Annotated in this window: 53 protein-coding genes and 2 riboswitches (1 of these 55 running past the window's edge); of the genes, 36 read left to right on the top strand and 17 right to left on the bottom strand. The window is 70.7% G+C overall.

All coding sequences use genetic code 11. From position 1 onward, the window contains the following. The 3 genes in view from Q1V88_RS17715 to nagA are tightly spaced (at most 13 nt apart) and all read left to right on the top strand, a layout consistent with a single transcriptional unit that may run on beyond the window. Nucleotides 1-812: the 3' portion of an ROK family protein gene (locus Q1V88_RS17715; RefSeq protein WP_300682857.1), read on the top strand. 166 nt of this gene lie to the left of the window's left edge; the window shows 812 of its 978 coding nt (coding positions 167-978); its start codon lies off the left edge, out of view; it ends in the stop codon at nt 810-812. 13 nt (nt 813-825) lie between these two features. After that, nucleotides 826-1533, top strand: a complete 708-nt coding sequence (locus Q1V88_RS17710; protein WP_300682855.1) for an N-acetylmannosamine-6-phosphate 2-epimerase — start codon at nt 826-828, stop codon at nt 1531-1533. Between the two features lie 4 nt (nt 1534-1537). Beyond that, entirely contained in the window at nt 1538-2689 is a 1152-nt protein-coding gene (gene nagA / locus Q1V88_RS17705; RefSeq protein ID WP_300682850.1) for an N-acetylglucosamine-6-phosphate deacetylase, read from the top strand. A 78-nt stretch (nt 2690-2767) separates the two neighbouring features. On the opposite strand, the gene Q1V88_RS17700 is transcribed toward nagA, so the two are convergent. Both Q1V88_RS17700 and Q1V88_RS17695 read right to left on the bottom strand, forming a co-directional pair. Further along, entirely contained in the window at nt 2768-3814 is a 1047-nt protein-coding gene (locus tag Q1V88_RS17700; protein WP_300682847.1) for a ribonucleotide-diphosphate reductase subunit beta, read from the bottom strand. Beyond that, nucleotides 3811-6198 carry a ribonucleoside-diphosphate reductase subunit alpha gene (locus Q1V88_RS17695; RefSeq protein WP_300682845.1) on the bottom strand — a complete coding sequence of 796 codons (2388 nt, stop codon included), beginning with the start codon at nt 6196-6198 and terminating at the stop codon, nt 3811-3813. The genes Q1V88_RS17700 and Q1V88_RS17695 overlap by 4 nt, the downstream gene beginning before the upstream one ends. 133 nt (nt 6199-6331) lie before the next feature. Continuing rightward, nucleotides 6332-6545, bottom strand: a riboswitch (cobalamin riboswitch). A gap of 229 nt (nt 6546-6774) precedes the next feature. Here Q1V88_RS17695 and Q1V88_RS17690 point away from each other — a divergent pair. From Q1V88_RS17690 to Q1V88_RS17670, 5 genes are read left to right on the top strand one after another with little or no spacing between them, the layout of a single operon-like run. Next, nucleotides 6775-7848: an iron ABC transporter permease gene (locus Q1V88_RS17690; RefSeq protein ID WP_300682842.1), complete on the top strand. Its 1074-nt coding sequence runs from the start codon at nt 6775-6777 to the stop codon at nt 7846-7848. 29 nt (nt 7849-7877) lie between these two features. Continuing rightward, on the top strand, nt 7878-8897 hold the full coding sequence (locus Q1V88_RS17685; protein ID WP_300682838.1) for an ABC transporter substrate-binding protein: 1020 nt from the start codon (nt 7878-7880) through the stop codon (nt 8895-8897). Beyond that, on the top strand, nt 8894-9679 hold the full coding sequence (locus Q1V88_RS17680; RefSeq protein WP_300682836.1) for an ABC transporter ATP-binding protein: 786 nt from the start codon (nt 8894-8896) through the stop codon (nt 9677-9679). The genes Q1V88_RS17685 and Q1V88_RS17680 overlap by 4 nt, the downstream gene beginning before the upstream one ends. Beyond that, nucleotides 9676-10368, top strand: coding sequence for a class I SAM-dependent methyltransferase (locus Q1V88_RS17675; protein WP_300682834.1), 693 nt, complete (start codon nt 9676-9678; stop codon nt 10366-10368). The genes Q1V88_RS17680 and Q1V88_RS17675 overlap by 4 nt, the downstream gene beginning before the upstream one ends. A 28-nt stretch (nt 10369-10396) precedes the next feature. After that, entirely contained in the window at nt 10397-11515 is a 1119-nt protein-coding gene (locus Q1V88_RS17670) for an ionic transporter y4hA (protein ID WP_300682832.1), read from the top strand. On the opposite strand, the gene Q1V88_RS17665 is transcribed toward Q1V88_RS17670, so the two are convergent. Beyond that, nucleotides 11512-12777 (bottom strand): HNH endonuclease signature motif containing protein, encoded by a 1266-nt coding sequence (locus Q1V88_RS17665; RefSeq protein WP_300682829.1) that lies wholly within the window; start codon nt 12775-12777, stop codon nt 11512-11514. The two genes, Q1V88_RS17670 and Q1V88_RS17665, sit on opposite strands and share 4 nt — an antisense overlap. Nucleotides 12778-13418: 641 nt before the next feature. Between Q1V88_RS17665 and Q1V88_RS17660 the strand changes: the two genes are divergently transcribed. The 3 genes from Q1V88_RS17660 (at nt 13419) to Q1V88_RS17650 (ending at nt 17100) form a co-directional block, all read left to right on the top strand. After that, the gene (locus tag Q1V88_RS17660) at nt 13419-14225 is read left to right on the top strand and encodes a DUF5677 domain-containing protein (protein ID WP_300682827.1); all 807 of its coding nucleotides are present in this window, start codon (nt 13419-13421) and stop codon (nt 14223-14225) included. Then, entirely contained in the window at nt 14225-15037 is an 813-nt protein-coding gene (locus Q1V88_RS17655) for a GIY-YIG nuclease family protein (protein WP_300682824.1), read from the top strand. The genes Q1V88_RS17660 and Q1V88_RS17655 overlap by 1 nt, the downstream gene beginning before the upstream one ends. A gap of 173 nt (nt 15038-15210) precedes the next feature. After that, nucleotides 15211-17100 carry an amino acid transporter gene (locus Q1V88_RS17650; protein WP_366914104.1) on the top strand — a complete coding sequence of 630 codons (1890 nt, stop codon included), beginning with the start codon at nt 15211-15213 and terminating at the stop codon, nt 17098-17100. Here Q1V88_RS17650 and Q1V88_RS17645 read toward each other — a convergent pair. Beyond that, complete coding sequence (locus Q1V88_RS17645) at nt 17093-17992, bottom strand: LysR family transcriptional regulator (protein ID WP_300683033.1); 900 nt, start codon at nt 17990-17992, stop codon at nt 17093-17095. The two genes, Q1V88_RS17650 and Q1V88_RS17645, sit on opposite strands and share 8 nt — an antisense overlap. A 152-nt stretch (nt 17993-18144) precedes the next feature. On the opposite strand from Q1V88_RS17645, the gene Q1V88_RS17640 reads away from it, so the two are divergent. The 5 genes from Q1V88_RS17640 (at nt 18145) to Q1V88_RS17620 (ending at nt 24207) form a co-directional block, all read left to right on the top strand. Then, nucleotides 18145-19398, top strand: a complete 1254-nt coding sequence (locus Q1V88_RS17640; protein WP_300682822.1) for a Glu/Leu/Phe/Val dehydrogenase — start codon at nt 18145-18147, stop codon at nt 19396-19398. Nucleotides 19399-19517: 119 nt separating this feature from the next. Beyond that, entirely contained in the window at nt 19518-20381 is an 864-nt protein-coding gene (locus Q1V88_RS17635; RefSeq protein ID WP_300682819.1) for a phosphatase PAP2 family protein, read from the top strand. 3 nt (nt 20382-20384) lie between these two features. Next, nucleotides 20385-21881, top strand: a complete 1497-nt coding sequence (locus Q1V88_RS17630; RefSeq protein WP_300682815.1) for an aldehyde dehydrogenase family protein — start codon at nt 20385-20387, stop codon at nt 21879-21881. Then, nucleotides 21878-23020: a CoA transferase gene (locus Q1V88_RS17625; protein ID WP_300682814.1), complete on the top strand. Its 1143-nt coding sequence runs from the start codon at nt 21878-21880 to the stop codon at nt 23018-23020. The genes Q1V88_RS17630 and Q1V88_RS17625 overlap by 4 nt, the downstream gene beginning before the upstream one ends. Then, nucleotides 23017-24207, top strand: a complete 1191-nt coding sequence (locus tag Q1V88_RS17620; RefSeq protein ID WP_300682812.1) for an acyl-CoA dehydrogenase family protein — start codon at nt 23017-23019, stop codon at nt 24205-24207. The genes Q1V88_RS17625 and Q1V88_RS17620 overlap by 4 nt, the downstream gene beginning before the upstream one ends. Here the strand turns inward: Q1V88_RS17620 and Q1V88_RS17615 are convergent. Genes Q1V88_RS17615 through Q1V88_RS17605 form a run of 3 tightly spaced genes read right to left on the bottom strand, consistent with a single transcriptional unit; the run spans nt 24182 to nt 26816 of the window. Further along, nucleotides 24182-25138, bottom strand: coding sequence for a 5'-3' exonuclease H3TH domain-containing protein (locus tag Q1V88_RS17615; protein ID WP_300682810.1), 957 nt, complete (start codon nt 25136-25138; stop codon nt 24182-24184). The genes Q1V88_RS17620 and Q1V88_RS17615 overlap by 26 nt on opposite strands. Before the next feature lie 54 nt (nt 25139-25192). Then, on the bottom strand, nt 25193-26443 hold the full coding sequence (locus Q1V88_RS17610; RefSeq protein ID WP_300682809.1) for a helix-turn-helix domain-containing protein: 1251 nt from the start codon (nt 26441-26443) through the stop codon (nt 25193-25195). Nucleotide 26444: 1 nt separating this feature from the next. After that, on the bottom strand, nt 26445-26816 hold the full coding sequence (locus tag Q1V88_RS17605) for a hypothetical protein (protein WP_300682806.1): 372 nt from the start codon (nt 26814-26816) through the stop codon (nt 26445-26447). A gap of 373 nt (nt 26817-27189) precedes the next feature. Between Q1V88_RS17605 and Q1V88_RS17600 the strand changes: the two genes are divergently transcribed. Together Q1V88_RS17600 and Q1V88_RS17595 are read left to right on the top strand one after the other, a co-directional pair. Next, nucleotides 27190-27471 carry a helix-turn-helix transcriptional regulator gene (locus tag Q1V88_RS17600; RefSeq protein ID WP_300682805.1) on the top strand — a complete coding sequence of 94 codons (282 nt, stop codon included), beginning with the start codon at nt 27190-27192 and terminating at the stop codon, nt 27469-27471. Further along, on the top strand, nt 27468-28631 hold the full coding sequence (locus tag Q1V88_RS17595) for a glycerate kinase (protein WP_300682803.1): 1164 nt from the start codon (nt 27468-27470) through the stop codon (nt 28629-28631). The genes Q1V88_RS17600 and Q1V88_RS17595 overlap by 4 nt, the downstream gene beginning before the upstream one ends. On the opposite strand, the gene Q1V88_RS17590 is transcribed toward Q1V88_RS17595, so the two are convergent. The 3 genes from Q1V88_RS17590 to Q1V88_RS17580 form a co-directional block, all read right to left on the bottom strand. Further along, complete coding sequence (locus Q1V88_RS17590) at nt 28601-28816, bottom strand: PLD nuclease N-terminal domain-containing protein (protein ID WP_300682802.1); 216 nt, start codon at nt 28814-28816, stop codon at nt 28601-28603. The two genes, Q1V88_RS17595 and Q1V88_RS17590, sit on opposite strands and share 31 nt — an antisense overlap. Nucleotides 28817-28851: 35 nt before the next feature. Beyond that, nucleotides 28852-30060, bottom strand: coding sequence for a hypothetical protein (locus tag Q1V88_RS17585; protein WP_300682800.1), 1209 nt, complete (start codon nt 30058-30060; stop codon nt 28852-28854). Between the two features lie 123 nt (nt 30061-30183). After that, nucleotides 30184-30480, bottom strand: coding sequence for a hypothetical protein (locus Q1V88_RS17580; protein WP_300682797.1), 297 nt, complete (start codon nt 30478-30480; stop codon nt 30184-30186). 133 nt (nt 30481-30613) lie between these two features. Between Q1V88_RS17580 and Q1V88_RS17575 the strand changes: the two genes are divergently transcribed. Further along, entirely contained in the window at nt 30614-32335 is a 1722-nt protein-coding gene (locus tag Q1V88_RS17575; protein WP_300682794.1) for a long-chain-fatty-acid--CoA ligase, read from the top strand. A gap of 64 nt (nt 32336-32399) precedes the next feature. Here Q1V88_RS17575 and Q1V88_RS17570 read toward each other — a convergent pair whose 3' ends face one another. From Q1V88_RS17570 to Q1V88_RS17555, 4 genes are all read right to left on the bottom strand, one after another. Next, entirely contained in the window at nt 32400-33014 is a 615-nt protein-coding gene (locus tag Q1V88_RS17570) for an MBL fold metallo-hydrolase (RefSeq protein ID WP_300682791.1), read from the bottom strand. Next, complete coding sequence (locus Q1V88_RS17565; RefSeq protein WP_300682789.1) at nt 33011-34111, bottom strand: S-(hydroxymethyl)mycothiol dehydrogenase; 1101 nt, start codon at nt 34109-34111, stop codon at nt 33011-33013. Before Q1V88_RS17565 ends, Q1V88_RS17570 begins: the two co-directional genes overlap by 4 nt. Before the next feature lie 76 nt (nt 34112-34187). After that, nucleotides 34188-34841 (bottom strand): HAD family acid phosphatase, encoded by a 654-nt coding sequence (locus tag Q1V88_RS17560; RefSeq protein WP_300682787.1) that lies wholly within the window; start codon nt 34839-34841, stop codon nt 34188-34190. A 51-nt stretch (nt 34842-34892) separates the two neighbouring features. After that, nucleotides 34893-35705 carry a hypothetical protein gene (locus Q1V88_RS17555; RefSeq protein ID WP_300682784.1) on the bottom strand — a complete coding sequence of 271 codons (813 nt, stop codon included), beginning with the start codon at nt 35703-35705 and terminating at the stop codon, nt 34893-34895. A 173-nt stretch (nt 35706-35878) separates the two neighbouring features. Between Q1V88_RS17555 and thiM the strand changes: the two genes are divergently transcribed. The 16 genes from thiM to gcvP all read left to right on the top strand — a co-directional run bounded on the left by thiM (nt 35879) and on the right by gcvP (nt 50397). Beyond that, nucleotides 35879-36652 carry a hydroxyethylthiazole kinase gene (gene thiM, locus Q1V88_RS17550; protein WP_300682782.1) on the top strand — a complete coding sequence of 258 codons (774 nt, stop codon included), beginning with the start codon at nt 35879-35881 and terminating at the stop codon, nt 36650-36652. Between the two features lie 5 nt (nt 36653-36657). Beyond that, a complete protein-coding gene (locus Q1V88_RS17545) occupies nt 36658-38028 on the top strand; it encodes an LLM class flavin-dependent oxidoreductase (RefSeq protein ID WP_300682779.1) in 1371 nt (456 codons plus the stop codon). Continuing rightward, entirely contained in the window at nt 38025-38888 is an 864-nt protein-coding gene (locus Q1V88_RS17540; protein ID WP_300682778.1) for a rhodanese-like domain-containing protein, read from the top strand. Before Q1V88_RS17545 ends, Q1V88_RS17540 begins: the two co-directional genes overlap by 4 nt. Nucleotides 38889-38922: 34 nt before the next feature. After that, nucleotides 38923-39570 carry a GntR family transcriptional regulator gene (locus Q1V88_RS17535; RefSeq protein ID WP_300682775.1) on the top strand — a complete coding sequence of 216 codons (648 nt, stop codon included), beginning with the start codon at nt 38923-38925 and terminating at the stop codon, nt 39568-39570. A gap of 43 nt (nt 39571-39613) precedes the next feature. Next, complete coding sequence (locus Q1V88_RS17530; protein WP_300682773.1) at nt 39614-40933, top strand: hemolysin family protein; 1320 nt, start codon at nt 39614-39616, stop codon at nt 40931-40933. After that, entirely contained in the window at nt 40930-41991 is a 1062-nt protein-coding gene (locus tag Q1V88_RS17525) for a hemolysin family protein (protein ID WP_300682772.1), read from the top strand. Before Q1V88_RS17530 ends, Q1V88_RS17525 begins: the two co-directional genes overlap by 4 nt. Nucleotides 41992-42050: 59 nt before the next feature. After that, nucleotides 42051-42443, top strand: a complete 393-nt coding sequence (locus Q1V88_RS17520) for a hypothetical protein (protein ID WP_300682770.1) — start codon at nt 42051-42053, stop codon at nt 42441-42443. After that, nucleotides 42440-43294 carry a DUF881 domain-containing protein gene (locus Q1V88_RS17515; protein ID WP_300682768.1) on the top strand — a complete coding sequence of 285 codons (855 nt, stop codon included), beginning with the start codon at nt 42440-42442 and terminating at the stop codon, nt 43292-43294. Before Q1V88_RS17520 ends, Q1V88_RS17515 begins: the two co-directional genes overlap by 4 nt. Continuing rightward, nucleotides 43291-43623: a small basic family protein gene (locus tag Q1V88_RS17510; RefSeq protein ID WP_300682766.1), complete on the top strand. Its 333-nt coding sequence runs from the start codon at nt 43291-43293 to the stop codon at nt 43621-43623. The genes Q1V88_RS17515 and Q1V88_RS17510 overlap by 4 nt, the downstream gene beginning before the upstream one ends. After that, nucleotides 43616-44308: a DUF881 domain-containing protein gene (locus tag Q1V88_RS17505; protein ID WP_300682763.1), complete on the top strand. Its 693-nt coding sequence runs from the start codon at nt 43616-43618 to the stop codon at nt 44306-44308. Before Q1V88_RS17510 ends, Q1V88_RS17505 begins: the two co-directional genes overlap by 8 nt. 9 nt (nt 44309-44317) lie before the next feature. Next, nucleotides 44318-44707, top strand: coding sequence for a glycine cleavage system protein GcvH (gene gcvH / locus Q1V88_RS17500; RefSeq protein ID WP_300682760.1), 390 nt, complete (start codon nt 44318-44320; stop codon nt 44705-44707). A 64-nt stretch (nt 44708-44771) separates the two neighbouring features. Beyond that, nucleotides 44772-45257, top strand: coding sequence for an FHA domain-containing protein (locus Q1V88_RS17495; RefSeq protein ID WP_300682758.1), 486 nt, complete (start codon nt 44772-44774; stop codon nt 45255-45257). Beyond that, complete coding sequence (locus Q1V88_RS17490) at nt 45257-45973, top strand: MerR family transcriptional regulator (protein ID WP_300682756.1); 717 nt, start codon at nt 45257-45259, stop codon at nt 45971-45973. Before Q1V88_RS17495 ends, Q1V88_RS17490 begins: the two co-directional genes overlap by 1 nt. Nucleotides 45974-45987: 14 nt before the next feature. After that, nucleotides 45988-46464 (top strand): bifunctional nuclease family protein, encoded by a 477-nt coding sequence (locus Q1V88_RS17485; RefSeq protein WP_300682754.1) that lies wholly within the window; start codon nt 45988-45990, stop codon nt 46462-46464. Nucleotides 46465-46650: 186 nt separating this feature from the next. Beyond that, nucleotides 46651-47250 carry a MerR family transcriptional regulator gene (locus Q1V88_RS17480; protein ID WP_300682752.1) on the top strand — a complete coding sequence of 200 codons (600 nt, stop codon included), beginning with the start codon at nt 46651-46653 and terminating at the stop codon, nt 47248-47250. Between the two features lie 103 nt (nt 47251-47353). Next, a riboswitch (glycine riboswitch) is annotated at nt 47354-47443 on the top strand. Nucleotides 47444-47577: 134 nt separating this feature from the next. Further along, nucleotides 47578-50397 carry an aminomethyl-transferring glycine dehydrogenase gene (gcvP, locus tag Q1V88_RS17475; RefSeq protein WP_366914107.1) on the top strand — a complete coding sequence of 940 codons (2820 nt, stop codon included), beginning with the start codon at nt 47578-47580 and terminating at the stop codon, nt 50395-50397. A 312-nt stretch (nt 50398-50709) separates the two neighbouring features. Here gcvP and rmuC read toward each other — a convergent pair whose 3' ends face one another. Both rmuC and pepN read right to left on the bottom strand, forming a co-directional pair. Then, complete coding sequence (gene rmuC / locus Q1V88_RS17470) at nt 50710-52362, bottom strand: DNA recombination protein RmuC (RefSeq protein ID WP_300682747.1); 1653 nt, start codon at nt 52360-52362, stop codon at nt 50710-50712. Between the two features lie 101 nt (nt 52363-52463). Further along, a complete protein-coding gene (pepN, locus tag Q1V88_RS17465; protein WP_300682744.1) occupies nt 52464-54926 on the bottom strand; it encodes an aminopeptidase N in 2463 nt (820 codons plus the stop codon). Nucleotides 54927-54967: 41 nt separating this feature from the next. Here pepN and Q1V88_RS17460 point away from each other — a divergent pair, with 41 nt between their 5' ends. Then, nucleotides 54968-55387, top strand: coding sequence for an OsmC family protein (locus tag Q1V88_RS17460; RefSeq protein ID WP_300682742.1), 420 nt, complete (start codon nt 54968-54970; stop codon nt 55385-55387). Here Q1V88_RS17460 and Q1V88_RS17455 read toward each other — a convergent pair. Continuing rightward, on the bottom strand, nt 55370-56053 hold the full coding sequence (locus tag Q1V88_RS17455; RefSeq protein WP_300682739.1) for a peptidylprolyl isomerase: 684 nt from the start codon (nt 56051-56053) through the stop codon (nt 55370-55372). The two genes, Q1V88_RS17460 and Q1V88_RS17455, sit on opposite strands and share 18 nt — an antisense overlap. Between the last annotated feature and the right edge of the window lie 184 nt (nt 56054-56237).

Here is a 56237-nt window from a genome sequence, read left to right as displayed (position 1 = left end):
CCACGGCCGCCCGGCTGGTCGAGGAGGCAGGCCGGAGCGCGGGCGTCGAGCTCGTCGCGATCGGTGTCGGTGCCGCCGGTGTGGTCGATCCCGCGACCGGGATCGTGCTCGGCGCCACCGACACCCTGACCGGCTGGGCCGGCACCGACATCCGGGCCGGCCTGACCGAGCTGCTCGGCCTGCCGGTCGCGGCCGTCAACGACGTCCACGCCCACGGGCTGGGCGAGGCAGCCTACGGCGGCGGTCGTGGCCACACCAGCGTGCTCACCGTCGCCGTCGGGACCGGCATCGGTGGCGCGCTGGTGGTCGACGGCCGACTGGTCGCCGGCCGCCACGCCGCCGCCGGGCACGTCGGTCACGTGCCGAGCGGATACGCCGCCGTGCTGCGCTGCAGCTGCGGTGCGGCGGGCCACCTGGAGGCGTTCGCCTCCGGCCCGTCCCTGACCCGGGAGTACGTCCGGCGCACCCGCACCGAGGTCGCCTCGCTGCACGAGGTGCGCGAGCGGGCCGGGCGGGGCGAGGTCGAGGCCCGGCAGCTGATCGCCGAGGGCGGTGCTGCCGTCGGTGAGGTGATCGCCGGCCTGATCAACGTGATCGACCCCGACGTCGTCGTGGTCGGTGGCGGCGTGGTCGGGCTGGGCGAGGAGTGGTGGACCGCCCTGTCGGGGGCTGTCGGTGTCGGCGTACTGCCGATGCTGGCGGGCACCCCGGTGGTGCGCTCGGGCTGCGGCGGTGACGGCGCGGTCCTGGGCGCGGCAGCGGTCGCCTGGCGACTGCTTGACGAATTGAACACTGGCGCAAGCCACGAGTGAGGAAGAAGTCCACGTGAGCGAGAAGCTCCCGATCGACAAGACGGCCCTGATCGAGCGACTGCGCGGCGCCCTGGTGGTCTCCGCGCAGGCGTACGGCGACGAGCCGATGAACGACGCGGCCACGATGACCAAGGTCGCCCAGGCCGTGGTGAGCGGGGGAGCGGTCGCCGTCCGCGCCCAGGGCCCCGACCATCTGCGTGCGATGCGCGCCGTGCTGGACGTGCCCCTGATCGGGCTGTGGAAGGACGGTCACGACGACGTCTTCATCACCCCGACCCTGGAGCACTGCCTGGAGGTCGCCGACACCGGCGCCGAGGTGGTCGCCCTGGACGGCACCAGCCGTCCGCGCCCCGACGGGCGCACCTTTGCCGAGACCGTCGCCGCCCTGCGTGCCCAGCGCGACGTGCTGGTGATGGCCGACGTGTCCACCGTCGAGGAGGGCGTCGCCGCTGCCGCGGCCGGTGCTGACTTCGTCGGCACCACGCTGTCGGGCTACACCGCCTACACGACCAAGACCGAGGGCCCCGACCTGGACCTGATCAGCGCGCTGGTCGCAGCGATCGACGTCCCGGTGGTGGCCGAGGGCCGGATCCACACCCCGGCCCAGGCGGCCGAGGCGATCCGGCGCGGCGCGCACTGCGTCGTGGTCGGCACCGCTATCACGCACCCGTCGTCGATCACGTCGTGGTTCGCCACCGCCGTGGCCGGCGCCCAGGAGTGAGGCGATGAGCGGCGAGGACCGTCCGCAGGCCCTGCGCGGCACCGTCGTCACGCCGTTCAGCGTGATCGACGACGCCGTCGTCGCGCTCAGCGCCGGTGGCATCGTCGAACTGGTCGCCGCCTCCACCTGGAGCGGCCCGACCCCGGAGCCGGTCGGCACGATCGCACCCGGCTTCATCGACATGCACTGCCACGGTGGCGGCGGACGCTCGGTGACCACCGGGGCGCCCGACGACATCGCCGCGGTCGCCGCCCACCACCGCTCGCGCGGCACCACCTCCCTGGTCGCGAGCATGGTCAGCGGCACGCAGGACGACCTGCTCGCCGGCCTGCGTGGTGTGGCCGAGGTGGCGGCGGTCGACGCCGGTGTGATCGGCACCCACCTGGAGGGCCCGTGGCTGGCCCACGGCCACTGCGGCGCGCACGACCCGGCGGTGCTCTCGCACCCCGACGTCGACGTCGCCCGCGAGTGGCTCCAGGCTGCTGCCGGCACCCTGCGGATGGTCACCATCGCCCCGGACCTGCCCGGCTTCGCCGCGGCCGCCCGGGTGCTCGCCGAGGCGGGTGTCCTGGTCGCCGCCGGTCACACCGATGCCGACACCGCGACGTTCGCGGCCGCGCTGGCCAGTGACGACGTCGCCACGGTGACCCACCTGTTCAACGGGATGGCACCGTTCCACCACCGCGACCCCGGTCCGGCCGGCGCCACGCTGCGGGCGCTGGCCGCCGGGCAGGTGCACGCCGAGTTGATCTCCGACGGCATCCACCTGGCCGACGAGACCGTCGCGCTGGCCTTCGGTGTCGCCCCGGACCGGATCGTGCTGATCAGCGACGCGATGAGTGCTGCCGGGATGCCCGACGGGCAGTACCGGCTCGGTGCCCTCGACGTCGAGGTCCGTGACGCCACCGCCTGGACCACGGGGCCGACCCCGGTCCTGGCCGGCAGCACCCTGCACGTCGGTGAGGCGGTGCGCCGGGCGATCACCGGTGCCGGTGTCGACCCGGCGATCGCGATCCGTGCTGCCACCACCACCCCGGCTGGCCTGCTCGGGATCACCGACCGCGGACGTGTCGCCGAGGGGTTGCGCGCCGACCTCGTCGTACTCGACGAGGACTGGGCGGTCTCGCGGGTGATGCACGGTGGTGCCTGGGTCTGAGGACCCCTCGAGATCAACCGCGGTGCGTGACGACGTTGTGGCCCTCACGCACCGCGGTTCTCTCGTGCCCTGACGGGCTCAGAAGTCCTCGTCGAAGCCGACCTCGCCGGTGACGCCGACCTGGTAGGCCGAGACCCGACGCTCGAAGAAGTTCGACAGCTCCTGGACGTCCTGGAGCTCCATGAACGCCAGCGGGTTGGCCGAGCCGTAGATCACGGGCAGGCCCAGACGCTCCATCCGGCGGTCGGCGACGTACTCCAGGTAGGAGCGCATGTCGGCGATCGAGAGCCCGGCCACGCCCTGGCCGAGCAGGTCCTCGGCGAACTGCGCCTCGCAGTCGACGCCCTCCATCAGCATCTCGCGGACCTGGGCACCCATCTCGTCGTCCCACAGGTCCGGCTCCTCGGCACGGGCGGTGTCGACCACGTCGAAGGCGAAGCCCATGTGCATGGACTCGTCCCGGAAGACCCAGTTCGTGCCCGAGGCCAGACCGTTGAGCAGGCCGCGCGAGCGCAGGAAGTAGACGTAGGCGAACGCTCCATAGAAGAACAGGCCCTCGATCACCGCGGCGAAGCAGATCAGGTTGAGCAGGAAGGCCTTGCGGTCCTCCTTCGAGTTCAGGGTCTTCAGGTCGCCCAGGGAGTCGATCCACTTGAAGCAGAAGTCGGCCTTGGCCTTGATGGAGGGGATGTTGTCCACGGCCGCGAAGGCCTCGAACCGCTCCTTCTCGTCGGGCACGTAGGTGTCGAGCAGGTTCAGGTAGAACTGCACGTGCACCGCCTCCTCGAAGAGCTGACGGCTCAGGTAGAGCCGCCCCTCGGGAGAGTTCACGTGCTGGTAGAGGTTGAGCACCAGGTTGTTGGCCACGATGGTGTCGCCGGTGGCGAAGAACGCGACCAGGCGCGAGACCAGGTGGCGCTCGGCCGGAGACATCCGAGCCAGGTCCTTGAGGTCGGTGTGCAGATCGACCTCCTCGACGGTCCAGGTGTTCTTGATCGCGTCCTTGAACCGCTCGAAGAAGTGCGGGTACCGCATCGGTCGCAGGGTCAGGTCCAGACCCGGGTCGAGCAGCAGCTGGTGGGTGGTCGCGGTCAGGGACAGGTCGGCGTCCATGTCGATGCTCACTGGCAGGCCTCGCAGCTCTCGGGGTTCTCGAGCGAGCAGGCGAGTGCCTCCTCGTCGGTGTAGGTGGTCGGTTCGGTGACGGCCGCGGGTGCGGCCTGGGTGAGGGTGACGGTGGTCTGGGCGATCCGGGTGGCCGGACGCGAGCGCAGGTAGTACGTCGTCTTGAGGCCGGACTGCCAGGCGTAGCGGTACATCGACGACAGCTTCCCGATCGTCGGGCCGGCCAGGAACAGGTTGAGGGACTGGCTCTGGTCGATGTACGGCGACCGGGCGGCCGCCATCTCGATCAGGGCCTTCTGGGGCAGCTCCCAGGCGGTCCGGTAGAGCACGCGCAGGTCGGCGGGGATCGCCTCGATGCCCTGGATGGAGCCCTCGGCGCGCTTGATCGCCTCGCGGATCTCCGGCGTCCACAGGTGGCGGGCCTTGAGCTCGCGGACCAGGGCGGTGTTGACCTGAAGGAACTCACCCGACAGCGTCTCGCGCTTGAACAGGTTCGACACCTGCGGCTCGATGCACTCGTAGCACCCCGCGATGGAGGCGATCGTGGCCGTGGGGGCGATCGCGATCATCAGGGAGTTGCGCAGTCCGTGGGCGGCGACCCGAGCACGCAGGGCGTCCCAGCGCTCGGTCTGCGTCGGCGTCACGCCCCACAGGTCGGGCTGGAGCTGCCCCGTGGCGGCGCGGGTCCGGTCGAACAGCGGGTGGGCGCCGTACTGCTCAGCCAGGGTGGCAGAGACCTCCAGGGCGGAGAGGTAGATCTCCTCCTGCACCCGGGTGGAGAGCTCCAGCGCCTCGGGGGAGTCGAACGGCAGGCCGAGGGCGAAGAGCGCGTCCTGGAGCCCCATCAGGCCCAGGCCGATCGGACGCCAGCGCGGGTTGGAGGCGGCGGCCTCGTCACTGGGGTAGAAGTTCACGTCGATCACGCGGTCCAGCAGCGGCACCGCGATCCGGACGGTGGTGCGCAGTCGCTCCCAGTCGATGCCGGTGGGGGTCAGGTGCTGGGCGAGGTTGATCGAGCCGAGGTTGCACACCGCGGTCTCCCCGTCGGAGGAGACCTCGATGATCTCGGTGCACAGGTTGGACAGGTGCACGGTGGGGTTGCCCGGGCCGACGGCGTCGTCACGGGTCTGGTTGCAGGTCCGGTTGGAGGCGTCCTTGAACGTCATCCAGCCGTTGCCGGTCTGGGCCAGGGTGCGCATCATCTTGGCGTACAGGTCGCGCGCCTTGAGCGTCCGTACGACGGCTCCCTCGGCCTCCAGCTGCCGGTAGCGCCGATCGAACGCGTCGCCCCACAAGTCGGGCAGCTCGGGGGCCACCGACGGGTCGATCAGGGACCACTCGGCGTCGGCCTCGACCCGGCGCATGAACTCGTCGGGGATCCAGTGCGCGAGGTTGAGGTTGTGCGTACGCCGGGCCTCCTCGCCGGTGTTGTCGCGCAGCTCCAGGAACTCCTCGACGTCGGGGTGCCACGGTTCCAGGTAGACGCACGCGGCGCCCTTGCGGCGCCCGCCCTGGTTGACCGCGGCCACCGAGGCGTCCAGGGTGCGCAGGAACGGCACGATGCCGTTGGACTGGCCGTTGGTGCCGCGGATCAGGGCACCGCGACCGCGGATCCGGGAGAACGCGATCCCGATGCCGCCGGCGAACTTCGACAGCTTGGCGACCTGGGAGTAGCGGCTGTAGATCGACTCCAGCTCGTCCTTGGGGGAGTCGACCAGGTAGCACGAGGACATCTGGGTGTGCCGGGTGCCGGAGTTGAACAGAGTCGGGCTCGACGGCAGGTAGGCCATCGAGGACATCAGGCGGTAGAACTCGATCGCTTCGGCCGGGCTCTGGGCCAGACCGCAGGCGACCCGGAGGAGGAAGTACTGCGGGGTCTCGACGACGTCACGGGTGATCGGGTGACGCAGCAGGTAGCGGTCGTAGACGGTGCGCAGGCCGAAGTACTCGAACCGGTGGTCGGCGGTCTCGTCGATGGCGAAGTCGAGCTTGCGGGCGTTGTCCTTGACGAACGCGGCGGTCTCGTCGCCGATGATCCCCTCGGCGTGGCCGAGCGCGATCGACTGGCTGAAGGAGGCCACGCCCTGGTTGCGGACCTCCTTGTCGATGTAGCCGGCCAGCAGCCGGGCGCCGAGCCGGGAGTACTCCGGCTCCTCGCCGATCAGCTCGGCGGCGGTCTGGATCGAGAGCCGGTCCAGCTCGGACGTGGTGGCGCCGTCGTACAGCCCACTGATCGTGCGAGTGGCGACCCGCATCGGGTCCACGGCAGGAAGGTCGGCACTGACCCGATCAACAGCCCGAACGATCTTCGTCACGTCGACAGCCTCGCTGTCGCCGTTGCGTTTGCGCACCATCATCGTGGTGCGGGCGGGTGCTTCAGTCACCGTCATTTCTCTCTCCTCGCGAGATCGACTTCCGTGGCCGGATTTCTCGGGGAGGGGTGACGGGGTGGGAGGGGACCGATGACGGCACCGACTCAGCCGTCGGCCGTCCCACGAGGCCTCAGACCATCGCATCCGACGGATGCGATGCGCTGGCAGGTCTTCGGACTCGTGAGCCTTCGGCCGAGGCCGGTTCCTACTGTTCGCCGCTTCCCAGAGCCGAGGCTCCAGTGCTGTTGACGAGGTTCGTTCTCACTTACCGCTGCGGGGCAGTCCCGGAATCTCACCGGGTTCCCTGTTGCCTCCACGCCCTCCGAGGAGAGCGGGGAACCAGCTGCGTGCGACACCATATCTCGTTCTTACGACGATGTAACTACCTAGATGTAGTGGTCGGTGTCGCATCGCCCCGATGTGGTGTCGAGGGGTCCGATGCGGTACGGCGACACCGGTCGGCAACGCGGAGGTGACGAGTGGCCGAACCCTCGGCGGCCGCCCTTCACCCCGCCCGCAACGCTCTGCTACTTTCTCGCTGTTGCAAATGGTTCGCAATAAAACAAGGGAGCGTGACCTGTGTCAGGCATGTCGACGACGGTCGCGGAGACCCTCGGACTGGCGGCGTCCCGGCGCCGCGCCGGAAGGTGGATCCTCGGGCTGAGCGTGGCCCTGGTAGCCACCGCGGTGGTCGCCGTCGGCAGCGGCGCCTACGCCGTGGCACCGGGCACCGTCGCCCGCGTGGTCGGCCACCACCTGCTCGGCTGGCCAGGGGAGAGCACCTGGTCGGGCCCCGTCGACGCGATCGTGTGGCAGGTCCGCCTGCCCCGGGTGGTGCTGGCCGTCGCCGTCGGCGCCGGCCTGGCGGTGTGTGGCCTCGCCCTCCAGGCGATGGTGCGCAACATGCTGGCCGATCCCTACCTGCTGGGCGTGAACTCGGGGGCCTCCAGCGGTGCCGCCGCGGCGATCCTCTTCGGTGTCGGCGTCGGCTTCACCGAGTACAGCCTCCAGGTCACCGCCTTTCTCGGGGCCCTGGCCGCCTCCGTCCTGGTCTTCGTGGTCGCCCGCAGCGGAGGGCGACTGACCTCGGTCCGCCTGATCCTCGCCGGGGTCGCGGTCGGCTACGCCCTCTATGCCCTGACCAGCTTCCTGATCTTCGCCTCCGGCTCGGCCGAGGGCGCGCGTTCGGTGATGTTCTGGCTGCTCGGCTCACTCGCTCTGGCGCAGTGGAACCCGCCGCTGGCGATCGTGTGTGTCGTCGTGCTCGGCGTCTGCGCCCTGCTCGCCCTGTGGGGCCGCCGCCTCGATGCCCTCGCCATCGGCGACGAGACCGCCCTCACCCTGGGCATCCGGCCCGATCGGTTCCGGCTCCAGGTGCTGGTCGCCGTCGCGCTCTGTGTCGGCGTGATCGTGGCCGCCAGCGGCAGCATCGGCTTCGTCGGTCTGGTCGTGCCCCATCTGGCCCGCCGCGTCGTCGGCGGCACCCACACCCGCGTCGTGATCGTCTCGGCCCTGATGGGCGCGATCCTCCTGGTCTGGGCCGACATCGTCGCCCGCACCCTGCTCGCCCCGCAGGAGATCCCGATCGGGATCATCACCGCCTTGGTCGGCGCGCCGTTCCTGCTGCTCCTGATCCGGCGTCTGCACGCCACCACCCTCTGATCCCGCCCCCGATCTCAAGGACTCCTGTGATGCCCCATCCCCGTCTCCTGCGCGCCACTGCCGCCCTGGCCGGCCTGCTCGGCGTGACCCTGCTCGCCACCGGCTGTGGCTCCGAGGCCGCCCGCTCGGGCGCCGCCACCTCCGGGTCGGACGGTGCCGGGTCGGCGTACCCGGTGAGCGTGCGCAACTGCGGTGCCACCGTCACCTTCGATGCCGAGCCTGAGCGGGTGGTGCTGCTGAAGAGCTCCGCGGTGCCGTACCTGCACGGACTCGGCGTGCTGGACCGGGTGACCGCCCGGGCCGGCTCCTACCCGCGCGACTACTACGACGCCGCGACCCAGAGCGAGCTGGACGCGATCCCGCTGCTGACCGACAAGCTCGACACCAGCGGACACCTCCAGATCTCCAAGGAGACGGTGCTCGGCCAGCGCCCTGACCTGGTGCTGGGGGAGGTGGACAACCTCTCCCGGTCCTCGCTGAGCGCGGTCGGTCTGCCACTGATCGAGGAGCCCGCGCTGTGCGCGTCGGGCGGCGGTACGCCGTCCTTCGCGAGCATCGAGGTGCAGTACCGGCTCTACGGCGCGGTCTTCGACGCCCAGGACCGCGCCGAGTCCGCGATCGCGGCGATGCGCACCCGCCTGGAGAAGGTCAAGGCCGCGGTCGGCACCGGCACGGGACGCACGGCGGCGGTGCTCTACCCGACCGTCGGCGGTGGCACGACGTACGCCTACGGCACCGCCAGCATGGCGGACCCGCAGCTGCGTGCTGCCGGGCTGGTCAACGTCTTCGGCGACGTGAAGGAGCGGGTCTTCGAGGTCACCGTCGAGGAGCTGCTCGGCCGCGACCCCGACGTCCTGATCCTGCTGCACAGCGACGGCGACGCCGCCGACGTGACGAAGGCGCTGACGTCGGTGCCCGGTGCGGCCAAGCTCACCGCGGTCCGCAACGGCGACGTGATGACCCAGCTGTTCAACTTCACCGAGCCGCCCACCCCGCTGGCAGTGGACGGGCTGCAGCGCATCGTCGAGCGGTTCGGCACCACCTCGTGATCGCCGCCGAGGGGCTGTCGTGGTCGTACGGCGCCTCCGCGCTCTTCGACCAGGTCGGCGTCCAGGCGCGTCACGGCCGGGTGCTCGGCCTGATCGGTCCCAACGGTGCCGGGAAGTCCACCCTGCTCCGGCTGCTCTACGGTGCCCTGACCTCACCGCACGGACGCGTCACGATCGACGACGTGGACCTGGCCCGGCTCGGGGCGCGCGAGACCGCTCGCCAGATCGCCGTCGTGGTCCAGGAGAGCGGCACCGACAGCTCGCTCAGCGTCGCCGAGATGGTGCTGATCGGCCGCAGCCCGCACCTGGGTGGCTGGGGCCGGGCCTCGGCCCACGACGAGCAGGCCGCAGCGACGGCGCTGGCCCAGGTCGGTGCCACCCACCTGGCGCGGCGACCGTTCGCGGCGCTCTCGGGTGGGGAGCGGCAGCGGGTGCTGATCGCCCGCGCCCTGGCCCAGGAGGCCACCCACCTGCTGCTGGACGAGCCCACCAACCACCTCGACATCCGCTTCCAACACGAGGTGCTCGGCGTGGTGGCGTCCCTGGCCCACGACCTGGGCCGCAGCGTCGTGGTGGTGCTGCACGACCTCAACCTGGCCGCCCGCTACTGCGACGACCTGGTGCTGCTGGGCCAGGGCGCGGTCGTGGCGGCCGGCCCGGCGTCGGAGGTCCTGACCCCGGAGCACCTCGAACCCGTCTACGGCATCGGTGTCGAGCGCGTCGAGGACGGCCCGAACCTCTTCCTGCACTTCCATCCCCACACCCTCGAGGAGCCCCGATGAGTGACCAGACCTTCCAGGAGACGATCAACGCCTACTGGACCGACCGCGCGCCGGCGTACGACGACTATCAGCAGCGCCCCGAGCGACGCCAGGCCGACGTGGAGGCCTGGCGCGAGATCTGGGCAGGGTGCCTGCCGCCGGCTCCGGCGCGGGTGCTCGACCTGGGCACCGGGAGCGGTCATGTGGCCTTCGTGGTGGCGGGGCTGGGGCACGAGGTGACCGGGATCGACCTCGCCGACGGGATGCTGGAGCGGGCCCGCGAGCATGCGGCAGCGCTGCCCGACGGTGCGCGCATGCCGACGTTCTGCGCGGGCGACGCCGTTGCCCCGCCGTTCGAGGCGGAGACGTTCGACGCGATCGTCGGACGCTACGTGGCGTGGACCCTGCGCGATCCCGACGCGGCGGTGCAGGCCTGGCTCCGGCTGCTGCGACCGGGCGGACTGGTCGCCCTGGTGGACAGCACCTGGTACCCGCACGGTGGCGTTGACCTCTATGACGAGCGACCCGAGGGGGCCCTCCGGCTGGCCGAGGCCACCTCCATCGAGGCCACCGCCGAGGTGCTGCGAGCCGGGGGCCTGCGCGAGGTCGCGGTGACGCCGTTGCCGACGATCGAAGCCCTCGACCGACGGTTCGGGGTCGCGCCCGGACACCAGGTGCGTCAGCAGTTCCTGATCACCGGTCGGCGCTGAGGTTCGCTCGGTCCACTAAAATGTCGATATGAGCGCATCGACCACAGGCCGATTGGGCTGGACCGTGATCACTCCACTCCTGGGCGCTGTCGTACTCGCCTTCGTGTGGGGTACTCACCCGGGTCCCGTGATGGCGGGGGTGATCGGGGTCGTCCTGGTTGCTGCGGTCCTGGCTGCCGTGCACCAAGCCGAGGTGGTCGCCCACCGGGTAGGGGAGCCGTTCGGATCCCTGCTGCTCGCCGTGGCCGTCACCATCATCGAGGTCGGCCTGATCCTGATGCTGATGTCCTCCGGGGGCAAGGACACCTCCGGCCTGGCGCGTGACACCGTCTTCGCTGCGGTGATGATCACGCTCAACGGCATCGTCGGGCTCTCGCTCGTCGTCGGGGCGGTGCGGCACCGGCTCGCCATCTTCAACGCCGAGGGGACCGGCTCGGCGCTGGCCACGGTGCTCGCGCTGGCCGGCCTGACCCTGGTGGTGCCGACCTTCACCATCAGCGAGCCCGGCCCGATCTTCACCGGCCACCAGCTCGCGTTCGCCGCTGTCGTCTCGCTCGCGCTCTACGGCTGCTTTGTCTTCACCCAGACCGTGCAGCACCGTGACTTCTTCCTGCCGGTGGCGCGCGGCGCCGCGGCCCAGGGCACCAACCCGGCGGACCTGGACGGCGACGACCACGCCGACCCGCCGACCGGGCGCGAGACGCTGGTCAGCCTCGCGATGCTGCTGGTCTCCCTGATCGCCGTCGTCGGCCTGGCCAAGGTCGAGTCGTACCCGATCGAGGACGCCGTCGACGCCCTCGGCATGCCGCACGCCGTCGTCGGTGTCGTGATCGCCCTGCTGGTGCTCGCCCCGGAGACGATCGCCGCTGTGCGGGCCGCCCTGCGTGACCGCGTCCAGATCAGCCTCAATCTGGCCTACGGTTCGGCGATGGCCTCCATCGGCCTCACCATCCCGGCCATTGCGATCGCCTCGATCTGGATCGACGGCGATCTTGCGTTGGGGCTGGGGTCGCTTCAGTTGGCCTTGCTGGTGCTGTCCGGGATCGTCAGCGTGTTGACGGTGGTGCCGGGGCGGGCCAAGCCGCTGAACGGTGCTGTGCACCTGGTGCTGCTGGCGGCCTTCCTGTTCCTCACCATCGCGCCTTAGGGCGGGTCCGCGACCACTGTCGTTCCGCTCGGGGTGCGGAGGTAGTGCCGCCCTGCCGGGGTGGTCCAGAGGAAGACCCCTGGTTCGAGGTGCTGGTATTGCCAGCCGCTGTGGGTCTTGAGGCGGTGGTGGTGGCGGCACAGTGGGGCGAGGTTGGTGCTGGTGGTCTGGCCGGGTGGGCCGTCTTTGGTGTACGGCCTGATGTGGTCCAAATCGCAGGCCCTCGCCGGGCGGTCGCACCAGGGGTGGACGCAGGTCCGGTTGATCAGGACTGCTTGTTCCCGCATGACCTCGGTGGGGACGTACCCGTCGCGGGTGTGCGGGGTGGCGAGGTCGAGGACGGGGCGGATGATGACCTTGGTCCCGGCGGTCCGGCACCACTCCGCCACGCGTTCGACCGGGGCGAGGGTGTTCCCCGACTCGACGTGGGCGATGGGTGAGTCGGGGGCGAGGTGGACGTAGGTGTGCACCACCCGCGTCACCGCACCGGGAGTCTCCTCGGCTGATCCAGCCAACTGGCGTCGTGCGATCACCCCGACTGCCTTGGCGCGGCGGACGTCGAGGGGTTCAGGCTCCTGGCCGGGTTCCGTGGGGTCGAGGGAGGCAAGCTCTGCCGCGACCTCTTGGATCACGGCCTCGAAGTCCGCTGCGTCGGCGGCGTCCAGACGGCCGAACACATCGGCGAGGCCGTCGGGCTGCCCGGTCCCGGACACGCTGATCGACCGACCCTCGGCTGCTGCCCTCGCGCGGGCCACCGCCGCGTCGGGGTCACTCAGGATCTCCGCGACGACCACCATCCGCCGTAGCCGGGCCATCCCGACCCGATCCGCGATCGGGGCGATCACCTCATCGACGTACCGCGCACCCTCCAGCGGCACACCGCGGAGTGTCGCGGCGACCTGCCGGGCTCGCCACACCTCGTCCCTGCCGTCACGCACGGCAGCGAGGGTCTCGGGGAACCGCCACGCCAGATCCCAGGCATCTGCGAGGTACGACAAGGCGGCACGCGGGCTCATCTGAGCGAACGCGGCAAACTCGGCCACCGCCACTTCGGACACCGGCGGGCAACCATCGCCGCCCACGGGCATCTCCAGGCCGTACCGCTTCTCAGCCGGGCCGGAATCTGCCACGAGTGTCAGCCAACTGATGGCCTTGTCCAGGGCCTTGACCTCCCGACGCCGAGCCTTGGCCTGGTCGACGCGCCAGCCCTCCAACAGTGCCTCAGCACTGCTGGTCACGGGGTCCGAGCCACTCGGCTTCATACCCACCACGCTATGAGAAGCCACCGACATTTCTGGTTCACCCGCCTGACCGGTGGGCCATCCTCACGATCTAGGTGAGTGAGTGGGCGCCTTCAGCGGCCGAGGTGAGCGCAGCGAGAACTGCCCGACGCTTCCCTCACGTCTACCTGGCCGCGCGCCTGCTTGGACGCGACCGGTTGGGCCTTGACGCCTCTTGGCCGGTTCGGCCTCCAGCCGAAGGAGCGAGTCAGCCCCGTCACAGACCTCGTCCACCAGATCGACGAGGTGCGCGTTGGCCCTGGGCTCGGTACATCGCCCAACGGTCCGCCGCAGCAATCTTGGAGACTGAGCGCGCAGGAGAAGGCTAGGGCCTGGGGTGGCGCGAAATGAACGCCCTACAAGAGCGGCGTACCGTCGAGGGCGGCATCGGCGCGGTTCGCGCCCGATCGGCGCGAGATCGCACGATCAAACCGGTGCGTCTGCTCGATGGAGAGGCCCCGACTGCGCTAGGCAATCGATGACCTGGTCATCGACGATCGCCACAGCGCCTCAGGCAGACCCGGATGGCGCGCGACCGTACGGGTCCGGGCATGAACAACCCCGAAGGTGGACCTCGCTGACGCAGTTGTCTCAGCCACCCGCCAGGACTCAGGATGCTGACCATGCCCACCGATGATGAGTGCCGTGCCGTCTTCGAGGAGATGCTCGCCCGGTTCCGTGACCTGCCAGCACCGGAGACAGGGCCGGTGGACCTCACGTCGTTCAGCGACGTGGCTGGCGTTGAGGCCCTCCTGGTCGCCTACGGCTGGACGGCCAGAGTCGTACGAACCGCGCACGCTGCGATCCGGCTCGACTCTGACGGGTTCGCGACCGAGGCCTCACCGATGGTCCGTTCAATGGCGGAGCACCTCATCGCGTTGCATTGGGTCACCGAACAGCGTGGCGACGCCTTTCAAGCGCTCCTACGGGCATGGCAGCACGAACTCAGTCGGTTCAAGGAAGCCGAGAGCGCCGGGTGGAAGCTTGACCCGGACATCATCAAGGCGGTCGACGAACTGCGGAGCCTCGAGACGGACAAAGCATCGCTCCCGGCCGACGCCCTGGCCAGGACCAGACACGCCGCTGAGCGGTACGGGCTCGGGGTCGTTTACCGTGCCTGGCTGGTCGAGTCATGGACGTCGCACGCCTCCTACATGTCGGCCAAGACGTACTACGACTACGACCCGACCGCGGCGCTTGAGTTCACCCTTCGAGGAGACGACCCCTCCAGGCCGAGCGACGTCACGTCGATCTGCACTGCCATGACGCATGCGGCCCTCGGCGTCTACAGCCGGATGCTCCCCGGCGGCATCCTGACCGACGACCTGAGCCGATGGTCAGCAGTACTGGGGCCGGGGAACGTCGCAGCGCTCATGCCGGAGCCGCCCAGCGGCGCCGCGGACCCGGCGTGCAGCGGGGGAGACGACTGATGACGCTCACGCTCGGCTCCGTCCTCGCGGCGGCCGCCATCAACCCGACGGAAATCCTCGTGATCCGGCACGCGCTCGATGCGGACCATGACGACGGCACCATCCCGATCACCGCCAACTCCACGGACGAGGAGATCCGGGAGTACACCAGCGTCCAGTCAGCGAGCACCCGGAAGTTCCCGTTGAACCCCGCCCGGACCTGGGTGATCTTCATCGCTGAGGGTGGCGACCGAGCGCGACTGTGGGGTGTCGTGGTCAACCACGGCGAGGTGCCGCACGACGTGTCGTTCCAGCGCCGCTTCAACCTGGAACGCACCGACGCCCTCGCCGACCTCACCGGTCGCCTCGTACTCGGCTGGCGCTCGCCCCGGACCTGGCGCCTGACCGGCCCGACCGCAGCGACCTACCCGGTCATGGAGATCGCCGACTCCCATCCCATCCGTTTTCCCGGCTTCGACCGCCTGGTGCTGGACCATCCGACGCTGCAAGCCGTGATGCGCGAGCATCGCTACGCCGCCTGGCGCACAGCCCTGTCAGCGGTCGTGGGGATCTACCTGATCACCGACACCCGCGACGGCCGCCACTACGTCGGCAAGGCCGACGGCGCCGAGAACATCCTCCAGCGATGGACGCAGTACGCCACCAACGGTCACGGCGGCAACGTGGAACTGAAAAGGGTCGACCCGTCGTCGTTCCGATTCTCAGTGCTGCGGGTCTTCGACCCCTCCACGCCGACGTCGGTCATCAACGCGGCCGAGTCGCACTTCAAGGTCGCCCTCGACTCGGTCCGGCACGGCCTCAACCGGAACTAAGCCCGGTTTGCATGCTCTAGTTGTGCCGCCCCAGTCCGACCTACGGCTTCCGGAGCACGGGAACCGTTGAGGTTTCTGGAAGCCGCCGTCGACCAACGCCAGCCTCTGCCCGCCGCCGACGCGCCTCGCACTGATGCAGGACGCGAACGGTGTCCAGGGTCCATGCTGAGCAGGTGAAGCACGTCGAGACGGCTCCGGCCCCCAGCGCCCCGGAGTCCGGGCCTGCGGAACGGACCTCACCGTGGTGGCGGGTGATGTGCCTGACCGGCGTCGACTACTTCTCCAGCCTCGGCTACCAGCCCGGGATCGCGGCGATCGCCGCCGGTCTGCTCTCGCCGTTGGCCACGATCGTGCTGGTCGCGCTGACCTTGCTGGGGGCGCTGCCGGTCTACAGGCGGGTGGCGGAGGCCTCGCCGCACGGGCAGGGCTCGATCGCGATGCTGGAGCATCTGCTGGGGCGCTGGGGCGGCAAGGTCTTCGTGCTCGTGCTGCTCGGCTTCGCCGTCACCGACTTCGTGATCACGATGACGCTCTCGGCGGCCGACGGCGCCACCCACCTGGTGCAGAACCCGCATGTGCCCTCCGTGCTGGCAGGTCACCAGGCGTGGGCGACGTACGCGCTGCTGGCTCTCCTCGGCGCCGTCTTCCTGCGCGGGTTCACCGAGGCGATCGGGATCGCTGTCACCCTGGTCTCGGTCTACCTCACTCTGAACGCCGTCGTGATCGTGGTCTGCCTGGCCAAGGTCGCCAGCCACACCGCCGTGATCGGGGACTGGCGCCACGGCCTGACCACCTCGCACGGCAGCGTGCTGGCGATGGTCGGGGTCTCCCTGATCGTGTTCCCGAAGCTCGCCCTGGGCATGTCGGGGTTCGAGACCGGGGTAGCGGTGATGCCGCAGGTCCGCGGCGACGCCGAGGACACCGAGGCCCATCCGGTCGGCCGGATCCGCAACACCCGACGACTGCTCACCACCGCCGCCCTGATCATGAGCCTGTACCTGGTGACCAGCTCGATCGTGTGCACCCTGCTGATCCCGCAGAGCGCCTTCGAGCCCGGCGGAGCCGCCGACGGCCGGGCCCTGGCCTACCTGGCGCACCTCTACCTCGGCTCCGGCTTCGGCACCGTGTACGACGTCTCCACCCTGCTCATCCTGTGGTTCGCCGGTGCCTCGGCGATGGCCGGGCTGCTCAACCTGATCCCGCGGTACCTGCCGCGTTACGGGATGTCGCCGCAGTGGGCCGGGGCCACCCGGCCGCTGGTCGTGATCATCACCGCGATCGCGTTCCTGATCACCGCGATCTTCCACGCCAGCGTCAGCGCCCAGGGCGGCGCCTACGCGACCGGGGTGCTGGTGCTGATGACCTCGGCCGCGGTGGCGGTGACCCTGGAGGCGCGGCGCCGCCGCCAGCGAGTCGGCACCGTGGTCTTCGGGCTGATCGCCCTGGTGTTCGTCTACACCCTGGTCAACAACTGCATCGAGCGTCCCGACGGCCTCAAGATCGCGGCCTGCTTCATCGCCGCGATCCTGATCGTCTCGGCGATCTCACGGACCTACCGGGCCTTCGAGCTGCGGATCACCGACGTCGAGCTCGACGACGCCGCCCTGCACTTGCTGCGCCACCACCCCAGTAACACCATCCGGCTGGTCGCCAACGAGCACGGCGACCTCAACGAGGCCGAGTACCGGGCCAAGGTCGTCGAGGCCTGTGCCGACAACCACCTCCAACGCGAGGACTGGCTCTTCGTCGAGGTCACCGTCACCGACCCGTCGGAGTTCAGCGCCCGCCTGGAGGTGCACGGCGTGACGGCGTACGGCAAGCATCGGGTGCTGCGGATGCGCGCTCCGAGCGTGCCCAACGCGCTGGCCGCGCTGCTGCTCCACATCCGCGACGTGACCGGGCTGCGGCCGCACATCTACTTCGCTTGGACCGAGGGCAACCCGCTGCGCAACGCGCTGCGGTTCCTGTTCCTGGGCGAGGGGGAGATCGCCCCGATCACCCGGGAGATCCTGCGCCGTGCCGAGCCCGACCGCGACCGGCGCCCGCACGTGCACGTCAGCTGATGCCTTCGGCGGCCAGTCCCGGGCCGTAACGGTGCAGGCAGAACGCCCCCAGCCGGTCGGCCCAGTCCTCCAGCAGTACGGCGGCGTGGTGCTGGCGCTCCCAGGCAGCGAAGAGCCGGATCTGGAGGTAGCCCCCGGGCACCGAGATCAGCAGCGGGACCAGGTCGAAGCGGGCATCGTCGGAGACGACCGCCACACCGCGCCCGGTGGCCGCGATCGCCTGGGCGACCTGGGTGTTGCCGACCTCGATCACGTCGCCGTAGCCGGGTCCGGTGCTGTTGAGGGCCGCGTCGAGCAGGGCACGGGGCTGGAACTGGGGCTGGAGCACGATCAGGGTCCGCTCGGGCAGCTCGCTCACGTCGACGCTGGAGCGCCCCGCCCACGGGTCGTCGGGGGCGACGTAGGCCCAGACCGGGCAGACCATCAGCGCCCGGGAGCCGAGCGAGCGAGCCGGCCGGGTGGTGACCACGGCCAGGTCGGCCCCGGCCGCGAGTGCTGCCTGGGCGCTCTCGCCGCCGATGTCGCGCACCAACGGCACCGGCTCGGTGGGGCCCAGGGTCGCGATGAACGGCGCGACCACGTCGGTCAGGGTGCTCGGCGGCGCGGCGATGTGGACCTCGGTCACCACACCCGCAGCGAGGTTGTGGGCAGCACCGGCGGCGTTCGCGGCATGGCGGAGCAGCTCCTGGGCGGTGGGCAGGAACGCCTCCCCGGCACGGGAGAGCCGCAGTCGGCGTCCCTCCCGGTCGAACAGGTGCAGGCCGAGCTGCTGCTCGAGGTGGCGCAGCTGGCGGGAGAGCACCGGCTGGGTGACGTGCAGGGCGCGGGCGGCGGCCGTGGCCGAGCCGGCCTCCGCGGTGGAGACGAAGTACTTGATCAGCCGCAGATCCATGCTCACAGAGCATGACGGTAGTACCGAATGAGTCTTGGACGGCGTGACCACGCGCAAGGCAGGCTGGAGGGATGAGCGAGACCCTGACGGGCGGACCGACCGCCGCGTCCCCAAACGACATCGTTTCTCCAGCACTCGCAGGACAGGCCCCGGTGGACCCAGCGACTCGCACGGTGCTCGACGACGCCCGCGAGCAGCTCGCCCAGGCGATCGACGTGCTCGGCCTGGGCCCGGAGGTCTTCGGCATGCTGGCCGCCCCGCGACGTGAGATCGCGGTCAGCATCCCGCTGCGCCGCGACGACGGCTCGATCGAGGTGCTGCCGGGCTACCGGGTGCAGCACAACACCTCGCGTGGCCCGGGCAAGGGCGGCGTCCGGTTCGACGCCCGGGTCGACATCGACGAGGTCCGGGCGCTGGCGATGTGGATGACCTGGAAGTGTGCCCTGCTCGACGTGCCCTACGGCGGTGCCAAGGGCGGCGTCCGGGTGGACCCGCGGGCCTACAGTCGCGCCGAGCTGGAGCGGATCACGCGTCGCTACACCTCCGAGATCGGGCCCCTGATCGGTCCCGAGAACGACATCCCGGCGCCCGACATCGGCACCGATGAGCAGACGATGGCCTGGATGATGGACACCTACTCCGTCGGCCAGGGCCACACCGTCCTCGGCGTCGTCACCGGCAAGCCGATCGCCCTGGGCGGCTCCCAGGGACGGGCCGCGTCCACCTCGCGTGGTGTGGTCACCATCGGCGTGGAGGCGCTGCGTCACCGCGACCTCGGTGCCGACGGCTCCACCGCCGCCGTGCAGGGCTTCGGCAAGGTCGGTCGCGGTGCGGCCCGGCTGCTGCACCAGGCGGGCCTGCGGGTGCTCGCGGTCAGCGACGTCGACGGCGGCCTGTTCCACCCCGGCGGCATCGACATCGCAGCCCTGGAGGAGTACGTCGACCTGCACGGCAGCGTCGTGGGCTTCCCGGACGCCGAGGCGATCGACGGTGAGGCGGTGCTGATGGCCGACGTCGACCTGCTCGTCCCGGCCGCGATCGAGGGCGTGCTGCACGCCGGCAACGCCGCCGGTGTCCGGGCCCGGGTGATCGTCGAGGGGGCCAACGGCCCGCTCACCGCCGACGCCGACCGGATCCTGGAGGCCGCCGGCGTCCTGATCGTCCCCGACATCCTCGCCAACGCCGGCGGCGTGGTGGTCTCCTATTTCGAGTGGGTGCAGGCCAACCAGTCGTTCTGGTGGACTGAGGACGAGGTCAACGAGCGCCTGGTGCACCGGATGATCAAGGCGTGGCGCGAGGTCACCGAGTACGCCGGCGCCCGCCGGCTCTCCCTGCGGATGGCCGCGACCTGCATGGCCGTGGAGCGTGTGTATCAGGCACATGAGGTCCGGGGGCTCTACCCCTAGGCCGCCCCTGATTGATCCCCATTTCTGGGACCGCTCCTGCAAATATCCTTGGTGTGGGCTGTGAGGAGTGCCACGATGGGGGAGATCCAGGCAGGTTCCGAACGAGCGGAGGCGACACGATGACGACCCGTCAGGTGGGGGAGTCCAGGTCGACCGACGCGTCGATGGCGACAGCGTCGAAGGGCCGATCGGGGGCCAAGGCCCTCCCGGTCGGGGCGCTGCGGGCGCACTGGGTGGTCGAGCTCGGTGTGCTGATCGCCCTGTTCACGGCGTACAACCTGATTCGCGCCGCGCAGGGGACCGACATCAGTGCCGCGTTCGCTCACTCCCAGGACATCCTGCGGGTCGAGGGTGGGATCTTCGACCACCTGGAGCTGCCGCTGAACACCTGGATCGGCACGGTCCCGGTGATCGCGGTGAGCGCCTGCTACTTCTATGCCCTGATGCACTACGCGATGACGCCGATGGTGCTGTTGGTCTCGCGCAAGCACGGCGGCTGGCACTACTGGCGCGGCTACTGGGCGATCGTGGTCGCCTCGGGGATCGCGCTGGTGATCTACGCCGCCTGGCCCGCCGCACCGCCGCGGCTGATCCCCGGCATCGGGATCGCCGACGTGATGCGGGACTTCTCCAGCTACGGCTGGTGGGGCTCGGCCGCCTCGGCACCGCGCGGCATCGGTGACGCCACCAACCAGTTCGCCGCGATGCCCTCGCTGCACTGTGGCTGGGCGTTCTGGTGCTCGATCCAGATGTGGGGCTTCCCGTCGAAGTGGTGGCGGATCCCGGCGGTGCTCTACCCCGTCCTCCAGGTGATCGTCGTGATGGCCACCGGCAACCACTTCCTGCTCGACATCCTTGGCGGCGCGGCCTGCGTCGCGATCGCCTACGGCGTGATGGAGCTGATCCGTCGGGTCAGCCGCCACCGCCAGGCGGCCCGGCTGGCAGCGGCCCCGGAGCCGGTCGCACTGAGCGAGTCCGAGTAGCGCGTGCCCCGCGTCACCAGCTACCGACCCGCCGACGGCCAGGTCAACGGGCACGTCGAGGAGTCGACCGGTGCCGAGGTCGACGCGGTGGTGGCCTCCGCCGTCGCGGCTGCCCCGGCGATGGAGCGGGTGCCGCCGTGGGTGCGGCGCGCCTGGCTGGAGGCGATCGCCGACCGCCTGGAGAGCGACCGGACGCGGCTGGCCAGGATCGCCGACGCCGAGACCGGCCTGGGGCTGGCCCGCCTCGACGGTGAGATCGGTCGGGCCGCCTCGCAGCTGCGGTTCTACGGCGCCGTCGCTCAGGAGGGCTCCTACCTGGGCCTGCGCCTGGACTCGGCCACGGCCACCAGTCCGCGTCTGGTCCGGCTGCACCACCCGCGTGGCCCGGTGGTGGTCTTCGGGGCCAGCAACTTCCCGTTCGGTTTCGGTGCGCTGGGCAACGACACCGCCTCGGCCCTGGCCGCGGGCTGTCCGGTGGTGGTCAAGGGCCATCCCGCCCACCCGCTGCTCAACGCCGCCCTGGTCGAGCTCGCCCAGCAGGCCGTCGCCGCCGCCGGCGGCCCGGTCGGTGCGATCGCCACCGTGCAGGGGCTCGAGGCCGGTCAGCAGCTCGTCGTGCACGACGACATCACCGCCGTCGGGTTCACCGGCTCCCAGGCTGGTGGGCTGGCGCTGTGGCGGCTGGCCCAGCAACGCCCGGTGGTGATCCCGGTGTACGCCGAGATGAGCACCGTCAACCCGGTGGCGATGACCCCGACCGCCGTCGAACGCCTCGACCAGATCGCTGCCGGCTTCGTCGGCTCCTTCACCCTCGGCTCGGGACAGTTCTGCACCAAGCCGGGGCTGCTGCTCGCGCCGGCGGGCCACGGCGTCGCCGAGGCCGTCGGACGGGCGCTGAGTGCTGCCGCACCTTCGCCCCTGATGCTGACCCGCTCGATCGCCGAGGCGTACGGGTTCGGCCTGGACTCCCTGGTCGCCGCCGGTGCGACGGAGGTCGCTCGGGTGCCCCGCGCCGAGTCCGGGTGGAGCGCCGACGCCGTCGTGCTGGCGGCCCCGGCGATCGCCCTCTCTCGCGGGTCGCGTCTGCTGGAGGAGTGCTTCGGCCCGGTCGCTGTCGTCGTGGAGTACGCCGACACCGCCGAGCTTCGCCACCTGATCGGCCTACTCCAAGGCAGCCTCGCCGGCACCGTCGTCACCGACGGCAGCAGCGCCGACCCCGACGCCCCGGCCCTGGTCAGTGCGCTGTCGCGCCAGGTCGGCCGGGTCACGGTCGACGACTGGCCGACCGGCGTGGCCTGGACCTGGGCCCAGCACCACGGCGGCCCGTGGCCCGCGACGACCGCACCGGAGACGACCTCGGTGGGCGCCTCGGCCCTGGAGCGCTGGGTCCGGCCGGTGACCTACCAGTCGATGCCGGAGCTGTGCCTGCCCGAGGCGGCTCGCTCCGGGAACCTGTGGCGCCTGCCGCGACGCATCGACGGCCGGATCGAGGTGCCGTGACGGCGCCGTTGGCGGGGATCCTGGTCGCCGACTTCAGCCGGGTGCTGGCCGGGCCGCTGGCCACCGCGACGCTGGCCGACCTCGGCGCCGACGTGATCAAGGTCGAGCGCCCGGGCAGCGGCGACGACACCCGGGCCTGGGGTCCGCCCTGGACCACGAACACCTCGAGCTACTTCGAGGCACCGAACCGGTCCAAGCGGTCGATCACCCTGGACCTGGAGGATCCCGACGACCTGGCGGTGGCCTGGCGACTGGCCGAGCGGGCCGACATCGTGGTGGAGAACTTCAAGACCGGCACGCTGGCCCGTCACGGGCTGGGCTTCGTCGACGTCGCCGCCCGCAACCCCGGCGTCGTGTACTGCTCGATCACCGGCTTCGGCTCCGGGGCCGGTGCGGACCTGGCCGGCTACGACTTCCTGATCCAGGCCGTCGGCGGCCTGATGAGCATCACCGGTGAGCCCGACGGCGCCCCGATGAAGGTCGGGGTGGCCCTGGTCGACGTGCTCACCGCCAAGGACGCCACCACCGCGATCCTGGCGGCGCTGCGCCACCGCGACGCCACCGGACAGGGACAGCACGTCGAGGTCAACCTGCTCTCCTCCCTGCTCGGCTCCCTGGTCAACCAGGCCTCGACCTACCTCAGCACCGGACGCGAGCCGTCCCGGATGGGCAACGCGCACCCCTCGATCGCGCCGTACGAGCTGCTCGCCACCGCTGACGCTCCGCTCGCGCTGGCGTGCGGCAACGACGCCCAGTTCGTCCGCCTGGTCGGGGTGCTGGGCCGTGCCGACCTGGCCACCGACCCGCGGTTCAGCACCAACCCCGCCCGGGTCGAGCACCGCCCGGCCCTGGTCGTCGAGCTGGAGCGGGCGCTCGCCCAGGCGACCTCGGCCCAGTGGGTCGAGCGCCTCGGCGCGGTCGGCATCCCGGCGGGTCGGGTGGCCTCGATCGGGGAGGCGTTCGCCCTGGCCCGCGACCTCGGCCTGGAGCCCACCGTGGAGGTCGGCGACGGGCGTCCGGCCCAGGTGCGGCATCCTGCGACGTATTCGGCGACGCCGGTGGAGCGCTACGTCGCCCCACCGACGTTGGGACAACACAGCGACGAGATCCGCCGCTGGCTGACGGAGGAGACAGCGTGAGCACGCAGCACGGCACCCCGGCCCTGGACCCGAGCGACCTGGCCGACCTCGACTCGCTGCTGAGCGAGGAGGAGAAGGCGGTCCGTTCCTCGATCCGCCAGATGCTCGACCGCACCGTCGAGCCGCACATCGCGACCTGGTTCGAGGACGGTGGCATCCCCGGGGTCCGCGAGCTGACCCGGGAGCTGGGCAGTCTGGGCGTGCTCGGGATGCACCTGGAGGGCTACGGCTGCGCGGGCATGTCGGCGACGGCGTACGGGCTGGCCTGTCTGGAGATCGAGGCCACCGACTCCGGGCTGCGCTCGCTGGTCTCGGTGCAGGGCTCGCTGGCGATGTTCGCGATCTGGCGCTGGGGCAGCGAGGAGCAGAAGCAGGCCTGGCTGCCGTCGATGGCCGCCGGTGAGACGATCGGCTGCTTCGGCCTGACCGAGCCCGATGCGGGCTCCGACCCGGGCTCGATGACGACCCGTGCCCGACGCGACGGCACCGACTGGGTACTGGACGGGCGCAAGATGTGGATCTCGAACGCGCCGTACGCCGATGTCGCCGTGGTCTGGGCGATGACCGAGGACGGGGTCCGCGGGTTCGTCGTACCCACTGACACTCCCGGCTTCTCCACCCCGGAGATCAAGCACAAGCTGTCGCTGCGGGCCTCGGCGACCGGCGAGCTGATCCTGGACGGCGTCCGGGTCCCGGCCGCGGCGATGCTGCCCGAGGTGCGCGGCCTGAAGGGACCGCTCTCGGCCCTCAACGAGGCCCGCTACGGGATCGTGTGGGGCTCGCTCGGGGCGGCGCGGACCTGCCTGGAGACGGCGCGCCGCTATGCGATGGAGCGCCACCAGTTCGGCAAGCCGCTGGCGGCCTTCCAGCTCACCCAGGCCAAGCTGGTCGAGATGAACCTGGAGTACATCAAGGGCTACCTGCTCGCGGTGCACCTGGGCCGGCGTAAGGACGCCGGGGTGCTGCACCACGACCAGGTCTCCCTGGGCAAGCTCAACAACGTCCGGGAGGCGCTGGAGATCTGCCGCACCGCGCGGACCATCCTGGGGGCCAACGGGATCTCCCTGGAGTACCCGGTGATCCGGCACATGAACAACCTGGAGTCGGTGCTGACCTACGAGGGCACCGTCGAGATGCACACCCTGATCCTGGGCCAGGCGCTCACCGGGGAAGCGGCATTCCGCTGAGCCGGTTGGTCGCGCTCGGCACCAGGGCGTGCAGGCTGGCCTCCTCCAGCGCCTGACGCACCCGGTCGGCGCTGAGCGGCAGCTCGCCCAGTGGTCGGCTCGGGTCGGCCGAGGGGATCTGCAGCGACGTCGACGGGGTCATGATCAGGCGGTTGTCGATCCAGGCCTGCCGGGCGCCGTCGGCGCGGAGCTTGGTCAGCGTGCCCTTGCCGGTGGCCTCGACCACCCCGGCGCCGTCGTTGCCGTCGACGTCGGCCCAGACGGCCTCCATCGTGGTGAAGTGCTGGAGCAGGGCGGCGGCGGTCTTCTCGCCGATCCCGCGGATGCCGCGCAGGTTGTCCGAGGCGTCACCGCGCATGGCGGCGTAGTCCAGGTACTGCTCGGGCCTGATCCCGGTCATGATCGTGAAGCGCGACGGGTTCAGCACCGGTGAGTTGTCGATCCCGCCGTTGATGATCCGCAGCACCGAGGTCACCGGACCGATCTGGGCGAAGGCGTCCCGGTCGCTGGTGGCGATCACGCACTGCCAGTCCTCGGTGGCGGCGACGTGTCGGGCCGCGGCGGCCATCACGTCGTCGGCCTCCAGCCCGGCCGGGGTGAACGCGGTGATCCCGGCAGCCGCCAGGGTCTGCGGGATGACCTCGAGCTGGGCGATCAGCGCAGCGTCCTTGGCCTTGCGGTGGGCCTTGTACTCGGGGAACCGCGCGCGTCGTCGTGAGCTGGCCGGATCGTCGAAGCCGACCACGATCGCATCGGGACCGATCCGGTCGATGGTGCCCAGCAGCAGGTTCCAGAAGCCGCGTACGGCCCAGGCCGGTCGACCCCGGCCGTCACGGAAGCCGGTCTCGGCGTAGGCGTGATAGGCCCGGTGGGTCAGCGAGTTGCCGTCGACGGCCAGCAGGGTGCGTCGGGGACTGTCGAGCTCGCTCATGGAGTCGCCCACGTTACCCGCCCCTGCGGCGGGTCGTGTGCCGGGTGCGCGGCCTCAGTGTGCTGCGCGTCTGCGTTCGGCCTTGTAGCGCTTGAGGTCGCTCTTGTCCCCGGCGGTCCACAGCGGCAACGTCGCCTCCAGGGCCAACAGGGTCTGCACGATGATTGCGGGGTCGAGCAGGTCCTCGCCGAACAGCTCGTTGATCTTGCGCCACCGGTAGCGGATCGTCTGCGGGTGCACCCCCATCATCTCCGCGATCGCGGGGGCGCTCTCCCGGGTGCGCAGCCAGACTAGCAGCGTCGAGGAGAGGATCTCCCGGGAGTTGGCCGACTCACCGAGCAACGGCCCCAGCCGGGTCTGGACGAGCTGGGAGCGCAACGACGGCTCGGCGTGCAGCCACAGCTGGGTGAAGTAGCGCGAGCAGTCGATCACGGGCTGGCGGGGGATCGCGCCGGTGGTGCTCAGGTGCAGGGCCCGCAGCACCCAGCGTCGGGCGTGCCCGACCTCCGTCAGCCCGACCGGCCACGAGCGCGCGACGGTGATGCCCGGATGCAGCCGGCGCAGCCGGGTCTGGAGCGCGTCGGCCTCCTCGGGCACGACCACGAAGAGTCCGGGCAGGCAGCTGGTGTCGACCAGGGCGGGGGCGAGCTCGGTGTCCGCGGGCCAATCCACGTCGGCAGGTCCGGTGGCCGCCAGCACGACCACGGCCGCGGGCACTTCCCACCCGATCCGGTCGGCGAGGATCGTGGCCCGGTCCTGGTCGCGGCTGATCAGGGCGTGCAGCAGCGCCCGTCGGGTGCTGGGTGGGTCGTTGTGCTCGAACTCCAGGTAGAGCTCGGCACCGGTGTGGGCCTCGGTGACCAGCCGGTCCACGAAGACGGCCAGACGGGACAGGATCGCGGGCAGCGCGTGCAGCGGGACCTCGCCCCGGTCGACGGCGGCCTGCATCAGGTCGAGCGCCTCCAGGTGGCCGAGCCTGACCGCCGCGTCCAGCGGGTCCAGGGAGTGACCCTCGCTGGCCTCGCCGTAGCCCATCCGGCGCAGCAGGTCGTGCAGCCCGGTGGCCGAGGGCGGGCGGGAGCCGAGCGACTCCAGGAAGACGTTGGCTGAGGCCCGGGCCGCCATCACGATCAGGTGGCGTCGACGGCCCTCCTTGGGGCCGGCGTACGGCGAGACGTGCTGCTGCACCCGGTCGGCGGTCCGCTCGGCGAAGTCGGTGACCGTGCCCCGCAGCCGCCGCACGGTCTGCAGGGTCAACACCGGTCCGGAGCCCGAGCGCTCCGGCCGTGAGCTGGACGTGGTCATGCTAGGCAAGGTCGGCGAGCTGGAGCTGTCGGCCCAGATGACGGCGCAGCAGGCGGGCCGAGTCCACCGGCAGGACGACCCGCGGTGCGGGGCCCTCGGTCGTCTCGATCGCGACCCACGTGGTCGGGTCGCCGACATGGCGACCCAGCCGGACGACCAGCTCGGCGGACGCCCAGCTCCGGGGCTGGTGGGGGACCGGCGGCGCGGCCAGCAGCACGCCGAGGAGATCGGCCTCGCTCTGGTGGATCCGGTCCTCAGGATGGTCCTGCTCGTGGTGCACCCGCGTGCACCAGCGGGGGCACGGCTCGTGCTGCCACGACGGCCGTGGTGCTGCGTGGTCCCCGGGACTCGGGGTGGCGAACGTGTCGCTCATGGTGGCCTCCGTTCCTCCCTGCCTGCGGAAGGCTCGATTCACGTTGGTGGGCGACATTAGGTGGGCCCACCGACGGTTTCGCCGCGGCGGAGACGGTCTCGCCACAGCCACGGCCCTTCCCTGCGTCCGGCGACACCGGCACATTCCTGTTTGGGCATATAGGTATCGGCAACGGGCGTGACGTGCGGTGCAGCACACCACGCCCGTGACGCAAGGGACCGGTTCTTGTCATCCGGCAGAGAAAGAATCGAAACTTCCCAAAATTCTTTCCTCGCGCGCCCGCGAGGCCCTGCTGCCATGCCTCCGCGCCCATTTGAAGATTCCCATCCGTGTATGCGTCACGCCGAGCCCGGGAGGCGGGAGTCTTGGGTCTATGACGAAGCCATCGGACGGACCGACCTGGGACGAGTACGGGCGCGCCCTGGGCGTCAACCTCCAGCGAGCCCGGCGCGACGTCGGGCTGAGTCAGGAGTGGGTCGCCCACCGGGCCGGGATCTCGGCGTACACCTACCAGAAGTTCGAGAAGGGCGAGTCCAAGCCGGGCACGCCGATGAACCCCCAGCTGCGCACCCTGGTCGCGCTGGCCCAGGTGCTCGAGGTGCCGCTCTTCGAGCTGCTCCCACCGACGTTCCCCGAGCTCACCCTGGGCCAGTGACCCGCCCCGTCGTCGTCGTGGCCCCGGACGCCTTCAAGGGCAGCTGCAGTGCCACCGAGGCGGCCGCGGCGATCGCCCGGGGCCTGCAGTCGGTCTGGGCCGAGAGCGTCGACGTGCGGCTGTGTCCGATGGCCGACGGCGGTGAGGGCTCCCTGGCCGTGCTGACCGCTCCGCTGGGCCTCGACCTCGTCGCCGTCGAGACCGTGGACGCGCACGGTCGACCCCGGAGCGCCCAGATCGGGATCACCCCCGACGGCCGCACAGCGGTGATCGAGGCGGCGATGGCCAACGGCCTGCCCCACGTCGCCGACGTCGACGCGCGCCCGCGCCAGGCCCACACCGGCGGCGTCGGCCTGCTGCTGCGCGCGGCGCTGGACCGCGGTGTGGAGGAGGTCCTGCTCGCGATCGGCGGCTCGGCCAGCAGCGACGGCGGCGTCGGGGCGCTGCGCGCCCTCGGCTGCCGGTTCCTGGACTCCGCAGGGGAGGAGATCGCCGTCGGGGCGGCCGGACTGGCGGCCCTGGTACGGATCGACACCGCCGGCCTGCACCCGCGGACCGCGACGGTGCGCCTGCGGGTTCTCGCCGACGTCGACAACCCGCTGCTCGGCCCGCGCGGCACGGCCACCGTCTTCGCCCCGCAGAAGGGAGCCGACGCCGACGACGTCGCCGCGATCGAGGCGGGGCTCGCCCACCTGGCCGACGTGATCGCCGCGAGCGGTGGGGTCGAGGTGGCTCAGACTCCCGGCGGCGGCGCTGCCGGTGGCACCCCCGCGACCCTGGTCGGCCTGCTCGACGCCCGGATCGAGCCGGGCTCGACGGTGATCACCGACCTCGCCGGGCTGCCGGCCCTAGCACAGAGCGCAGCACTCGTGATCACCGGCGAGGGCGCCTTCGACGCCCAGTCCCTGGACGGCAAGGTCGTCTCAGCGGTGAGCGCGACCGTGGCCGGCCGGTGCCCGCTGGCGGTGCTGGCGGGCCGTGTCGACGTACCGCTGAAGCAGGCGCAGCGGGCCGGGGTGAGTGCGATGTTCAGCATCGCCCGCGGTCCGGCGCCCCTGGCCGACCTGGTCCGCGATGTGACGGGCCTGCTGGAGCAGGCCGCGGCCAACATCGCGGCCCTGGTCGGACCTCAGGACTTCTTGCGACCGAAGATCAGGTAGGCGATCGGGCCGATCGGCTGCACGCCCAGCAGCGGCACCCACAGCCACTTCGGGCCGCGGATCTGCGTCTTGGGGCGCTTGCGCAGGTCGACGGCGCAGTAGCTCGACAGAGCGAGCTCGGCGACACCGGCCGCCACGGCGATCTTCTGCTGCGTCGGGTTGAGGTCGTCCCACTTCTTAGCCATGATCCGACCCTAGCGGTCACTGGCAAGGTGCCCGATCAGCGCCTCGGCACCGTGACCTTCAGGGTGCTGCGCTTGGTGTGGCCGGCCTTGTCGGCCATCACCACCAGCACGTCGTAGCTGCCGTGCGGCACCCGCGCCGGGATCGCCAGCCGGACCTTGCGCCGCCCGATCGAGAGCCAGCCGGTGCTGGTCCGCGCCAGCACGGTGTCGTCGTCGAGCAGCCGCACCTTGGCGGTGATCCGCTCCTGGGCGGCCAGCGTCACCACGACCGTACGCCGATGGCGGCGCTTGACCACCACAGCGTGACGGACTGAAGCAGCGACCACGGTGGCGGCCGTGGTCGGGCTGGTCCCACTGGTCGGCGAGGTGGTGGCGGTCGCCGTCGGCACGCCGGTCGGCGGCGCAGAGCCGTCAGGGCCCCCGGGACCGCCCGTCGGCACGTCGGTCGGGGAGGAGCCGCCGCTGGACGAGGGGTCCTCGAAGTCGAGGTTCACCGTGAACGCACCGGTGTAGCCGGCCGTCGTCGAGCCGGTCAGCGGCACCAGCAGGCTGGCGTCGTAGAGCTGGTCGGTGCTGTTGGTGGTGTCGCGGCCGGTGCCCTTGTAGCCCTTCGAGGTGACCGCCTGGACGGCATTGGTGACGGTGTCGTCGAAGAACAGCTGGGAGGTGAAGTTGACCGTGGTCGAGGAGTCCAGCGCCAGCCGGATCCGGTAGTGCACGTGGATCGTGCGCGAGACGTACCAGCCTGGGAAGATCGTGGTGAACGTGACCTGACCGTTGGCGTCGGAGACCTGGTAGCCACGCAGGAAGTTGTGACCGGTCTCGTCGGGGTTGCCCGACCCGCTCACGTCGGAGTAGGCACCCTGCGCGTTGGCGTGCCACACATCGACGTACGCGCCCTGGCGCGGCGCGCAGGCGCCACCGGCGTCGAGCAGAGTCAGGGTCAGGGTGAGCGGCACGCCCGTGACGGGCGTGGTGGTGCTCGTGGACTTGGTGCCGGTGTCGTAGCGGATGTCGCTGCGCTGGAGGAGCTCGTCGACCCAGAACGGCCCCTGGGTCTCCTCCTTGGTCAGGGTCGCGCAGCCGGTCGAGGCCGCGAGGGCCGCGCGTGAGGACGCCGTCGGTACGGCGGCCACCGCTGAGTCCGCCAGCGACCTGATCAGGGCGAACCCGCCGAGCGTGCTGACGCCGAGCGCCATCGATCCCTTCAACAGCGTCCGTCGGGACGCCTCCTGCTCCGTCATCGATCCTTCACCTCCTCTGCGGGCTACGCCCGCCTCGTCCGCGCTCGGGTGAGCGACGATGCGAGTCTGGAGCCGGTGGTTGAGAGGGGAGCGTGGAGTTCCTGAAGCGGGCCTATGTCCGGGTCAGCGCTCCAGGCCGGAGTCGGCCCAGGCCGCGTCGATCCGCTGGCGCAGCGCCTCGGAGAGCTTCTCGCCACGGCGCCGTGCCTCCTCCTGCGCGCGGGCCAGGACGTCGGCGTCGACCCGGAACGGCACCCGCACCCAGTCCTCAGGCTGGGTGGTGGGTGCGCCGGCGGCGTACGCCCGGAGCAGCTGCTCGACCAGTCCGTCGCGGGAGACGGACTCGGCATCGGCGAGGGCGGCCAGGCGGTCCCGAGCCGTCGCGGTGATACTGGTGTTGAACTGCTTCCGGTCGGGCATGGCAGCCATTCTCCCAGGCGAGGACCACGGTGAAGGCCATTTCCGGCACGCGGTGGCAAGTTCGACAGTCGACGCAGCACCGCGAAGACTGGACATCGAGCCCGTCACGCGGCGGCGCCCAGGGAAGGATCAGATGAGCTCGCACGACTCGACGCCCGAGGCCACGAACCACCCCGCAGGACTGGCTCCGCTGGCCGGCTACGCCCCCGGTGTGCCGCGCGAGGTCGAGGTCCCCACGACCAGTCTGAGCGAGGTGCTGCACGCGGCCGTGCGTGCCTACGGTGACAAGCCCGCGCTCGACTTCTTCGGCTCCACGACGACGTACGCCGAGCTGGGCGCGCAGGTCGACGCCGCGGCCCGGGTGCTGGCCGCACAAGGGGTCAAGCCCGGCGATCGGGTCTCCCTGATCATGCCCTCGTGCCCGCAGGCGGTGGTGGCGTTCTACGCCGTCCTGGAGGTCGGCGGCATCGTGGTCGAGCAGAACCCGCTCTCCACGGCCGAGGAGCTGCGTCGCTCCTTCGCCGACCACGGCGCCGCGGTCGCGGTGGTCTGGGACAAGCTGGCCGACACCATCGCCGGCCTGGCCCTGGACCACGAGGTCACCCTCTTCACGATGGACATGACCCGGGCGCTGCCGCTGACCAAGCGGCTCGCCCTGCGGCTGCCGATCGCGAAGGCGCGCCAGGCCCGCGAGGCGATGACGACCCGGCCCACCGCCGGCTCCTCCTGGGAGGACGCCCTGGCCCAGGTCGACCGCGCCCGCCTCCCGCAGGTCACCCCGCACCACGCCGAGTCCGACGACGTCGCGCTGCTGCAGTACACCGGTGGCACCACCGGCGAGCCCAAGGCCGCGATGCTGACTCACCGCAACCTGGCCGCGAACGTCGCCCAGAGCCGGGCCTGGGTGCCGGAGCTGCGCGAGGGCCAGGAGGTCTTCTACGGCATCCTGCCGCTCTTCCACGCCTACGGGATGATGCTCTGCCTGCTCTGCGCGGTCCGTCTGGGCGGCTGCCTGGTGCTCTTCCCACGCTTCGACCTCGACATGGTGCTGGACGCGATGAAGCGTCGTCCGGCGACGTTCCTGCCCGCGGTGCCGCCGATCTACGCCCGGATGGCCGAAGCCGCTCCGGCCCGGGGCATCGACCTGGGCTCCATCCGGTGGGCGATCTCCGGGGCGATGCCGCTGCCCGCCGAGCTGGTGGAGCAGTGGGAGGCCCTGACCGGTGGTGTGCTGATCGAGGGCTACGGCATGACCGAGACCTCACCGATCGCGCTGGGCAACCCGATGGCCCCGACCCGGCGTCCGGGCTCGGTCGGTCTGCCCTACCCGTCCACCGAGATCCGCGTGGTCGACCCGGAGAACCCGACCCTCGACCGCCCTGCCGGTGAGCCCGGCGAGCTGTTGATCCGTGGGCCGCAGGTCTTCGCCGGCTACTGGAACAAGCCCGAGGAGACGGCCGCCGTGATGGTCGAGGGCGGCTGGCTGCGCACCGGTGACATCGTCACCGTCGACGAGGCCGGGTTCGTCACCATCGTCGACCGGATCAAGGACGTGATCATCTCCGGTGGCTTCAACGTCTACCCCTCGGAGATCGAGGAGGTGCTGCGCGAGCACCCCGGCGTGGCGCAGGCGGCCGTGGTCGGCGTACCCGGCGCAGCGGGCAGCGAGGACGTCGTCGCGGTCGTGGTCGCCGAGCCCGGGGTCAGCATCGACCCCGCCGAGCTGATCGCGTTCACCCGCCAGCACCTGGCCGGCTACAAGGCGCCGCGCCGGGTCGAGGTCGTCGACGAGCTGCCGCTCTCGGCGATCGGCAAGGTGCTGCGCAAGGACGTGCGCGCAGACCTTCAGCGCTGATCGCCAGCGCTGGTCAACGGCGCGGGAGAGCAGGACTCTCGTGCGCCGTCGACCAGCGCTCAGCTCAGCCGAGCCGCTCGGCCTCCGCGGCGATGGTGGTGTCCTCACCGTGACCGGTGTGGACGACCGTCTCCCCGGGCAGTGTGAGCAGCTTGGACCGGATCGAGGTCACGATCAGGTCGGCGTCGCTGAAGGAGCGACCCGTCGCCCCGGGCCCACCGTGGAAGAGGGTGTCGCCGGTGAAGACGCAGCCCAGCTCGGGGACGTAGAGGCAGACCGCGCCCGGGGCGTGGCCGGGGGTGTGGATCACCTCGATGGTGGTCCCGCCCAGGTGCAGCCGCTGGCCGTCGGCCAGGTCGCCGTCCCAGGTCTCGGTCGGATGGGTGAGCTCCCAGACCGGCTTCTCGGCCGGGTGCAGCAGGATCGGCGCGTCGACGGCGTCGCGCAGCGCGGGCGCGACCCGGACGTGGTCGTCGTGGGCGTGCGTGCACACGATCGCGGTGACCTCGCGCTCACCCACCACGGCCTGGATGTCGGCGACCGAGTGCGGGGCGTCGATCACGACGCACTCGGTGTCGTCGCCGATCACCCAGACGTTGTTGTCGACCTCGAAGGTCTCGCCGTCGAGGCTGAACGTGCCCGAGGTGACGCCGTGGTCGATGCGGACCTGACCGCTCACAGCACGACCACCGACCGCAGCACGTCACCGTGGTGCATCCGCTCGAAGGCGGCCTCGACGCCGTCGATGCCGATCTCCTCGGTGACGAAGGCGTCCAGGTCCAGGCGGCCCTGGCGGTAGAGGTCGACCAGCATCGGGAAGTCGCGGTCGGGCAGGCAGTCGCCGTACCAGCTCGACTTCAGGGCGCCACCGCGGCCGAAGACGTCGATCAGGGGGATCTCGGGGACCGTCATGTCCGGGGTCGGGACGCCGACCAGGACGACGGTGCCGGCCAGGTCGCGGGCGTAGAACGCCTGCTTCCAGGTCTCGGGACGGCCCACGGCCTCGATCACGACGTCGGCGCCCTCGGCACCGGCGTAGGTCTCGGCGCAGATCCGCTTGATCTCCTCGATCGGGTCGACCTGCGAGGAGTCGATGGTGTGGGTGGCACCCAGCGAGCGGGCCTGCTCGAGCTTCTTGGCGTCGATGTCGACGGCGATGATCGGGGAGGCCCCGGCCAGCGCGGAGCCCGCGATCGCGGCCACGCCGACGCCACCGCAGCCGATCACGGCGACGGACTTGCCCCGCGTCACGGCACCGGTGTTGATCGCGGCGCCGATACCCGCCATCACGCCACAGCCGAGCAGGCCGGCCGCGGCCGGACGGGCCTCGGGGTCGACCTTGGTGCACTGCCCGGCAGCGACCAGGGTCTTCTCCGTGAATGCGCCGATGCCGAGCGCGGGGGAGAGCTCGGTGCCGTCCTCCAGCGTCATCTTCTGGGTCGCGTTGTGCGTGTTGAAGCAGTACGTCGGCTCGCCGCGCTTGCAGGCCCGGCACTGGCCGCACACCGCGCGCCAGTTGAGGATCACGAAGTCGCCCGGAGCCACCTCGGTGACGCCGGGGCCGACGGCCTCGACGACGCCCGCGGCCTCGTGACCGAGCAGGAACGGGAATTCGTCGTTGATCCCGCCCTCGCGGTAGTGCAGGTCGGTGTGGCACACCCCGCACGCCTGGATCTTGACCACTGCCTCACCCGCGATCGGGTCCGGCACGTTGATCGTGGTGAGCTCCACCGGGAGCCCCTTGGCCCGGGCGATGACGGCCTTGACCTGCTGCATGGCGTACTTCCTGTCTGCTGAGACGCTGAACTGCTGAAGTAGCGAGTCTAGAAGACGGGTGTGGCCGAGGTCGGGCTCAGTAGCGTGAGGCGAAGACCGGCAGCGGGATGTCGGCCTCGGCCGGATAGGCGCCGTCGAAGCTGATCTCGCTGGCGGCGACCGACATCGCGATGGTGTAGCCGGCCTTGACGATCTGGGAGCGGCACATCGCCTTGCCCTGCTCCTGGCTCGCCGAGCCGACCGGGCGGCCGCAGACGCCGTTGGCCAGGATGCCCGCCGAACGCAGCGTGTTCTCCACCTTGTCCAGTCCGGTGTCCCCGGAGCGCCCCGTGACGTAGAAGACGGCGTAGCCGAGCTGCTGGGCGGTCTTCACGAACTGGACGGACGGGTTCACCAGCACGTTGAGGCCGGCGAAGTGGGTCTGCACGATGACGTCGTCGACGCCGAGGACGACCGCGAGCTGCTGACCCGGGCTGGCCTGCTTGGCGCGCTGGGCGAGCCACGCCTCGGCGGTGTGCCCGTTCGGGCCGTGCGCGTAGGCCTTGGTCACGGCCTTGAGCCAGGCGGACTGGCTCATGGGCGCCACCGGCATGATCTGGTCGGCCTGCTGGATGCCCGGGGTGCCGAGTGCCTCAGCACCGACGTGGGAGCCGGCCAGGCCGCACCCGGCGAGCAGCACCGAGGCGGCCGCGGTGGCAGCGGCGATGCGGAGACGACGTACAGAGGTCATGGTGCTCACGCTAGGGGCCGTCGGCTGTCGAGAACCTGACTATCGCGATCCTCAGGCAGCGACATCGACCGGGTCCGCGTCGTCGTCGGGGGCGCTGACGGGCTCCTGGATGTCGCTGCGGCTCACGGCGAGGTAGGCCACCAGCACGACGATCAGGATCAGCGCCACGGCGGTGACCTGGCCGTCGCCGTAGCCCAGGCCGGACTTCTTGCCGAGCCAGTCGGCCACCGAGGCGCCCAGCGGGCGGGCCAGCACGTAGGCGATCCAGAACGCCGCCACCTCGGCCAACACACCGGCCCGGAAGAGCACCCACGGCAGTGCCATCGCGATGCCGAAGACGATGATCGAGGGGACGAAGCCCCAGCCCAGGTAGAACGCGGTCAGGTCGCCAGCCGCGGTGCCCAGCGCGAAGCTGATCATCACGGTGGTCCAGTAGAACGCCTCACGGCGTCGGGTGGTGATGCTGTGCACAGACAGGGTGCCCTCGGAGCGATACCAGAAGATCAGGACCCCGGCGAGGAGCGCGGCGTAGATCCCGGTCACCACCGGCAGCGAGGCGCCCAGACCGGTCCGTACGCCGTCGGCCAGGACGGTGCCGAAGACGGCGACCATGCTCACCGCGAGCCAGTAGGTCACGGCGCGGTACTCGGTCGCCTGGAACTGGCGCACCATCGCGACGATGAAGAGCAGGCCGCCACCGACGGCCAGCACGATCGGGGCCCTCTCGCCGAGGAAGTCGGCCAGCGACTCGCCCATCCCGGTGGTGAGCAGCTTCACGATCCAGAAGACCGCGGTCAGCGCTGGCACCTTGGCGAGCATCGGTCCGGCAGAGAGGGTGCTGGTGGCGCGGGGTGTCGACGACATGGTTCGGCAGGCTAGGACGGCGTTCCTGCACTGAACCTGGACACAGGGTGAGACGCGGTCGGACGCTCTGCTCGGCGGCTCTACGATGGAAAGGTATGTAACTGCATACAGTTTCCCGACATGGCGTTCCCCGCCGTCGTCCGTCGTCTGCTGCACTGCTGAGGAGCACCCCTATGGAGACCCGCGCCTGGACCGAGGAGTCGGTCCGGACCGACGTCCGCGCCGTCCGTGAGACCGCCCCGTTCGTCTACGGCCTGACCAACTTCGTCGCCGCCAACTTCAGCGCCAACGTGCTCCTCGCCCTCGGTGCCGGGCCGGCCTTCGGCGCGGCTCCCGGGTGGACCACGGCGTTCCCCGCCGGAGCCGGGGCGATGTTCATCAACGGTGCCGCGATGATGTCGGCTGCCACCCCCGAGCAGCTCGGCGAGGCCGCCACCACCGCGTCGAACGCGGGCGTGCCGTGGGTGCTCGACCCGGTCGCGGTGGGCGCCGGGGCGCCGGCGTACGACGCCGTCATCCGCTCCCTGCTCGACCACCGGCCCGCGATCATCCGCGGCAACGCCAGCGAGGTCGCCGCCCTGGCCGGTCGCGCCGGTGGCGCGTCGGGGGTCGACTCCACGATGGACTCCTCCGACGTCGTCGGCCTGGTCGCCGACCTGGCCCGCGAGCTCGGCACCGTCGTGGCCGTGTCGGGGCGCACCGACTACGTCTCCGACGGCGAGCGCACCGTCGCGATCGACGGCGGACACGACCTGATGCCGCGGGTCACCGGGACCGGCTGCAGCCTGGGGGCCGCCTGCGCCGGCTTCGCTGCCGCGCTGGCGCCCTTCGAGGCCGCCGTCGCCGCCCACGCCACCTTCGCGTACGCCGGCGAGCGTGCCGGTGCCGCCGCTGCGGGCACCGGCTCCTTCGTGGTCGGCTTCCTCGACGAGCTCTCCCGGATCTGATCGCCATGAGCACGAAGAAGCAGATGCACCTGGCCGCCTTCATGAACGCGGGGCCCCAGGGCACCGCCGGATGGCGCCACCCCGAGGCCGGCGACGGCTTCCTCACCGCTGCGCACTACCAGCACATCGCCCGGGTCCTGGAGGACGCCTGCTTCGACCTCGCGTTCGTGCCTGACGCGCTGGCGGTGCCGCGCAGTCTGGGTGGCTCCTTCGACCCTGCGGTGCGCTACGGCTCGGGCACCCCGCGCCTGGACCCGATGCCGGTGCTGACCCTGATGAGCGCCGTCACCACCCACCTCGGCATCGCCGGCACGATGTCGACCGGCTACCAGGAGCCATACAACGTCGCACGCCAGCTGGCCACCCTGGACTGGATGACCGAGGGCCGGATCGGCTGGAACGTGGTGACCAGCTTCCAGGACGCCGAGGCGCAGAACTTCAACCAGGACAAGCTGCCCGAGCGCGGTGCGCGCTACGCCCGGGCCGAGGAGTTCCTCGAGGTCGCCACCCGGCTGTGGGACTCCTGGTCCGACGACGCCCTGGTACGCGACAAGGAGTCCGGGGTCTTCGGCAGGCCCGAGGAGGTGGAGGCCGTCGACTACGTCGGTGAGTACTTCCAGGTCCAGGGGCCGCTCGGCGTCCCGCGCGGTCCGCAGGGCTACCCGGTGATCATCCAGGCCGGTGCTTCGCCTGCCGGGCGTGACTTCGCCTCGCGCTGGGCCGACGTGGTCTTCTGCAGCCACGAGTCGCTGTCGTCGGCCATCGACTTCTATGCCGACATGAAGGCCCGCGCCGCCGCCCACGGCCGCGACCCCGAGCAGCTCAAGATCCTCCCCGCCGCCACCACCGTGGTCGGGAACGACATCCGCGACGCGATGGTCAGGCACGAGGAGTTCTTCGACCTGGTCGACCCGATGGCCGGCCTGTCCCGCCTCGCCTATCACGTCAACGTGGACCTCACGAAGTACGACCTCGACGGTCCGCTGCCCTCCCTGGAGGTCGTCGGCGTCGAGGGTCACTACCGCGAGGTCGTCGAGTTCGCCGAGCGGGAAGGGCTCAGCGTGCGCGAGATCGGCCGCTGGTACGGCGCCCGCACCGAGGGCAACATGCTCGGTTCGGCCTCCGACATCGCCGACAACATGGAGCACTGGATGGACGCCGGCGCCGCCGACGGGTTCATGATCCAGGCCACCCACGTCCCGGCCGCGTTCGAGGACGTGGCGACCCAGGTCGTGCCCGAGCTCCAGCGGCGGGGCCGGTTCCGGACGTCGTACGACGGGCAGACGCTGCGTGACCGCCTCGGCCTGGCACGACCCGAGCGGGGCGAATGGCGGCACCGGGCGGCCTCCGCGCTGCGGGGCGGCTCTGCGTCGTGACTCCCGTGGTGGACGTCGCCTGGCTGGTAGCGCACCTCGACGACCCGGATCTGGTGCTGCTCGATGCCAGCATCACCCGCAGCGTTGCCGCCGACGGCGCGACCCAGTTCGCACCGGGCCACGACGCGTACGCCGCCGTGCATCTGCCCGGGGCTCGCTTCGCGGACCTCTACGACGGGTTCTCCGATCCGGAGGCGGCGTACCTCTTCACCCGGCCCACCGCCGCCCAGCTCGACGCCGCTCTGCGCGCGGTCGGGGTCGGGCCCCGAAGCACGATCGTGGTCTACGACCAGCTCACCGGCTCCTATGCGGCCCGGGTGTGGCTGGTGCTGCGCTCGTACGGCGTCACCGCACGAGTCCTCGACGGTGGCCTGGCTGCCTGGACCGCCGCCGGTCACCCCACCGAGAGCGGCCCGGCCACACCGGTCGCCCCGGGGGAGGGCGTCGTGCTGCACGACGACCCCACGGTCTTCGCCGACCTGGAGGAGACCCGAGCCCTGAGCGAGGCGAGCGCGGTGGGGGAGACCACCCTGGTCTGCGCCCTGCGCGAGGTCGAGTACCGCGGCGACCCCGAGCGCGAGCGCACCGGCCACATCCCCGGCTCGCTCAGCCTGCCGTTCCCCGACACCCTCGACGCGGCCGGGCGCTACGACGCTGCGGCCACCCGTGAGCGTGCCGACGCGCTCGGGGTGGGGGCGGGACCGGTGCTGGCCTACTGCGGGGGTGGGGTCAACGCCGCCGGGCTGGCGCTGGCCTTCGTCCACGCCGGCCTGGACCTGCCCCGGGTCTACGACGGTTCCCTGAACGAGTGGCGCGCCCACCCCGAGCTGCCGCTGGTGGTCGGGACCGAGCCGGCCTAGGCGCCCGCGAGCCGAGGTCTGGAAGACTGCCGCAATGCCCAGTGCTCGTGACACCGTCCATGAGGCGCTGCACCGACGGCTGATGGACGGCTTCTACGACCGGGACTCCTCGCTGGTGCCGCAGGCGCTGAGCGAGGAGTTCGAGGTCTCCCGGACCCCGGTCCGTGAGGCGCTCGGGCTCTTGGAGCAGGCCGGTCTGCTGGTCGCGACCTCGCGCGGCTTCGTGGTCCGCGAGCGCAGCGACGAGGAGATGCTCGAGATCTTCGAGGTCCGGGCGATCCTGGAGTCCAGCGCCACCGCCGCGGCGGCCCGACGTCGCAACCCGATCGACCTGGCCCGGCTGCGCGACGTCACGGCGCACTCCGGTGCGGCAGGGGACCCGGCGCAGGTGCGGCGGGCGTTCAACCTCTTCCACGACCACATCAGGGTCGCGGCGCACAACGAGACCATCTCGACGCTGCTGCGCACGCTCAGTGCGCAGATCAAGGTGGCGGCTCCGTGGCGGGTCTCACCCTCCGACGACGGACTGGCCGCCTCCCAGGCCGAGCACGAGGCGATCCTGGCCGCGATCGAGGCCGGTGACAGCGTCGGTGCCGAGCAGGCGATGCTCGACCACCTGGCCCACGACCGGGACAACCGGATCAGTCAGTTCGTCGCCGAGCACGACCCCGCGCGCCGCTGAGAGACGTTGATCGGGGCAGTGTGCCCGTAGGATGTGCCCACCCATGACTGACATCCTGCTGCTCCTGAGCGCACTAGCCCTGGTCGCGTTGTGCGGCGTCTTCGTCGCCGCCGAGTTCGCGCTGGTCACTGTCGATCGGGCCTCGGTCGACACCGGGGCCGAGCAGGGGATCCGCGGTGCCGCCGGGGTCAAGGTCGCCCTGACCCGGCTCTCCACGCACCTGTCCGGCGCCCAGCTCGGCATCACGCTGACCAACCTCGGGATCGGCTTCCTGGCCGAGCCGGCGGTCTCGGGGTTCATCCCGTCCAAGCCCGCCGCCGTCGCGGTCGGTCTGATCGGCTCGACCATCCTGACGATGGTCTTCGGCGAGCTGGTGCCCAAGAACATCGCGCTCTCGCTGCCGTTGGGCACCGCGTTGCGCACCCAGCGGTTCCTGCGTGTCTTCACCGCGATCAACGCTGCCCCGATCCGGTTGCTCAACGGCTCGGCCAACGCTCTCGTACGCCGTCTGGGCATCGAGCCCCAGGAGGAGCTGCGCTCGGCGCGGAGCTCGACCGAGCTGGCCTCCCTGATCCAGCGCAGTGCCGACGAGGGCGTCCTGGACGCCGACGCCGCGGAGCTGATGGAGCGCTCGGTGGAGTTCGGCACCCGGACCGCCGGGGAGATCATGACGCCCCGGATGCGGACCTACAGCGTCGACGACAACGCGCGGGCCGCGGCCGTGATCGAGCTGACCCGGCGCACCGGCCACTCCCGGTTCCCGGTGCTCGACGACGAGGGGCACGTGGTCGGCACCGTGCACGTGAAGAACGCCGTCGCGCTGCCGCTGCACGAACGCTCCACCACCCGGGTCAAGCACCTGATGGCCAAGCCCGTCGTCGTGCCCGACACCCTGCGACTCGACCCGCTGCTGGCGCTGCTGCGCCGCGAGGGGTTCCAGCTCGCGGTCGTCCTGGACGAGTACGGCGGCCAGGCCGGGATCGTCACTCTGGAGGACGTGATCGAGGAGATCGTGGGTGACATCGCCGACGAGCACGACTCGATCAGCGCCCAGGCCCGGCTGCGCCGCGACGGCTCCTGGTCGATCAGCGGTCTGCTGCGGCCCGACGAGGTCGAGGACCTGACCGGCGTGGCGCTGCCCGAGGGCGACGACTACGACACCATCGGCGGACTCGTGATGCGGGTGCTCGGCGCGATCCCGACCAAGGGCGACGTCGCCGAGGTCGAGATCCCGGACCGCTCCGACCCCGACGAGCCCCGGGAGCGCCTGGCGACCCTGACCGTCGAGCACATGGACGGCCTGCGGGTGGACCGGGTGGGCCTGCGCTTCCCGGTCGTGGCCGGCCCGGAGGTGGAGCGATGAGCGCCCCCGTCGGCCTCGCGCTGACCGTCGTGCTGCTGATCGGCAATGCCTTCTTCGTGGCGACCGAGTTCGCCCTGATCTCCTCGCGGCGCAGCCAGATCGAGCCGCTGGCCCAGGAGGGCTCGCGGCTGGCGCGGACCACCCTGGAGGCGATGGAGCAGGTCTCCTCGATGGTCGCCGGGATCCAGCTGGGCGTCACGATGTGCTCGGTCATCCTCGGTGCCGTCTCCGAACCGTCGATCGCGCACCTGATCGAGCCTGCCTTCGAGCACCTCAACGTGCCCGAGGGCCTGCTGCACCCGATCTCGTTCCTGATCGCGCTGTGCGTGGTCGCCTTCCTGCACGTGGTGCTGGGCGAGATGGTGCCCAAGAACGTCACCCTCGCCGGCCCCGAGCGGGCCGTCCTGATCCTCGCTCCGGCGATGTGGCAGATGGTGAAGGTGCTGCGCCCCCTGATCATGGTCCTGGACGCGATCGCGATCGGCGCCCTCAAGCTGCTGCGGATCGAGCGCAAGGACGAGGTCGAGTCGACCTTCACCCTGGAGCAGGTCGCGGTGATGGTCGAGGAGTCCCACGGCGAGGGGCTGCTGGAGGCCGACGAGTACGACCGTCTCTCCGGTGCCCTCGGCTTCACCGAGAAGACGATCGCCGAGGTCGTGCTGCCGGTGGACCGGCTCACCACGGTGCGGGCCGGGGCGTCGGGTGCCGACGTGGAGGAGCTGTGCGGGGAGACCGGGTTCAGCCGCTTCCCGGTGGTCGAGGGCGGTGCCCTGATCGGCTACCTGCACATCAAGGACGTGCTCGAGCTCGATCCGGCTCGACGTGAGCGCCCGATCCAGTCCAAGTGGATCCGCCAGTTCGCCTCGGTGCGCCCCGAGGACTCGCTGCACGACGCGCTGGAGACGCTCCAGGAGCGGGGCGCACACATGGCCCGGGTCGTCGACGCCGACGGCACCACCATCGGCGTGGCCACCCTGGAGGACGTGATCGAGGAGCTCGTCGGCGAGATCCGCGACGCCGCGCACGGGGGCTCGGCCTACCCGGAGCAGGTCGAGTGAGGTCGGCGATGGGCGTGGAGGTGCCGCCGACGACGCCGCCGACCACTAGCCTGAGGGGCATGGACAAGCGACTCGTCGGCATGATCGTGCTGCGCACCCTGGTGGTGCTGGTCGCTGTCGGCTTCGCCCTGGCCGATCGGCTGCCGTGGTGGTTCGCCGTCGCCGCGATCGCCCGCGAGATCGTCGCGGCCACCTTCATCGTGCTGCGCGGCATCCGCCGTCACCATGCCCCCGACACCGACCCGCTGGCACCGGCCGGAGCCGTGCTGCTGCTCGTCGGCATCGTCGTGATCGGCTTCGTCAAGGGCGACAGCTCGATCGCCGTGCTCGGCCGGGTCTTCGGCTGGCCGCTGGCCTGGTGGGGCCTGGCCCTGTCCTGGGGGATCATCGTCGACCGTGCCATCCAGCTGCGCCGGCTCCTGGCGCGGGACCCGGATCGCGCCCGCCGATGACCCAGACGCCGACGCGCTTCACGACGCCGCTGCTGGAGCTGATCACCCAGCAGTCCCTCGACGCCGACTACGAGCTCGTCGCCGCCCAGCCGCAGCGCGACACGGAGTCGACCCCGTCGCGTCGACGTCATCTGAGCGCGCTGGTCATCCTGGTCCTGTTCGGTCTGCTGCTCGCGATCGCCGCGGTGCAGACCGGGCGCAACGCCAGCGTCGTCTCGGCAGGCCGTGAGCAGCTGATCACCCGGATCGACGAGCGTCGCCAGGTGGTCTCGGACCAGCAGAGCCGGATCGCGGAGCTGCGTGCCTCCAAGAGCGAGGAGGCGGCCCAGGACCGCACCCTGGCCACCGAGCTCACCCAGGCCGAGGCGATCCGCGACTCGCTCGCTGCGACCGCCGGCTGGGCACCCGCCACCGGTGAGGGCATCCGGGCCGTGGTCACCGACAACGCCGCCACCGGCGACGGTGGTCTGGTCCATGACTCCGACCTCGCCCTGCTCGCCGACGTGTTCTGGCACAGTGGCGCACGTGCGATCTCGGTCAACGGACAGCGGCTCACGGCGTTGAGCGCCTTCCGCAACTCCGCCGACGTGATCCGCCTCAACGGGGTGTCGCTCTCGCCGCCGTACGTCGTCGTCGCGCTCGGCGACGCCACCGCGATGCGTTCGGGGCTGCAGCAGTCCACGGTGGGGAAGAGCTTCAGTGCGGTGGTCCGTTCGGTCGGACTCGGCTTCACTGTGCAGAATGTGAACGACCTGGAGGTGCCGGCGGCCGCCTCGTCTCGGATGACGCTGCGTCATGCCGAGACCGGCACCGCCTCCTCCCGGTCGTCGAAGAAGGAGGTAACGAAGTGATTGCGGCATTGGGCCTGGTCTTCGGGATCGCTCTCGGCTTGATCTTCCGTCCTGACGTGCCGGTGGGCCTGGAGCCCTACCTGCCGATCGCGGTGGTGGCGGCCCTGGACGCCGTCTTCGGTGCGTTGCGCGCCTATCTCGACGGCATCTTCAACGACAAGGTCTTCGTGGTCTCGTTCCTCAGCAACGTGGTGATCGCTGCCGGGATCGTGTTCATGGGCGACAAGCTCGGCGTCGGCGGCCAGCTCTCCACCGGCGTCATCGTCGTCCTCGGCATCCGCATCTTCTCCAACGTCGCGGCGATCCGGCGTCATATCTTCCATGCCTGAGCTCAGCGGCCCTGCTCGACTCTGGCAGGCGTTCAAGGCACCACGACGTAGCCAGGTGATCGTGGCGGTGCTGCTCGCCCTGGTCGGCTTCGGGGCCGTGACGCAGGTGCGAACGAACGATGACGACAGTGCGTACGCCGGCTATCGCGAGCAGGACCTGATCGATGTGCTCAACGGCCTGGCTGGCACCTCGCAGCGTGCCCAGTCCGAGCTGGCGAGGCTGGAGAAGTCCCGCTCGGACCTGCTCGACAGCAGCTCCAAGCGCAAGACCGCGCTGGAGGCCGCCCGCAGCGATCTCCAGACCCTCCGGGTCCTGGCCGGGACGGTGCCGGTGCACGGCCCCGGGGTGCGGATCACGATCACCGAGACCACCGCCGAGGTCAACGTGGACAAGTTCATCGACCTGGTGCAGGAGCTGCGCTCGGCCGGTGCCGAGGCGATCCAGATGAACCGCAAGGTGCGCCTGGTCGCCCAGTCCTCGTTCGACCAGGTCGCCGGTGGGCTGGAGGTCGACGGCACCCTGTTGGAGCCGCCGTTCGTGATCGATGCGATCGGGGAGCCGGCGACCCTGCACGGGGCGATCACGTTCGCCCGTGGGCCCGCCGACGAGTTCGAGGAGGACGGGGCCCAGGTCGAGGTGGATCAGCGAAATGACCTTGACATCGCCTCCGTGCGCGCCCAGTAGGGTCGGAGCATGAGCTATCCCGCGGAACTGCGCTACACAGCCGAGCACGAGTGGGTCAAGGACCCGGCCGAGGGCGCCAGCGCCGTTCGGATCGGGATCACCGAGTTCGCCCAGGACGCGCTGGGCGACATCGTCTACGTCTCCCTGCCCGAGGTCGGAGCGACCGTGACCGCCGGTGAGCCGTGCGGCGAGCTGGAGTCCACGAAGTCGGTCAGCGACGTCTACGCGCCCGTCTCGGGCACCGTCGTGGCCCTCAACGACGACCTCGACGCCACCCCGGAGAAGGTCAACACCGACCCGTACGGCGAGGGCTGGCTGTTCGAGGTCGAGCCGTCGGATCCCGCTCAGCTGAGCGGACTTCTCGATGCCGCAGGGTACGAGGCGACGCTCTCCTCGTGACGGCTGGTAGGTTTTCCGCAGACGAAGTGTCAGGTTGATCCTGAGGGTCAGGGAAGGAGGAGGAATGCCGTTCTGTGCCACGTGTTCCACGGCGTACGTCGAGGGTGCACGTTTCTGCTCGCAGTGTGGAGCGCGCCTCCCGGAAGCGGCGGACGCCACCGCCACCATCCATCTCACTGACGCTCGCGTCGAGACATCGGATCGCCTGTTGGCTCCGGTCGACGCCGCGGCCGTCGACGGTCTGCAGCAGGGCGCGGCCCTGCTCGTCGTCCAGCGTGGTCCGGGGGCCGGGAGCCGGTTCCTGCTCGACCAGCCGACGGTGCACGCGGGTCGTCACCCCGACAGCGAGATCTTCCTCGACGACGTGACCGTGTCGCGTCGCCACGTGGAGTTCACCCGCGAGGGCGACACCTACGCCGTCACCGACGCCGGCAGCCTCAACGGCACCTACGTCAACCGTGACCGGATCGACCGCGTCCTGCTCAAGGACGGCGACGAGGTCCAGATCGGCAAGTTCCGTCTCGTGTTCTACGCAGGTCACGCTCACTGATGGTCGCCCAGGCTGCCCTCAGTCCATCGGGTGACTCGGGGGAGCGGTTCAACATCGGGCGCGTGCTCGATCTCCTCGCACCTGAGTTCGAGGGGATGATCAGCATCCCCAAGATCCGCCTCCTCGAGGAGGACGGGCTGATCGCGCCCGAGCGCACCCCGGCCGGCTACCGGAAGTTCTCCGACGCCGACGTGGAGCGGATCCGCTACATCCTGACGATGCAGCGCGACCACTACCTGCCCAAGAAGGTCATCGCCGAGCACCTGGAGGCGATCGACCGCGGCCTGGAGCCGCCGCTGGTGCAGCCGACGGTGCCGACCGTCCCCGATGAGATCGTCAGCGTCGAGGGTCTTCCCACCGCTGAGATGTTCGAGCGTCGTGACAACCTGCGACTGTCCCGCAAGGAGTTGCTGAAGGTGTCCCAGGTCGACGAGCAGTTCGTAGCGAGTCTGGAGGACGCCAAGGTGATCTCCCCGTCGCGTTCGGGGCACTTCACCACCGACGACCTCGCCCTGGTCACGACCGCCCGCGAGCTCGCCGACTTCGGCTTCCACGCTGCCGCCTTCCGGGTCTTCCGCAACGCGGCCGACCGTGAGGCCGATCTGGTCCGCCAGGCCCTCAGTGGGCGTCGTGACAGCGAGGAGGTCGGCGCCGAGCTGGCCGCCCTCACCGCACGACTGCACGGCCTGCTGCTCAAGTCGTCGCTTCGCGACTGACGTAGGCTGGCGCTGTGCGCGAGGTCGACGTCATGGGGGTCCGCGTCGAGGTCCCCTCGAACCAGCCTTTGGTCCTGCTCCGCGAGGCCGACGGCGAGCGATACCTGACCATCTGGATCGGCGCGGTCGAGGCGACAGCGATCGCCTTCGCCCAGCAGGGCGTGGTGCCGCCGCGTCCGCTGACCCACGATCTGCTCAAGAGCGTCGTCGAGGCGCTCGGCACCGAGCTGGACGAGGTCAGGATCACCGAGGTGCGTGACGGCGTCTTCTACGCCGTGCTCGCCTTCGACAACGGCGTCGAGGTCTCGGCGCGCCCCTCGGACTCGATCGCGCTCGCACTGAGGACCGGCGCCCGGATCGTGTGCGACGAGCACGTCCTGGACGAGGCCGGTGTCGTCGTACCGGTCGAGGAGGACGAGGCCGCCGACGAGGTGGAGAAGTTCCGGGAGTTCCTGGACCAGGTCAATCCCGAGGATTTCGAGGCGGAATAGGCGGTCTCACTCTCAGGTTGAGGTTGAGAGTTGCGACACGCCGCGAAGGTCTTTGACCCTCACCCCTGCGCGTTCTACCTTGAACTGTCTCTGTTGTAACTCCAGCTGTGCGATTCGAACGGGATCGCATGGACTTCCCCCTCATTGGAGTTACGCTCAACGGAGTAGACATTCCCGGAGGAACGCGTGAACGAGCACGAGCAGGAGATCGGCGTGGACGCCGAGGTGCTTGCAGCCGCCGAGCAGGCAGGCGAGCAGGGCCTTTTGTTCACTGACGACGTCTCACCCCTGCCCAGCGATCTCGGCTACCGCGGTCCGACCGCGTGCAACGCCGCTGGCATCACCTACCGCCAGCTGGACTACTGGGCCCGCACCGGCCTGATCGAGCCGAGCGTGCGCGGGGCCAGTGGCTCCGGCACCCAGCGGCTCTATTCGTTCCGCGACATCTTGATCCTCAAGGTGATCAAGCGCCTGCTGGACGCCGGTATCTCGCTGCAGCAGATCCGCACCGCTGTCACGCACCTGCGTGAGCGGGGCACCGACGACCTGACCCGCGTCACCCTGATGAGCGACGGCGCTTCGGTCTACGAGTGCACCAGCAACGACGAGGTCATCGACCTGCTCCAGGGCGGGCAGGGCGTCTTCGGCATCGCCATCGGCGGTGTGTGGCGCGAGATCGAGGGCACGCTCGCCGAGCTGCCCAGCGAGCGGACCACCGACGCCGAGGTCGACCACAGCGCCAACGACGAGCTCGCCGCCCGTCGTGCCGCTCGCAAGATCGGCTGAGCACCACCCCCAGCATCATCGAACGCCGCCGGCCCCCAGGGCTGGCGGCGTTCGTCGTACTCGGGCAGGGGACGGCGACCGGCTAGACTCGGCACCAGCTGTACGAGCTGGCGCGGGGGAGACCCGTGTGAGCGGGCGCCGAAGGGGCAATTCCTCCCCGGAATCTCTCAGGCACGACGACCGCGTCAGTGAGGCGACTCTGAAGGGCCGGGCACCGGTGCGACAGAGGGGGAGGACCGTTGAGTCCGTGATCCCCCTTTCGCCAGGAGCCGCTTCGTGACCGTCAGGAACGACCGCATCGACCCGTACGACTTCGCCGACCGTCACATCGGTGTGGACACCGACGCCGAGGCGGCGATGCTGCGCGTCGTCGGCTATCCCACCCTCGACGACCTGATGGACGCGGCGGTGCCCAAGTCGATCCGGACCGCCACCGCGCTCGACCTTCCGGCAGCGGGGACGGAGGCCGAGGTGGCCGCACTCGCCCGCGACCTCGCCGAGCGCAACAACCCCGGCGTCGCGATGATCGGACTGGGCTATCACGGCACGATCACGCCGCCGGTGATCCGGCGCAACGTGCTCGAGGACCCGTCCTGGTACACCGCCTACACGCCCTACCAGCCCGAGATCTCCCAGGGCCGGCTCGAGGCGCTGCTGAACTTCCAGACCATGATCGGCGACCTGACCGGCCTCCCCGTCGCGAACGCATCCCTGCTTGACGAGGGCACCGCCGCGGCCGAGGCGATGACGCTGGTACGCCGCGCCCGCAAGGGCTCGGCCGGCGGAGCGTTCGTGGTCGACGCCGACGCCCTGCCGCAGACCATCGACGTGGTCAGGACCCGCGCTGAGGCGATGGGGATCGACGTCGTCGTCGCCGACCTCTCCCAGGGTGCTGCAGGTCTGCCCGAGGGCGACCTCTCCGGCGTCCTGATCCAGTACCCCGGTGCGTCGGGGGCCATCCACCCGCTGGCCGACCTGATCGAGGGGGTGCATGCTCGGGGCGCCCAGGCCGTCGTCGCCGCCGACCTGCTCGCCCTCACCGTCCTGGAGGCGCCGGGCACGTTCGGCGCCGACGTCGTGATCGGCTCGGCCCAGCGCTTCGGCATCCCGCTCTTCTACGGTGGTCCGCACGCCGGCTACATGGCCGTCCACGCAGGGCTGGAGCGCCACATGCCCGGCCGCCTGGTCGGCGTCTCCGTCGATGCCGACGGGCGAGCGGCGTACCGGCTCGCGCTGCAGACCCGGGAGCAGCACATCCGCCGGGAGAAGGCGACGTCCAACATCTGCACCGCCCAGGTGCTGCTCGCTGTCGGTGCGTCCATGTACGCCGTCTACCACGGCCCGCAGGGCCTTGCCGGGATCGCGACGCGGGTCCATCGGCTGGCCGCCGCCACCGCCACTCGGCTCGTCGCCGGTGGCGTCGAGATCCCGCAGGAGCACCTCTTCGACACCTTCACCGCCGTCGTGCCCGGACGCGCCGCCGAGGTGGTCTCGGCTGCCCGCGAGCGCGGCGTGCACCTGCGGCTGGTCGACGCCGACCGCGTCGGGGTGTCGTTCTCCGAGGCGACGTCGGAGGCTGACGCGGACCTGGTGCTGGCGGCCTTCGGTGTCGCTGCCAGCAGCGGAGACGGCACTGACGGCGCTGAGGGCTGGTTCCCGGGGGCTCTGGTTCGCACCACGCCGTTCCTCACCCACGAGGTGTTCAACGCCCACCACAGCGAGACCCAGATGCTGCGCTACCTGCGGCGGCTCTCGGCGCGGGACTACGCACTGGACCGCGGCATGATCCCGCTCGGCTCGTGCACCATGAAGCTGAACGCGACCACGGAGATGGAGCCCATCACGCTGTCCGGCTTCGCCGACATGCACCCGTTCGTGCCGCTCGCCGACGCTGCCGGGTACCAGGTCCTCGTCGCCGAGTTGGAAGGCTGGCTGGCCGAGGTGACCGGCTACGACAAGGTATCCATCCAGCCCAACGCCGGCTCCCAGGGCGAGCTGGCCGGGCTGCTGGCCATCCGTGGCTACCACCGCTCGCGGGGGCAGGGACAGCGGGACGTGTGCCTGCTGCCGTCCTCGGCCCACGGCACCAACGCCGCCTCGGCCGTGATGGCCGGGATGCGGGTCGTGGTGGTGAAGTCGGCTCCCGACGGCACCGTGGACCTGGAGGATCTGCGCGCCCAGTGCGACGCCCACTCCGAGGACCTGGCAGCGATCATGGTCACCTACCCGTCGACCCACGGCGTCTACGAGGAGGGCATCACCGAGCTGTGCGAGATCGTGCATGGCCACGGCGGCCAGGTCTACATCGACGGGGCCAACTTCAACGCGTTGCTCGGCTACGCCCGGCCCGGTGAGTTCGGCGGCGACGTGTCCCACCTCAACCTGCACAAGACGTTCTGCATCCCGCACGGTGGCGGTGGGCCCGGTGTCGGACCGGTCGCGGTGCGTGAGCACCTCGCGCCGTACCTGCCCTCCCACGGCCTCCACCCCGAGCAGGAGAAGCAGAGCGGCATCGGGGCGATCTCGGCGGCGCCGTACGGCTCGGCTGGGATCCTGCCGATCTCGTGGGCCTACATGCGACTGATGGGGGCCGAGGGCCTCACCCGCGCGACCGCCACCGCGGTGCTGGCTGCCAACTACGTCGCCACCCGGCTCGAGCCGCACTTCCCGGTCCTGTACCGCGGCGAGACCGGCCTGGTTGCGCACGAGTGCATCCTCGACCTGCGGCCCCTCACCCAGGCCACCGGTGTGACGGCCGAGGACGTCGCCAAGCGCCTGATCGACTACGGCTTCCATGCGCCGACGATGTCATTCCCGGTCGCCGGCACCCTGATGGTCGAGCCGACCGAGTCCGAGGACCTGGCCGAGCTGGACCGGTTCATCGACGCGATGATCGCGATCCGCGGCGAGATCGACCGGGTCGCGTCGGGGGAGTGGCAGGCCGAGACGTCGGTGCTGCGCGGAGCGCCCCACACCGCCCGCATCCTGGTCGGCGACTGGGGCCGCCCGTACTCCCGCGAGCTGGCCGTCTTCCCCAGTGGCATCGACCCGGACAAGTACTGGCCCCCGGTCGCTCGCCTGGACAACGCCTACGGTGACCGGAACCTGGTCTGTGCCTGCCCGCCGCCGGAGGCGTTCGCCGACTGACGCGAGATCCGGGTTCACCACGGCCGACTTCCGGGTTCGCCATGCGCGACTTCCGGGTTTGCCACGCGCGAGGTCCGGGTTCGCCACGCGTGAGTTCCGGGTTCGCCACCGCCGAGTTCCGGGTTCGCCACGCGCGACTTCCGGGTTCGCCACGCGTGAGTTCCGGGTTCGCCACGCGTGAGTTCCGGGTTCATCACCATCCAGGGGCAGGTCGTTTGCTGAGGATCGCGGCGTGTGCCGAACAAGCGGTGGTGAACCCGGATCTGGGTGGTGGTGAACCCGGATCTCGGCGGTGGGGAACCCGGAAGTCGGCTAGCCGGCGAGGTGGTCGGAGTCCTCGACGAGCTCGGCGTCGACGGGCTCGGCGCGGTCGATGCCGAGGGGGAGCTCGGGGCGGTCGAGGTCGGCGAGGGCCTCGAAGTCGAGGAACAGCGTGTCGGCGTCGGCCTGGGGCGCGGTCCTGGGGTCGACCCGGGACTCAGACGTGCTCTCGATCGCGGCCTCGACCACGGGCTGCGTCGCGGGCGGCTCGACTGCCTCCGGCGACGGCGCGATGGCAGGCTCGGCGTCGGCGGGGACGTCGAAGTCAGCGGCAGTGAGGGGCTTCGGGGTCGTCTCGATCTGCTGCGGCGAGCCGAGGACGGCGGTCTCGTCGAGGTTGTGGATCTTGCGGGCCGAGACCAGGACACGGGTCTCCAGGGTGCCGACGAAGCTGTTGTAGTCCTTGACCGTCGTCTCCAGGGAGCGGCGCATCTTGTCGATCTTCGTCACCATCGTGGTGATCCGGTCGTAGAGCAGGTTGCCGAGATCGAAGAGGGCCTTGGCGTCCTCGGTGAGGACCTCCTGCTTCCAGGTGTAGGCGACCGTCTTGAGCAGACCCCACAGGTTGGTCGGGGTGGCCAGGACGACGCCCTGCTTGAAGGCGTATTCCATGAGAGACGGGTCGGTGTCGAGGGCGATGCTGAGGCACTGGTCGTTCGGGATGAAGGCCACGGTGAACTCCGGGCTCGCCTCCAAGCCGGTCCAGTAGCCCTTCTGCGACAGCACGTCGACGTGGCCACGGACCTTGCGTGCGTGGTCCTGGAGCAGACGGAGCCGCTCTGCGGGGTCGATGCCCTCACGCTGGGAGTCGAGGTAGGCGGTGAAGGGCGCCTTCGCGTCGATCGCCATCTGCTTGCCACCGGCGAGGTTGATCACCATGTCAGGACGCCGGGCCCCGGACTCCGCCTCCATCGAGTGCTGGGTAGAGAAGTCGACACGGGCGAGCAGCCCGGCCGACTCGACCAGCGTCTTGAGCTGGGTCTCGCCCCAGACACCACGCACTGCGTTGTTCTTGAGCGCACCGGCGAGGCTGTCGGCCGCCTTGCGGGACTCCTCGACGCTGACCTGGGTGTTGCGGATCTGCTGAGCGAGCTCGCCGTGTTGCACGGAGCGCTGGCGCTCCATCTCCAGCACCTTGTCCTGCATCGCCTTGAGCTGCTGGGCCACCGGCGCGATCGTCTTCATCACCTGCGCCTGGCCGTTCTCCGACTTCTCCCGGGCAGCGGCCTCGGCACGGTGGGCATCGAGCAGGTCACGCTGCTGCTGCTGGACCTGCACCAGGGCACGGTTGAGCTCGGCCACCGACGCCTGGGCAGCAGCAAGCTCGGCCTGGACCGTGGACCCGGCCTCGCTGGCCTCCTGGCGCAGCTGAGCCAGGGCGACCTGGTGGCGTGCCTGGAGGTCGGTGCGCGTGGCCTCCAGGCGATGCACGCCCTCGGTCTCGACGGCAGTGATCTGCGCAGCCGAGCGGGAGGCCCACTCCTGGTCGACCTGGGCCAGGGTCGTGGCGTGGTCGGCCTCGATCCGGGCCACCGCACCCGCGTGCTCCTCGCGCAGGCGCTTGGACACCAGGACCGTCGCCGCTGCTCCGCCTGCCACCAGACCGAGCAGCAGGGCGAAGAGAACCAGCACGAAGGAAGCCATGTCCGCAGTCTGGCAGTGGGTACCGACAGAACCGTCAGTCCCACGCCGCCCGAGGCCCGGTGAGCCTCAGATCACCGGGCCTCAGGACGCGTGCACTGGCCTCATCCGCGTGGGAACGCGCGCCGCACCGCCAGCTGCCGCCGCAGGCCATCAGTGCTGTCACTGAGCCGGCGCCGCAGGGGTGCGGCCAGGGAGTCGTCGGCGAGCACCGCCTCGGCACGTTCCAAGGTCGACTGCTCTAGCGAGCCGGCCGGGAAGAACGCCCCCGCTGCGTCGGCCAGCACCCAGCCGCTGCGGACCGACGCGGTGGCGGGCAGCTCGTCGAAGTACCGCGCGACGTACGGCCCCGTGATCTCCGGTACGTCGCCACGCCACAGCCCCTGGCCGGCTGCCTCGATCTCGTAGTTCGGCACATCCGTCTCGCCGGTGAAGACGCTCCACGCCCACGCCTTGGCGGCCTCGTCGGGCAGCGAGCACAGCGCCGCGGTCAAGGAGACCTTCGCATCGCCGCTCGGGTCGTCGCCGAAGGCCTGCTGCAGCTCCTCCCGCGAGGCGGCACCGAGCTCGGCGAGCCGTCCGAGGATGCGCCAGCGCAGTGACCGGTCGAGGTCGATGCCACCTGGAGCCGCCTCCAGGAACCGGCGCAGCAGGTCGGGGGAGTCGGTGGTCGACAGCAGCATCCGGAAGGCCGAGAGCTGGAGCTCCGAGCCCGACTCCTGGGCCGCCAGTGCCGCCGAGGCGGCGTGGGCCAGACGCTCCATCGAGCCTGCCGGAGCCAACGGGACGACCTTGCCCAGCAGCCACGCCCGAACACGCCGCGGACCGTCCTCGGCGTCCTCGAGCGGGAGCGAGGTGACGGCGATGTCGATCACCGTGGCGGGGTCGACCAGGGCGTTGTGGAAGCCGTTGCGCAGGGTGTTCCAGATCCCGGCGCGCAGGCCCGCGTCGCGGGTCCGCGGCAGCGCCGTCACGAGGGCCTCGGCGGTGGTGGCGTCCGGCACCGTGACCGCCCAGGTGTCGTCGTACGGGTCGAGGATGACGAGCTTGCCGTCACCGACGCTCGACTCGGTGCGTTCCCCGCTGACGGCGACGTCGTGCAGATACCAGTGGGCGCCGTCATCGCTGGCAGCGATCTGGAACGTGTGCGAGCGATCGGCAGGATGCTCCGCCGGTGCCGAACGCAGCACGTCGCCGGAGCCACGCTCGAAGGAGAGCAGGTCCGCCCCCGCGGTCCGCAGCCACTGGGCCGAGAAGTCGGTCAGGTCCCCGGCGCCCGCCCGCGACCAGGAGCCGAGCAGGTCGGCCAGTGTCGCGTTGCCGAAGCGGTGCCGGTCGAAGTGGTCGCGCACACCGCCGAAGAAGACCCCGTCGCCGTGGGTCGCGGCCAGCTGCTTCAGGATCGCCGACCCCTTGGTGTAGGAGATCCCGTCGAAGTCCTGAAGTGCTGCGACAGCGTCGACGGCGCCGTTGCCCGCGACCGGGTGGGTGCTGGGCGCCTGGTCGGCGATCAGGCCCCACTGACGGCGCGCGTACGTCGTCGCGGTCCAGGTGTCGTCGTACTCGGTGACATCGGCGGTGACGCGGTTGCCGAGGTACTCCGCGAAGGACTCGTTGAGCCACAGGTCGTCCCACCAGACCGGGGTGACGAGGTTGCCGAACCACTGGTGGGCCATCTCGTGGGCGATCGTGGTGGCCCGCTGGATGAGGGCGCCGCGGGTGGCGCGGGAGGTGAAGATCAGCGGATCGCGGAAGGTGACGCAGCCGGGGTTCTCCATCGCCCCGGCGTTGAACTCCGGGACGAAGCACTGGTCGTACTTCCCGAACGCGTACCGCACGCCGAAGAGCCGGTGGAACTCGTCGAAGGACTGCTTCGTCACCGTGAGGATGTCAGTGGCCTGCTCCTCCAGGTCGGCGGCGAGACTGGCACGGGAGAGCAGTCCCAGCGCGATGCCGTCGTGCTCGTCGGCCAGGACGTGGTACGGCCCGGCGACCAGGGTGACGAAGTAGGTGGACAGCGGGGGAGTGCGCTCGAACTCCCACACGCCCGGCTCGACCTGGGTGCCGGCGCCGTTGGCCCGGACCACCCAGTCCTGCGGTGCACGCACGTGCACGACATAGGGCGCCTTGAGATCGGGCTGGTCGAAGCAGGCGAAGATCGACGGCGCGGCGTCCATGAAGGACATCCCGTAGACGTAGTGCCGGCCGTCGGCCGGGTCGACGGAGCGATGCAGCCCTTCGCCGTCGTTGCGGAACCGCATCGTGGCGTCCACGACGAGCTCGTGCGTTCCTGCGCTCAGGCTCAGCGGGAAGCGGCCCTGGGCCAGCAGATGCACGTCGAGCGGCTCGCCGTCGAGGTGGATCGAGGCGACCGCGACCGGCTTGAGGTCGAGGAAGGTCTCGCCGGCCTGGCTCTCGAACGTGAGCCGGGTGAGGGAGTTGTACGTCGCCTCGTCGGCGCTGAGGTCGAGGGTGACGTCGTACTCGGTGAGACTCAGGAGCGCCCGACGGGCCTCGGCTTCGCTGCGCTGCAGACTCTGGGACTGGCCGGTGCTCGTCGTGCTCATGGACCTCAGCCTAGGTGGGGGCTGGTTCTAGGCTGAGGTCCATGACGAGTGTTGAACTGACCAAGCAGGGCGAGCACCGCTTCAAGGCGACCAACGAGCGCGGCGGCGTGGTCACGCTGGGCCACGGTGAGGACCCCGACTTCACCCCGGTGGAGCTGCTGCTGGCTGCCGTGGTCGGGTGCAGCGCGCTCGACGTCGACTTCATCACCGGCAAGCGCGCACCGTTCGCCACCTTCAGCGCGCGCAGCGAGGGCACCAAGATCCGCGACGAGGACGGCAACCACCTCGACAGCGTGACCGTGACTTTCGACGTCACCTTCCCCGAGGGCGAGGCCGGCGACGCCGCCCGCGCCGTGCTGGCCTCAGCGGTGCAGAAGAGCCAGGACCGGCTGTGCACCGTGGGCCGCACGGTCGCGTTGGGGGCGCCGGTCAGCTACCGGCCCTCACCCGACGCTGAGTGAGGTGATCGTGACGGCGTCCTTCGGGGCGCCGTCGCCGCCTCCGTCGACGGTGCCCTTCTTCGCGATCGCGGTCAGCACCGACAGACCTTCGGCCGAGACCTTCCCGAAGACCGTGTAGGCCGGCGGCAGCGGCGAGTCGGCGTACACCAGGAAGAACTGCGAGCCGTTGGTGTTGGCGCCCGCGTTCGCCATCGCCAGCGTGCCGGCAGCGTAGTTCTTGCTGCTGCCGGAGTCCTGGAGGGCCTTCGCGCCCTCGAGCTCGTCGTCGAAGCTGTAGCCCGGGCCGCCGCTGCCGGTGCCGCTCGGGTCGCCGCACTGGAGCACGTAGATCCCGCTGGTGGTCAGTCGGTGGCACGGCGTGTTGTCGAAGTAGCCCTGCTTGGCCAGGGAGACGAACGAGTTCACCGTGCACGGTGCCACCGAGTTCTCCAGCGTCAGCGGTACGTCGCCCGCGGACAGCTTCAGGGTCGCGGCGGTGGTCCCGCTGGCGGTCGCCGTGGTGCCGGGAGCGGTGACGGCGGCCGCGGCGGTGCCGCTGGAGGGGTAGCTGCAGGTCACCCCGTCCTTGGCGGTGGCGGCGCCGGAGTCGGAGCCGGAACCGCAGGCGGTCAGGGTGGTGGCGGCAGCGAGGGCCAGGACGGCCAGGGCGACGGGGCGCTTCAACATGGCGCGAAGGCTACCGGGTCGAGGTGTGCGGACGGTGTCGTTCCTGAGTTCCTAAGGAACGTCAAGCCACCTGGACGCTCGTAGGCTTGGTGTTGGCGGGCCGAGATGTTGGAGCGCTTTGCGACTTCTGTGACTCTCGGTCCGCCGCCTGCTTGCGTCGTTCGTGCATGCGCTTGTGTCGCAC

Source organism: Nocardioides sp., from assembly GCF_030150155.1.
Lineage (GTDB): Bacteria > Actinomycetota > Actinomycetes > Propionibacteriales > Nocardioidaceae > Nocardioides.
The sequence above is the reverse complement of the archived record's forward strand: the minus strand, read 5'-3'. Positions and strand labels throughout refer to the sequence as shown.

Bases quoted from the DNA above. Each gene is read 5' to 3' on its own strand.
- nagA (WP_300682850.1), top strand. From the start codon at position 1,538: ATGAGCGGCGAGGACCGTCCGCAGGCCCTGCGCGGCACCGTCGTCACG.
- Q1V88_RS17690 (WP_300682842.1), top strand. From the start codon at position 6,775: ATGTCGACGACGGTCGCGGAGACCCTCGGACTGGCGGCGTCCCGGCGC.
- Q1V88_RS17685 (WP_300682838.1), top strand. From the start codon at position 7,878: ATGCCCCATCCCCGTCTCCTGCGCGCCACTGCCGCCCTGGCCGGCCTG.
- Q1V88_RS17675 (WP_300682834.1), top strand. From the start codon at position 9,676: ATGAGTGACCAGACCTTCCAGGAGACGATCAACGCCTACTGGACCGAC.
- Q1V88_RS17670 (WP_300682832.1), top strand. From the start codon at position 10,397: ATGAGCGCATCGACCACAGGCCGATTGGGCTGGACCGTGATCACTCCA.
- Q1V88_RS17665 (WP_300682829.1), bottom strand. From the start codon at position 12,777: ATGAAGCCGAGTGGCTCGGACCCCGTGACCAGCAGTGCTGAGGCACTG.
- Q1V88_RS17660 (WP_300682827.1), top strand. From the start codon at position 13,419: ATGCCCACCGATGATGAGTGCCGTGCCGTCTTCGAGGAGATGCTCGCC.
- Q1V88_RS17655 (WP_300682824.1), top strand. From the start codon at position 14,225: ATGACGCTCACGCTCGGCTCCGTCCTCGCGGCGGCCGCCATCAACCCG.
- Q1V88_RS17645 (WP_300683033.1), bottom strand. From the start codon at position 17,992: ATGGATCTGCGGCTGATCAAGTACTTCGTCTCCACCGCGGAGGCCGGC.
- Q1V88_RS17635 (WP_300682819.1), top strand. From the start codon at position 19,518: ATGACGACCCGTCAGGTGGGGGAGTCCAGGTCGACCGACGCGTCGATG.
- Q1V88_RS17615 (WP_300682810.1), bottom strand. From the start codon at position 25,138: ATGAGCGAGCTCGACAGTCCCCGACGCACCCTGCTGGCCGTCGACGGC.
- Q1V88_RS17610 (WP_300682809.1), bottom strand. From the start codon at position 26,443: ATGACCACGTCCAGCTCACGGCCGGAGCGCTCGGGCTCCGGACCGGTG.
- Q1V88_RS17605 (WP_300682806.1), bottom strand. From the start codon at position 26,816: ATGAGCGACACGTTCGCCACCCCGAGTCCCGGGGACCACGCAGCACCA.
- Q1V88_RS17600 (WP_300682805.1), top strand. From the start codon at position 27,190: ATGACGAAGCCATCGGACGGACCGACCTGGGACGAGTACGGGCGCGCC.
- Q1V88_RS17590 (WP_300682802.1), bottom strand. From the start codon at position 28,816: ATGGCTAAGAAGTGGGACGACCTCAACCCGACGCAGCAGAAGATCGCC.
- Q1V88_RS17585 (WP_300682800.1), bottom strand. From the start codon at position 30,060: ATGACGGAGCAGGAGGCGTCCCGACGGACGCTGTTGAAGGGATCGATG.
- Q1V88_RS17580 (WP_300682797.1), bottom strand. From the start codon at position 30,480: ATGCCCGACCGGAAGCAGTTCAACACCAGTATCACCGCGACGGCTCGG.
- Q1V88_RS17575 (WP_300682794.1), top strand. From the start codon at position 30,614: ATGAGCTCGCACGACTCGACGCCCGAGGCCACGAACCACCCCGCAGGA.
- Q1V88_RS17565 (WP_300682789.1), bottom strand. From the start codon at position 34,111: ATGCAGCAGGTCAAGGCCGTCATCGCCCGGGCCAAGGGGCTCCCGGTG.
- Q1V88_RS17560 (WP_300682787.1), bottom strand. From the start codon at position 34,841: ATGACCTCTGTACGTCGTCTCCGCATCGCCGCTGCCACCGCGGCCGCC.
- Q1V88_RS17555 (WP_300682784.1), bottom strand. From the start codon at position 35,705: ATGTCGTCGACACCCCGCGCCACCAGCACCCTCTCTGCCGGACCGATG.
- thiM (WP_300682782.1), top strand. From the start codon at position 35,879: ATGGAGACCCGCGCCTGGACCGAGGAGTCGGTCCGGACCGACGTCCGC.
- Q1V88_RS17545 (WP_300682779.1), top strand. From the start codon at position 36,658: ATGAGCACGAAGAAGCAGATGCACCTGGCCGCCTTCATGAACGCGGGG.
- Q1V88_RS17535 (WP_300682775.1), top strand. From the start codon at position 38,923: ATGCCCAGTGCTCGTGACACCGTCCATGAGGCGCTGCACCGACGGCTG.
- Q1V88_RS17530 (WP_300682773.1), top strand. From the start codon at position 39,614: ATGACTGACATCCTGCTGCTCCTGAGCGCACTAGCCCTGGTCGCGTTG.
- Q1V88_RS17525 (WP_300682772.1), top strand. From the start codon at position 40,930: ATGAGCGCCCCCGTCGGCCTCGCGCTGACCGTCGTGCTGCTGATCGGC.
- Q1V88_RS17520 (WP_300682770.1), top strand. From the start codon at position 42,051: ATGGACAAGCGACTCGTCGGCATGATCGTGCTGCGCACCCTGGTGGTG.
- Q1V88_RS17515 (WP_300682768.1), top strand. From the start codon at position 42,440: ATGACCCAGACGCCGACGCGCTTCACGACGCCGCTGCTGGAGCTGATC.
- Q1V88_RS17505 (WP_300682763.1), top strand. From the start codon at position 43,616: ATGCCTGAGCTCAGCGGCCCTGCTCGACTCTGGCAGGCGTTCAAGGCA.
- gcvH (WP_300682760.1), top strand. From the start codon at position 44,318: ATGAGCTATCCCGCGGAACTGCGCTACACAGCCGAGCACGAGTGGGTC.
- Q1V88_RS17495 (WP_300682758.1), top strand. From the start codon at position 44,772: ATGCCGTTCTGTGCCACGTGTTCCACGGCGTACGTCGAGGGTGCACGT.
- Q1V88_RS17490 (WP_300682756.1), top strand. From the start codon at position 45,257: ATGGTCGCCCAGGCTGCCCTCAGTCCATCGGGTGACTCGGGGGAGCGG.
- rmuC (WP_300682747.1), bottom strand. From the start codon at position 52,362: ATGGCTTCCTTCGTGCTGGTTCTCTTCGCCCTGCTGCTCGGTCTGGTG.
- pepN (WP_300682744.1), bottom strand. From the start codon at position 54,926: ATGAGCACGACGAGCACCGGCCAGTCCCAGAGTCTGCAGCGCAGCGAA.
- Q1V88_RS17460 (WP_300682742.1), top strand. From the start codon at position 54,968: ATGACGAGTGTTGAACTGACCAAGCAGGGCGAGCACCGCTTCAAGGCG.
- Q1V88_RS17455 (WP_300682739.1), bottom strand. From the start codon at position 56,053: ATGTTGAAGCGCCCCGTCGCCCTGGCCGTCCTGGCCCTCGCTGCCGCC.